The sequence below is a fragment of the Pseudoalteromonas prydzensis genome (genome assembly GCF_001661495.1).
Lineage (GTDB): Bacteria > Pseudomonadota > Gammaproteobacteria > Enterobacterales > Alteromonadaceae > Pseudoalteromonas > Pseudoalteromonas prydzensis.
The window spans coordinates 1-57671 of record NZ_BDDT01000016.1; the positions used below are offsets into that span (position 1 = coordinate 1).

Sequence of the window (57671 nt, forward strand, 5' to 3'; positions counted from 1 at the left end):
CTCACCCGTCCGCCGCTCGTCAGCAAAGTAGCAAGCTACTCTCTGTTACCGCTCGACTTGCATGTGTTAGGCCTGCCGCCAGCGTTCAATCTGAGCCATGATCAAACTCTTCAATTAAAAGTTTTTTCTGTTCTCACCCAATAAAGAATGAAGAACCTGCTCAATGAATTCTGAATTATTTGTTTTTGTTACCAAAAACGAATTGACTGTGCTGCAATTCTTTTCTTAAGTAAAACTTAAGTAAGTTATTGCTGTTGGTCACTCAGTTCAATTGAGACTCTAAATTTGTTTGCGTCATCTAGCGAACTAGAATCTGCTGTTAGAACTCAATCTGTACGAGTGCCCACACAGATGATTGCTTTATATTGTTAAAGAACGTTTGAATTGCCTTAGCGACTCAAGGGAAGCGAATCATACGCCTTCCTATTTTTTTGTCAACACTTAATTTTTAGTTTCTTAATAAAAGATTTCAAAGCTAAGTTTTACTCGACTTACTTACCGTTTGTTCAGCGCTTTTCATTGCTGCCTGCCGGGTCAGTGGATGCGCATTATAGGGATATTCTTGAGGCCGTCAACGCTTTATTTCAGTTTTATTAAATTAATTAAAAATTTGTTCAAAAGGCATACAAACAAGGCCGTACAGGCCTATTTTCGGTTAAATTTTCAGCTATGAGAGTCACTAAGCTGTGGATACAGATTCGTTCCAGCTCATAGCTAAACCGTAATAATTAAACAGTCACTGAGTTGTCTTTTCTAACGGGATTAAATTCGGCTATTGGATTGATTAGTTTTCCTACAAACTTTAGGTTTTTTGCCGGATCTGCTAAGTCTATCATTTGCTGATTATTACTTAACTGCAATCGGTTTAAACACGACAGGGTAAAATCAGCACTAAATAGGTCGTACTTAGTAAACTTCTCTTTTAACTCTGGGTGAGATTGCTGGTAACTAATTACACACTCTGCAACTTGTTGCCAAAAGTCTCGTTCTGAATAGTCGTTTTGCTGGTCAAGGATATCGGCCACGAACCTAAAGAAACAATCGAACACATCAGTAAAAATTGACAGCACCTTTAATTCATCGGGCACATCGACTGTTAAACGTTGAATATTATCTGCTAGTACTAAATCTTTATTTAAGATAGCTATTTCTTCGGCAATATCTTTCATGATTGCTTTGACTGGAATATTGTCCTCAAGTAATAGAATCAAGTTTTCACCATGAGGCATAAAGACTAAGTCATGGGAGTAAAAACAATGAAGGAGTGGATCTAAGTATGATTTTAAATATTTAGCAATCCAAGTATGGGTATCAATCTGCGCAGATTTAATTAAAGCAGGTAGAAGTGCATGTCCTTGATTATCGATATGCAGCAGCGACGCCATGGTCATTAAGCGTTGGTTGCTCTTTAAGTTAGGCATTGGGCTTTCACGCCACAGTGCAGAGAGCATTTTTCGATATGGACTGTATTGATCGGTTGCGGCCTCTAAAGCGTGATTATAATAACCAATAGCAGCCACCTCTCGCAGTATCGTAAATCCTGAGTCAGCTAAATATGGATCTTGTGATACAACCTGCGCCACCCAATCATTAATAGCCGGTGTTGAACTCATATAATAAGGTGATAAACCACGCATGAATCCCATATTCAAAATTGACAGTGCGGTCTTAACATAACGTTTATGAGGATGTGTTTTATTGAAAAAAGTACGAATAGACTGCTGCGGTTGATATTCATCTTCACTGTATCCTAAGCAGACCAAATGTTGATCAGCAATATCGTTAGAGAATAACGACGCGAGTTTATTAAACCACTGCCAAGGGTGAACGGGGAAAAAGAAGTAATCATCACTATTCACTTCACGCGCTAATAGCTTTTGTTTAAATGACTCTATGGTGTGCTGTGATAGTTCTTGCGTTATGAGTGTTTGATAATCTAAATCATCTGTGGTCGAAAATACCACTCTATCTTTATGCGCCCCTAGCCAAATCAACTGTAAGTGCGCGCCCGTCTCAGGGGCATATTGACGATAATCATTGCAATCAAAACCGATCCGACCATTATTTGCGATAAAGCAAGGGTGACCTTCTGTCATCGCACTCTCTACTTGCTGAAAATCAGCGCTGGTGAGTTGCTCAGCAGTCAATGCTGGCAGCTGATGCTTATAAGCACTGCCATATAATGTACTGGCTATTTCTTCTAAATAAGTGGGCAACATAGCTTGGCTGATACCTAAACTATGTTGTAACTCACAAATAAAGGCGATTGAATCAAGCTCGGCCACTTGGTTATCGATTTGTTTCTCGATTGAGTCTGCTGCTATATGCCAGTGATTCAAACTACCCAACTTGGCTTTAAATCGATAAACGATGTTTTGTTTATCTGTACTTAGCTCAAAATATTGCCAATCTGCATCTTCATTGGTCAATTGTGGTTTTATTAATCGCTCATGGGCAAACTCACTTAAGGCTTTGCGAACATGTAACCTATTTACATGTCGCCATAGCTTTGGCGTTAAATGACTGACTGCTTGTTCTGGGCTCAAGGGAATGTGCTTCATAGTAGTATTATCCTTATTTAATGCGTGATAGAAGTCATCACGAGTACAAAATGCGAGATGAGCGGTTTTATGCGTTAACTTCACCGCTGATTGATAACGAAAACCGGCTTTAGTATTTAAAGAATGGATTTTGTTATTGCGAATATCGGGTTCAACAATAACGCGCTGATTTTTGTCATTAGCAAAAATGTAATTCATCACCAGTTGAAACACCGACCAAGTAAAGCCATGCACCTTGTTATTGCTTTGCGCAATCAGAATGTGCATGCCAATATCACCTGCTTTGACGGGGTAATGATTACCTATTTCATCTAATTGAGGTTCATATAACTCAACTAAAAAACACGCGCTATTGTTTGCGTAGCCGATATAAATATCGCTGCGCGCTAACAAGCTTTGATACTCTTGCTGTAACTGAGCAATAGTGAACTCTTGCATCCCCCAAAACTGGGCATGAGATTGAGTAACCCACTGATGGATCAATGCTAAGTCTTGCGCTAGGTTAAATGGCCTTAAACTAAGCATGGCTATATTAGTAAATTGCTGACAAAAAACGGGGGGTGAATTAGACATTATTGAGCCCTCGATGTTGTGCCTTGATAGGCTGAACAGACATGGCGTTTAGTTTGCTTACTTAGTAACCATAAGCACAGAGCAGATAGAGTAAGCCCTGCAGCGGCAATCCAAAACGGCATCACTAGGCCATAATATTTCACCAGTACACCAGCAAAGTAAGAGGCCAATAGCACACCTAAACTTTGGCAAAAGCTGACTTTGCTAAAGTCTTGGGCATATTTGTCTGGCGTACTCACTTGGTAAAGCAGCAGATCAAGACGCACAATGATGATAAATAGTGATAAACCAAACAGACAACGCCCAGCAATCACCACCAAATAGGCTGGACTTGCTTGTAATGCAACACCGGTGATGATCAATATAAAGACAATTAATAAGTTAATGGGTCTGGTATTTTTCTTTTGTCGCCACTGATCAAAGCAAAGCGCAAGCAATGCCATAAAAGCTGGGATAGAAAACACCATACTCGCGAGAACGATATTTGCGTTATCGCTCATACTTTGCCAATACGCAGCAAAAAAAGGTCTGATCAAAAAAGCACTGAAGTAAAAGCACAGCATAACAATGCCAAGCTGATAAATAGGCCAGCGAGTTGATGACATAGCCGATGCGACTACAGGCTCAGGCTGCTGTTTACTCGGTGCTAACTTGATAAGATAAGCGCACACTAAGACCTGAGTAAAATCACTCAATGCCATAATTAAAAATGCCGCCTTAGCTGGCAATGCTGATAACACCACACCACCAGCAAGTGCGCCAAGTATGGCGCCAAAGTGCACCACCACACTGAGCGTTGCAATAGTTGTAACGTGTTTGGTTTTTTCTTCTAAGCTCATTAAGTATGGATAAACTAATAAGTAACTCGCTTTAAAAGCAAACATTGCCATTGAGGTAAACCAAAACCAACTTAAGTCGTTTGCAAAAAAACTACTTAAGCTGAATATACCCGCCGCGATTTGACTGTATACCAACAGTGGTAACACATGAATATATTTGCTAATGAAAGCCCAAATAGGGAAGCACACCATGACTACAAAACAGCTAGCAGCAAGATAAGTACCCACATAAGCAGGATCGTTGATAGCAAACACAGTACGAAAAAATGTAGGATAAAACGGTAGCAACATTGAATCACTGATCACTGCAAATACCGTTATCGCAATCAACAAGATTTTAAATTGCTTACTCATGCGCGAAACTGCTTTATTTCATCGCAAAACTCAGAGTTAGGTGCAGCAAATTCCTGAAAAGCAATTTTGCGTTCAATCGGGTAATGCTCATGTCCGGTGATCGCGCGAATAATGCAAGAGTTTCGATAACACGCCATGCCTAAATCGGGTGTAACAAAACCATGGGTATGCTGTTCGGCGTTTTGTACAAAAATACGTTGATGCTGTTTATCAATAGAGTAATTACGACCTACTTGATACAGACCGTCGGCATCACTATCAATACAATGGCTAACTCCAGCTAGAAAGCTTGGCTGATAAGGCTGATAACCCGTGGCAAAAATAATGCTTTGCGTGTTTATTGAATAACATTGCTGTTGCTCGGTTTGCTCTAAATTCAGCTCATAACCTCGTACATGGCTGTGGTGCGTCATATCGATAAGCGCAGAATTTGTGTGTAGGCTAACAGGCAATTTAGCCGTCAGCCGTTTGCTATACAGTAAATCAAAAATATTGTTGATCAGGTCGCTATTAATCCCCTTGTAAAGATTATGCTGGCGACGATTTAACTGCTGGCGTTTTTGCTCGGGTAATTGATAAAAATAATCAACATACTCTGGCGAGGTCATTTCTAGTGTTAGCTTAGTGTATTCAAGTGGGTAAAACCGCGAAGAGCGAGTAAGCCAATTAAGCTGATAATTATGTTGATCGATGTCTTGCAGCAAATCATAAAAGATTTCAGCGGCACTTTGCCCGCTACCAATAATACTAATCGATTGCTGCTGCTGTAATTGGCTTTTATTCGCAAGGTAATGACTGGAATGAATAATTCCCTCTTGCTGTATAAACTCCTGCGCACACTGTGGGTGGCGAGGCACAGGGCCAGTACCTAATACTAAGTGTTTGGCCAAATAAACTTGATCGCATGTTTGTACTATATAGATATCCCTATCTTGGCTGTACTCAACATGCTGAACCTCTGAATTAAAACGTAGATTAGGCAACTGCTGAGTAGCCCATTGACAATACTGATTATATTCTTGGCGTAGTAAGAAAAAGTTTTCTCTAATATAAAAAGAATACAATCTACCTTGCTGCTTTATGTAATTTAAAAAACTATAAGGGCTAGTAGGATCGGCAAGCGTTACCAAATCAGACATAAACGGCGTTTGTAAGCTGACCTCTGGAAGCATCATGCCTGGATGCCAATTAAACTCTGCATTTTTATCTAAAAAGAGGCTACTTACTCCTTCAAGCGGTGCAGTTAAACAGGCAAGGCTTAAATTAAATGGCCCAAGGCCAATACCAATCACATCATAAATAGGCTTATCCATAACTAACTTCCTCCAGTTTAATACTTAAAGAAGTTGACTCATTGGCTAAATCACTCGCTAGATATTGATACCCATATTGCTTTATAAGCCGAACAACATGCTGAATATCACTGATAGTCGTTGCACAGTTTAGTAAGGTGAATTTTAAGTATTGCTTATCTGCCACCTTAGTTGCGGCTATTAAAGCATCGCCTTGGCGGGACAACTGCTTACGAATGAATTTATTTACGTCGTCCAAATCTGGGTTGCTGCTACCGCCATCACCAATAAAGCGAAATACCAAGGTACTTAACTGTGGCTGATGAATAATTTCAATATGCGCTTCAGAGGCTAATAATAGATAAGCCTGTCGTGCTAAATGCATCACTTGCTCAAATGCTAAGCCAAGATTTTTTGCCCCAACTGTACGCAATGAAAACCATAACTTTAATGCATCAAAACGTCGTGTGGTTTGGATGCTCTTATTGCATAGGTCTGGCGTGCCTGCTTGCTGCTGGCTCAGTGGATTTAAATATTCAGCATGATAAGTGACAACCGACAGGTGCTGTTTATCTTTAACAAAAAATGCACTGCAACTTACCGGTTGAAAAAATGATTTATGGTAATCAATCGTCACTGAATCCGCATATGCGATCCCCGCTAACTTATGGTTGTTATTAGGTGTTATTAATAAACCGCCACCATAGGCCGCATCAACATGAAACCAAGCGCCGGTTTGCTCAGCAATAAGGGCTATTTGCGCTAACGGATCAATACTGCCAAAATCGGTTGTGCCCGCAGTAGCAACTATGGCCATAACAATATCACCCTGTTGCTGGCATTGCTCAATGGCCTGACTCAACGCGTTAACATCCATTCTAAAATACTCATCACACGGTACACTTACCACGCTATCGTAGCCAATTCCTAAAATAGCTGCCGCTTTTTGAATACTAAAATGACTAACTTCTGAGGTGAAAATTTTTAACCGTTTAAAGTCCTGTGGTAGCCCTTGCTGTTTATTTATATGTCCGCTGTGTTGCTGACATTGAAAGTCACGTGCGAGCAACATAGCCATTAAGTTAGATTGCGTACCACCACTGGTAAACACGCCATCTGAGAGCTCACCAAGGTTCAGTTTTGATAACGTCCAATCGACAATGCTTTGCTCGATGAAGGTCGCGCCACCACTTTGATCCCAGGTTTCAACGGCTGTATTTATCGCTGTAGCCATTAATTCTGCAAGAATGCTTTGATAAACAATAGGACAATTTAAGTGAGCGAGGTAACGTGGATTATTGAAATAAACAGCATCTTTGAGATACAACTGAGTCACCTCAGTAAGCGCTTCTTGTATATCAAATAGCGGCTGATTTAGATCAATATCAGCAAATTGTTTGGCCAGCTCGTGAGGAAAAACCCCGCTAAATGGCTTTTTTTGCTCACCGATAGTTTGCGCCAACAATTGTACGACTTGATCGACACCTATTTTAAACTTATCTAGATTTTCTTTATTAAACATTGAATTAAGCATTGAGTTAGCTTCGTGATTAGAAGCTTGTTGCTGTGCATCTGCGAGCAACACATTTAACTGAACCATGAGCACGATCACCTTTAGTTGAAAACAATTGATAAATCTAAATGAGAATGTATACTAATCGCGTTTCCGATTCAGTGTCAATGTTTAAATAACGTAAAAATTAAGGAGTGATTGTGTTAAAAAAATCAATGTTTGGGCTATCAGCCATTTCATTATGCATATTCAGCAACAATGGTGTGGCTGCAGAAGTAGCGATAGACGATGACATAGAAAATATAGCCGTGTACGGCAAGAGCTATCGTTCAACAGGCACTAAATCGAGCTTAACGCCGATTGAATCGCCTATGAGCTTTGAAGTATACGACAGTAAATTACTAGAGTTACGCCAAGTAGATACAGTGAATGAAGCACTGCGCTATGTATCAGGGATCACGCCTGAAAATCGCGCCACCGTGACTATTTTTGATCAATATACGATTCGTGGTTTTGAAAGTTACCGTAATTTTTACGATGGTTTACCACTGCAATACAACCTAGTTTATAACTTAGCGCCACAAGTCGATGCGTATGCGACACAAAGTGTCGAAATTTTAAAAGGCCCGGCTTCTGTTTTATATGGCTCTGCACCTCCGGGCGGTATGGTTAACCAAACGGCTAAAACCCCACAAGCTCTTTCTGAGCATAACTTTAGAGCCCGAATTGGTACTAATAATTTGGCGGAGCTAGCTGTAGATAGCACAGGCGCTATTACCGATGGTGTGAATTATCGCTTTATTGCACTTGCTCGTAGTCGTGATGGTCAACAGCAAACCACTGAAGAAGAACAGCTCACCATTGCGCCCTCAATAACCTTTGAGATCAGTGAACAAACAAGCTTAAATCTTAATTTATATTATCAAGACGATCCGAAAATGGTGCCATCAACACCCTTACCTGCAAAAGGCACGCTGTACGAAGCCAGTTACGGTAAATTAGCCGCTGATGCGTATGCAGGTGATGAAAACTGGGCCGAGTTTGCCCGAGAAGTCACTATGATCGGGTATAAATTAAATCATGAATTTTCAGATTCAATGTCGTTTTTACAAAACTTTCGCTATACCAATGCCGATGCCACGCAGCAAAATAGTTATGACTTCGGTTTAGCGGACGCAGATAAAATATTAACGCGTACTGCGTATAAAACCATTGAGGACGCTGAAGGCTTTGTAGTTGATAACCAACTCGCTATGCAATTTGGTTTAGCGAATACGAAGCACCAGCTATTATTTGGTTTTGAATACCAAACCCTTGATTCAACATTTGATTATGCCGATACTTTTGGCGCAAATACGCCAACACTTGATTTATCAAACCCTGATCACACTCAGTTTAATGACGATACCACCGCGGCTTTAGATACTTATCGTCAATTTAGTCGTTTAGAGCAATCACAACGCGGTTTTTATTTGCAAGATGAAATAAAAATCGATGCGCTTACTGTCATCGCTGGGCTGCGCCATGATAATTACTATAGCTTAACTGACACTTTAATAAGTGGCGCCACCAGCAATCAAGAGATCGATCAAAGCGATACCACTTTCCGTATGGCGGCGATCTATACCTTTGACAATAACCTTGCTCCTTATGCAAGTTACTCTGAGTCATTTGAACCAACGTCTGGAGTCGATACGTTAACTGGCCAAGCATTCAAACCAACTACCGCAGAACAAATTGAAGCGGGGGTGAAATATCACAATAATGATTCAAGCACTAAAGTAACCGCAGCATTCTTTGATTTACGCAAACAAGATGTAGTGGTCAATACTCCTGACTTTATGCAGTACACTCAAAATGGTGAAGTGCAATCTAAGGGTTTTGAGATCAGTGTTTATCAGCAACTCACCGACACGCTTGATGTTACTGTAAATCTAACGGATATGGATGTTGAGGTAATAGATAACCCACAAAACCCGGCATTGGAAGGTAAAACACCTATTTGGGTAGCAGAACAACAAGCCTCAATGTGGTTAAATTACTTCTTTAGCGACGCGCTAGAATTTAACGGTGGTGTACGTTATGTCGGTGAAAGCCAGCTAGATGCCTTAAATTCCGATACAGTACCAGGTTATACCTTGTTTGATGCTGCTGCTAGCTATCGCTTTAACGACAGCTATAAAATCGGTTTAGCCGTGAGTAACTTAACAGACAAACGTTATGTGGGTGCTTGTTTTGATATAAATGGCTGTTGGATGGGCGCTGAGCGCAGTGTTGAGCTTAGTTTAAATGCCTCATTTTAAGTATTTAAACTCGTTATGAACGGTGAACAACTCGCCCTTAGTAAGCTGTTAAAGCTTGCTAAGGGCTACCACAGTGCTTTAAAAGTACCAGAAAAAGCAACAGATTGGCTCGATATACAATCGAGTTCATTGCTGGTTGCAAGGTTACACCAGTATTGGCAACAGCAATACCCCGCTGCTGGGCGTAGCTATTGGGCAATAAAAAGTTGGGGTATGCTGTATTGGCAACCGCTCTATTTAGCGGTCATCAGTGTACATGAACTCACTATGAGTTTTTCTTTACAGCCTATGCAACAACACTACCAACAAGGCGTTATCGCAGGGTTGCAACTACCCACTATAAAAGCGCAGCACCATCACAGCCAGCAACAGGCAATAACAAATATGGCTGCCCACTTGAAATGCTATGTTGTTAAGTTACTCACAGATTTAAACCTCGTTGCGCGGCTTAATGAGCGTTTGGCCATGTTCTTATTGGCTGACACACTATTGGCAATATTACTAATTCATGCACAGCGAAAGCCGCAGTTTAATATTCAAGAAATGGCTGCACACTGGTTGCAAGCTCTCGAGATCTCAGAGGCGGGAGAGTTTATTAGGCTTTCTACTTGCTCTGATTCATTAGCACTCACAAGGAAAACATGTTGTTTGCATTATCAAATAGGTAATGTTGCAAAGTGCGCTAATTGCCCAAAACAGCCTCAGCAACTTAAAGTTCAACGGATGCAACAGGAGTTAATTAACCTGAACTCTGGTTAAGAGATGTACTTATGTATTGATATTAAATAACAAATATATTTCTCAGTCTCCAGCCGGAGACTTTTAGTGATAACAAGGCGAATTTACGCGTCAATAGCTAGCCTATTGCAAGTAAATTCAACGCAGTTAGCGTTAAAAGTAGCCGCTGGAGATAGATTTATTATCCAGAGTTCAGGTTAATTAGCATGCTGCAACTAAATAAAAAGCAAAAAGCGAGTATAAACTCGCTTTTCTATTTTAGGTAAACACTACTGCGCTTACTTTTTAACAGGCCGTTTCCAACCAGTTAAGTTGCGCTGTTTGGAACGTGCGATGGCAAGTTGTTCATCTTCAACGGTGCTAGTGATCACAGAACCTGCACCAACGGTGGCTGTTGCACCAATATTCACAGGGGCAACCAGTGATGAGTTAGAACCTATAAAGGCATTATCACCTATGATGGTTTTAGACTTATTCACGCCATCGTAGTTACAAGTGATAGTACCGGCACCAATATTAACTTTTTCACCAATTTCCGCATCGCCTAAGTAAGAAAGATGATTTGCTTTAGAGCCTTTGCCTAAACGGGTTTTTTTCATCTCAACAAAATTACCAATGTGCGAGTCTTCTTCCATAATCGCACCTGGGCGCAGGCGAGCATAAGGGCCTAACGTACACTTATCGGCTACGCTAGCATCCTCAATTAAGGTATTGGCTTTAATAATTACGTTATCACCAATAGTACAATTTTTAAGTACACAGTTAGGGCCCACTTCAACGTTATTACCAAGGGTAACTTTACCTTCAAAAATAACGTTTACATCAATTAGTACATCTTCACCGGTTGTCACTTCGCCGCGTACATCAATGCGAGCAGGATCAGCCAGTGTTGCACCGTTTAACATTAATTCTTCTGCTTGCCATGCTTGATAAGCACGCTCAAGGCCTGCAAGTTGTACGCGGTTATTTGCGCCCTCAACTTCCATTGGGTGATCTGGTTGTGCAGAGCTAATTTCAACGCCTTCGCTGTGCGCCATAGCAACGATGTCTGTTAAGTAATACTCACCTTGTGCGTTTTCGTTAGATAAGTTGCCTAACCAGCTTTTGAGTAATTTACCATTTACAGCCATGATGCCAGTGTTTACTTCGTTAATGAGTAACTGCTCTGCGCTGGCATCTTTTTGCTCAACAATACCGACCAGCTTGCCATCAACACGTAACATACGGCCGTAACCATTTGGGTTTGCTAAATTAACAGTAAGCACGGCTAAGCCATTTTTAGGTGTGGCAGCGAGTAAACGCTCAAGGGTTGATTGCTTTGTCAGTGGTACATCACCGTATAAAACCAATACAGTGTCTTCATCATTGATATGTGGGTTTGCTTGTGCCACTGCATGGCCAGTACCAAGCTGCTCAGCTTGAAGTACCCAGTTTACATCGTTGTCAGCAAGTTGTTGTTGTAATAGTTCACCGCCATGACCAAAAACTAAGTTCGTCGATATAGCACCGAGTGCTTTAGCATTATCGATAACATGTTGCACCATAGGTTTACCGGCAACTTTATGCAATACCTTAGGTAGAGCTGAACGCATGCGAGTACCTTTACCCGCAGCAAGAATCACTGTAGTCAGAGACATTAAAACAATATCCTTCTTTCTTTGTTTTATTGAAATGAGTAAACGTGTATAAATTCAACCAAGATTACGCAAGTCACATCATGTGCACTTACTCAGCAGCAATCTAGCAGTAGCCACTGAATCTAAGCTGAAATCATTCTTCGCTTTATTTGTGACTATTGTAACGAGGATTGGTGAAGGATATAAGTAAAAACAAGGCTAAATACCTCTTAAAGTAAATTAAATCAATTTACGTAGGGTTAATCAAAAAATGACAACGTAATCATATTAATAATTTTTACGGTACTCATAAAACAAACACAAAAAAGCCCACATAAAGTGGGCTTTTTAAAAACCGGATAGGCTTACTTTTTACGTAATTGCTGAATAACGCGTAGCTGAGCGATTGCTTCAGCTAGTTGCATTGCTGCTTGATTATAATCAAACTCAGCAGAACCGCCTTTAGCCATTTGGGCTTCAGCGTCACGTTTAGCTTGTTCTGCAGCTTGCTCATCAAGGTCTTCACCACGAATTGCAGTATCTGCAAGTACGGTCACTATGTTCGGTTGAACTTCTAGTGTACCGCCAGCAATATAGATGAATTCTTCTTCACCAAATTGCTTAACTAAACGTACCATACCAGGTTTAAGGGCAGTTAGTAGTGGAGCGTGACCAGCATTAACACCTAGTTCACCTTCACTACCACTTACTTGAATAGATTCAACTAAACCAGAAAATAAACTCTGCTCAGCGCTTACTACGTCAAGATGTACAGTCATAGCTGCCATACTACCCTCCTAATTACATGCTTTTGGCTTTTTCTTGAGCTTCTTCGATAGAGCCAACCATGTAGAACGCTTGCTCTGGCATATCATCAAATTCACCATTTAAGATGCCTTTGAAGCCAGCAATTGTGTCTTTAAGTGACACGTATTTACCCGGCGCTCCTGTGAATACCTCTGCCACGAAGAATGGCTGAGATAGGAAACGTTGGATTTTACGTGCACGAGATACAAGTTGCTTATCTTCGTCAGAAAGCTCGTCCATACCTAGGATTGCAATGATGTCTTTAAGTTCTTTATAACGCTGAAGAACTGTTTGAACGCCACGTGCTGTATCGTAGTGCTCTTGACCAATTACTAATGGATCAAGTTGACGTGAAGATGAATCAAGTGGGTCTACCGCTGGGTAGATACCAAGTGATGCGATATCACGTGAAAGTACTACTGTTGCATCTAAGTGAGCAAAGGTAGTTGCTGGAGATGGATCCGTTAAATCATCCGCAGGTACGTATACCGCTTGGATTGAAGTAATTGAACCAGTCTTCGTTGAAGCGATACGCTCTTGTAGTACACCCATTTCTTCAGCTAGTGTAGGTTGGTAACCTACCGCTGATGGCATACGACCAAGTAGTGCAGATACTTCTGTACCAGCAAGCGTGTAACGGTAGATGTTATCTACGAAGAAAAGTACATCGCGACCTTCGTCACGGAACTTTTCAGCCATAGTAAGACCAGTTAACGCTACGCGTAAACGGTTACCTGGAGGCTCGTTCATCTGACCGTATACAAGCGATACTTTATCAAGTACGTTTGAATCGTTCATTTCATGGTAGAAATCGTTACCCTCACGAGTACGCTCACCAACACCTGCGAATACTGAGTAGCCGCTGTGCTCGATTGCGATGTTACGGATAAGTTCCATCATGTTTACGGTTTTACCAACACCGGCACCACCGAATAAACCAACTTTACCACCTTTAGCAAATGGACATACAAGGTCGATTACCTTGATACCAGTTTCTAAAAGTTCTACTGAACTTGATTGCTCTTCGTAAGTAGGCGCTGCACGGTGAATAGACATACGGTCTTCTTCGCCGATTGGGCCAGCTTCATCGATTGGCTCACCAAGTACGTTCATGATACGACCAAGTGTTGCTTTACCAACTGGAACTTGAATCGCTTCACCTGTGTTTGATACTAATGCACCACGACGTAAACCGTCTGTAGTACCTAGTGCGATAGTACGTACCACACCGCCACCTAGCTGTTGTTGAACTTCTAGAGTCAAACCAGCTAAATCGCCATCTGTTACTTTTAGCGCGTCATATACGGCTGGCACGTTGTCTTGTGAAAACTCAATATCCACAACGGCACCGATAATTTGGACGACCTTACCTAAACTCATGTCTATTCCTCTCGTTAATCTTTGCCAGAAGCATTAAACTGCGGCTGAGCCAGAAACAATCTCACTAATTTCTTGTGTGATTGCCGCTTGACGGGCCTTGTTATAAACAAGCTGTAACTCATCCATAAGGTCGCCAGCGTTATCAGTTGCAGCTTTCATTGCAACCATACGGGCGGCCTGTTCAGAGGCAGCGTTTTCAACTACACCTTGGTATACTTGAGACTCAATGAAACGCACTAACAAAGACTCTAAAATAGCCTCTGGGTTTGGTTCATATAAGTAATCCCATGTGTAAGCAGATACTTCTTTTTCAGCTTTTGGCAAAGGGAGTAACTGATCTATCATTGGCTCTTGCTTCATGGTATTAACGAAGTTGTTATATACCAAGAATAAACGGTCAATTTTGCCTTCAGAGAATGCATCTAGCATTATTTTTACAGGACCAATAATGTCTTGTACTGAAGGTTTATCTCCTAAACCCGCTTTTTTAGCGAGTAGTTGACCACCAAAACGTTGGAAGAAACCAGCAGCTTTGCTGCCCAAAGTTGCAAACTCAGCGTTTACACCTTTTTCTTTCCACGCTTTAACATCTAGTGCAACTTTTTTAAACTCGTTAGAGTTTAAACCGCCACACAGACCACGGTCAGTAGAGATAACAATATAACCAACTCGTTTTACTTCACGTTCTTCTAAGAACGGGTGAGTAAAATCAAGATTTGCTTGAGCAACACGACCAATCACTTTACGTAATTTGTCAGCGTATGGACGGCTTGAAGCCACTCGTTCTTGCGCCTTTTTCATTTTAGACGCAGCAACCATTTCCATTGCGCTGGTGATCTTTTGAGTATTTTTAATACTGCCGATCTTGCTTTTAATCTCTTTTCCGCTGGCCATGACTCTCTCTCCGAATCAAGGTGTGCTTTAGCAAACTAAAGCGCACCATTAATAACTAAATTACCAAGTTTGCGTAGACTTGAACTTCTCTAGAAGTTCTTTAAGTTGCGCTTCGATCTCGGCGTTGTAGTTACCAGTTTCATTGATTTGAGCCACAAGCTCTGCGTATGTGCTGTTTGCATAAGAAAGTAAAGCTGCTTCAAAATCCATGATTTTAGGGATTTCGATATCTTTCAGATAACCTTTCTCAGCTGCAAATAACGACAAAGACATTTCAGCAACAGACATTGGCGCGTACTGTTTCTGCTTCATTAGCTCTGTTACACGCTCACCATGCTCAAGTTGAGCACGTGTTGCATCATCAAGGTCAGACGCGAACTGCGAGAACGCAGCTAATTCACGGTACTGAGCTAGGGCTAGACGGATACCGCCACCTAGTTTCTTAACGATTTTAGTTTGTGCAGCACCACCAACACGCGATACCGAGATACCAGCATTTACTGCCGGACGGATACCTGAGTTGAATAAGTCAGTTTCTAAGAAGATCTGACCATCGGTGATAGAGATAACGTTAGTCGGTACGAACGCAGAAACGTCGCCGCCTTGAGTTTCAATGATTGGCAATGCCGTCAATGAACCTGTTTTACCTTTCACTTCACCATTGGTGAACTTTTCAACGTACTCAGCGTTTACACGCGATGCACGCTCAAGAAGACGAGAGTGAAGATAGAATACGTCACCTGGGTATGCTTCACGACCTGGTGGACGCTTAAGTAGCAATGAGATTTGACGATAAGCAACAGCTTGCTTAGATAAATCATCATATACGATTAATGCGTTTTCACCACGGTCACGGAAGTATTCACCCATAGTACAGCCCGAGAACGGAGCTAAGTACTGAAGTGCCGCAGACTCAGAAGCAGATGCAACAACTACGATTGTATTTGCAAGTGCACCGTGCTCTTCTAATTTACGTACTACGTTAGCAATAGTAGAGGCTTTTTGACCAACCGCAACATACACACACTTAACGCCTGTGTTTTTCTGGTTGATGATTGCATCGATTGCTAGTGCAGTTTTACCTGTTTGACGGTCACCGATAACAAGTTCACGTTGACCACGACCAACTGGGATCATAGCGTCGATAGATTTATAACCAGTTTGTACTGGCTCATCTACTGATTTACGCTCGATTACACCTGGTGCAATTTTTTCTACAGGTTCAAAACCGTCGTTATCTAAAGCGCCTTTACCATCGATAGGTGCACCTAGTGTGTTTACAACACGACCAAGTAGACCAGCACCAACAGGAACCTCTAGGATACGACCAGTTGTATAAACTTTTACGCCTTCAGTAAGGTCAGCGTATGGACCCATTACTACTGCACCAATTGAGTCACGCTCAAGGTTTAGTGCGATAGCATAACGGTTGCCAGGAAGCTCAATCATTTCACCTTGCATACAGTCAGCTAGACCGTGAATGCGGATGATACCGTCTGTAACAGATACGATAGTACCTTCGTTACGAGCTTCACTTACAACTTCGAACTGCTCAATACGTTGTTTGATCAGATCTGAAATTTCAGTGGAATTAAGTTGCATGCTCTTTTTCCCAATTACGATTGTAGTGTTGTGGCTAAGCGGTTTAATTTACCGCGTATTGAGCCGTCGATTACAGTGTCACCAGACTTAATGATAAGCCCACCAACCACTGCTGCGTCTTCACTACAATTCAGCTTAACTTTGCGTGCGAAACGTTTTTCAAGTGCCGCTACCAATGTTTCCTGCTGCGCAGCAGCAAGAGGAGTTGCCGAAATCACGTCTACTTCGATTTCTTTATCGTATTCTGCTTTAAACTTAGCAAATAACTCTGCAACTGCAGGTAGGGCTATCAAACGTCCATTTTCAGCCATCACCTTAACTAGGTTCTGACCTTGTTCGTTGAGCTGCTCAGCACAAATTTTAATAAATAACTCAGCTTGTGCTTTAGCAGTAGGCATACCAGCTAAAACGCTTGATGCTTGTTCGTTGCTGGCTACTTGGCCAGCAAAGAACAACATATCGTTCCAGCTTTCAATGGTGCCTTTTTCAACGGCAAGTTCAAAAGCCGCTTTAGCGTATGGGCGAGCGATAGTAGTCAATTCAGACATGCTCATACCCTCCTAATTACAGCTCAGCGACAAGTTTTTCAACGATGTCACTATGTGCGGCTTGATTGATTTCGCGCTCTAAAATACGTTCAGCACCAACCACTGCCAGAGTAGCTACTTGTTTACGTAGTTCTTCTGTTACGCGGTTGCGCTCTGATTCGATTTCAGAATGCCCTTGAGCAATAATTTTTTCACGCTCTTGCTGACCACGAACTGTTTCTTCGTCAACAATTAGCACGGCACGCTTTTTAGCTTGATCAATGATATCAGCCGCTTGAGCTTTTGCATCTTTAAGCTGTTCAGCAGCTTTCTTTTGCGCAAGTTCTAAGTCTTTTTCGGCTCTATCAGAGGCAGCTAAACCATCTTCGATTTTCTTCTGGCGAGCTTCAATTGCACCGTTTAGTGGTGGCCATACGAATTTCATACAAAAAAGTACGAACACCGTAAATGCAATTAGTTCACCGATAAGAGTGGCGTTTAAGTTCACGACCGCTCCTCCTTAAATAGTAAGCTGTTCAAAAAATAAAATTAAAGTACGAACAAGATTACCATCGCGATACCAACACCGATCATTGCAACAGCATCGATTAGACCAGCAAGGATGAACATCTTAACTTGTAGTGAAGGTGCAAGCTCAGGTTGACGCGCACATGCTTCAAGGAATTTACCACCCATGTTACCGAAGCCGATTGCAGTACCGATAGCACCAAAACCGATAAGTAAAGCAACTGCGATATACTTAAGACCTAATACTAGTTCCATTTTTTTCTCCAAAGTTTCAATTGTAAATTAAAGTTAAAAGTAAATTTGTAAAGCTATAAATTAGTGATTGTCTGAACTTGCCATACTTAGATAAACAACCGTTAGCATCATAAATACGAATGCTTGTAACACGATTACTAAGATGTGGAAAACAGCCCAAACAAAGTGCAACGGTAGTTGCATTAAACCAACTGCGCCGATCAAGATGAATATCAACTCACCAGCATATAAGTTACCGAACAAACGCAGTGCTAACGAGAAAGGCTTAGACACCAGTGCAATTAGTTCTAGTAATAAGTTACAAGGGATTAAGAAAATCATTGCAATCTTATTGTTTGAGCTAAACGGATGAAGTGTAAGCTCAGCAATAAAGCCGGTAATGCCCTTGATTTTAATTGAGTAACCGATCATCAGAATAAACACGCCTAACGCTAAAGCAGCGGTTAAGTTGATGTCAGTTGTCGGTACGATTTTCATGTATACATCATGAGAATCCATACCAAATGCGTTTTCGCCAACGAAGCCGGCAAATGCAGGTAAGAAGTCAACTGGTATTAAATCCATTAAGTTCATTAAGAATATCCAAACGAATATTGTTAATGCTAATGGTGCAATAAGCTTGCTCTTACCATGAAAGGTATCGCGTACGTTGTCACCAACGAACTCAACGATCATTTCAATAAAACATTGAAATTTTCCTGGTACACCAATTGTTGATTTTTTAGCGGCACTACGGAAGATCCATAAAAATATTAGACCTAGTCCGATAGACCATGCGAGGGTATCTATATGCCATGTCCAGAAACCACTGTCCGCACATGCTTTATTGAAGGCTAGACCTGTATCGGTCGAGCACATCTTAGCATTGGTTAAGTGATGCTGGATATGGCTTGATATAGTCACTTCTTCAGCCATGTTATATCCCAAAAGTTAATGTTTAAAAAAAACGGGTGCAAACAATCCAGTAAATAACGCCAGTACATAACTACTAAAGAAAGGTAATAAAATTACCGGAAAATGCTTTAGTACTAGCGCAAACAAAATGATTGTCAGCATAAATTTTAGTCCGTTACCACGTTTTAACGAGGCATACGCTTGATCTGCTCTGCTTGCACCCATATATCTGAATGCATAGATGGCAAATACACAGTGAGGAAGTACGGCTACAGCGCCTCCAGCTAATGCTGAGAGACCGGCACTTACTCCCCAACCTAAAAATACGATTATGGCAGCAACTACAGCTACACAGCCTTGCAAATAGATTAATTTTAACGCAGCCAATCGATAAGGCGCTGCTAACTTATTTGTCACGTTTAGTTAACCTTATTGGCGTTCTATTTGTCAGGGCATGAAAACTGGCGAAATTATACTGATTCCTGCCAGTTTTGCAACTTGAGTCGGTGTATTGTGGTGCAAATTTACGACGAATGTCTCTTTTTGGACATGATATTTATTAATGCTCGAAATTCTCAGCGTTTATACGGCTTAAAATTCCGTCTAACTCTTCTAAATTAGTGTACGAAATAACCAAATTCCCTTTGCCTTTTTTGTTGTAGTTAATTTCTACTTTAGCCCCTAAGTTATCAGCCAATTGCTGTTCTAACTGTTTGACATCTGGATCTTTTTCTACAATTTCCTTTTTAGGAGCAGGCTCTAAAATTGAACGTACTAGTTTTTCCGTTTCACGCACTGTGAGGGCTTTAGCAACAGCCAGTCGGGCAGCGTCAGATTGCGCTTCACCTTCTAAGGCTAAAAGACAGCGTGCATGGCCCATTTCAATGTCACCATGTTCCAACAAAATTTTAACATCATCATTAAGATTATTTAGTCGTAATAAGTTGGTAACGGTAGTGCGAGATTTGCCAACTGCATCTGCTACTTGTTGATGAGTTAGTTCAAATTCAGTTAATAAACAATGTAACGCAACCGCTTCTTCCATTGCATTTAAATCTTCGCGCTGAATATTCTCAATCAGTGCGATAGCCACAGCCGCTTCATCAGGTACGTCTTTAATTATACATGGCACTACATCAAGCTTGGCTATTTGTGCAGCGCGCCAGCGACGTTCACCGGCGATAATTTCATAGCTGTCCTTTGCAACCGGACGCACTACGATAGGTTGAATAATGCCTTGCGAGCGAATTGAACTGGCTAGTTCTTCGAGCGCTTCTTCTGACATGTCTTTACGTGGCTGATATTTACCTGAATGTAAGAATTCAATGGGTAGCTTTTGCAACTCACTACTGGTTGGCTGAACAATAACATCCTGCTCACTCGTATTGAGTTGTTCTTTGTCGATACTCGGTGCAGGCTTTGACGAACTTAATAAAGCATCGAGTCCTCGGCCTAAGCCACGTTTTTTAGCAGACATGTTCTTTTTACCTCAAGTTAGGCGACGATTGGGGATATTTTTTCTTTTCTGCGTAACATTTCACCAGCAAGTGCTAAATACGCTTTAGCACCACTTGATGCCCGGTCATAATACATAGCTGGTGCACCAAAACTGGGCGCTTCTGCTAAACGTACATTACGTGGTATCACTGTGCGGTATACTTTATCGCCAAAATGCTGTTTAAGCTGCTCTGATACATCATTGGCCAAACGATTACGCGGGTCGTACATAGTACGTAAAATCCCTTCAATCTGTAGTTTTGGATTAACTAACTTGGCTAATTGGGTGATGGTGTCCATTAATGCGGTCAAACCTTCTAAGGCGTAATATTCGCATTGCATGGGAACTAAAATAGAGTCGGCGGCTGCCATGGCGTTCACTGTTAACATATTCAGTGAAGGAGGGCAGTCGATAAAAATAAATTCGTACTGATCCTGAATTTTTTCAAGCGCGTTACGTAACCGCACTTCACGGGCATAGAGTTCCATCAATTTGACTTCTGCTGCGGTTACATCACCGTTTGCAGCAATCATATGGTATTCGCCTGACGTTTCTTTGATGATAACGTCATCTATAGGTTTATCTTCAATGAGTAAGTCGTAAATAGTTGGCACGTCACCATACTTATCTACGCCACTTCCCATAGTCGCATTACCTTGCGGATCAAGATCAATTAACAGCACTTTGCGTTTGGTTGCAGCCATAGACGCAGCGAGATTTACAGCAGTCGTAGTTTTACCTACTCCACCTTTTTGATTTGCTAATGCGATGACTTTTGCCACAGTGTCTCTGATCCCTAGTCTTTAGATAAAATAATTAAATGCCTTTGCGCATCTAACTTAGGCACTTCCAAGGCGATTTTTTGCTCGAATTTAATACCCGCAGGTAATGATTCTAGCTCTTCGCTTGGAAACACGCCTTTTAAAGCAATAAATTTACCTGAATGATCAATCAAGTGCGAACACCAGTCAACCATATCTTGTAAAGATGCAAATGCGCGACTTAATACACCATCTAATTTAACACTTGGTTGATAATCTTCAACTCTAGACTGCACTGGGGTTACATTTTTAAGGCCTAGCTCATGTTTTACCTGCATTAAAAAACGCACTCGCTTGCCTAAGCTATCTAGTAAAACAAATTGTGTGTCTGGTAATGCAATCGCTAACACGATACCTGGAAGGCCTGGACCTGTTCCAACATCAATATAATGATGACCGGGTAGGTGAGGAGCAACAACGAGACTATCCATAATATGCTTAATCATCATATCCTCGGGTAAACGCACAGAGGTTAAATTATAAGCTTTGTTCCATTTATTAAGTAACTCAACATATTGAACAAGTTGTTGCTGTTGTTTTTCGGTTAGCGCAATATCAGTTTGCGCTAACAATGTGGTTAATTGTTGCTGTAACACAGTATTCCTTAATGGCTACGCAATTTTGCGTAGCAAGCCTTGCTTCTTCAGATACACTAATAATAGCGAAATCGCCGCAGGCGTGATACCTGAAATACGCGATGCTTGGCCTATAGTATCAGGACGCGCTTCAGTTAATTTAGCTACAACTTCATTTGATAAACCTGAAACAATCGAATAATCGTAGTCTTTTGGTAAAACAGTTAATTCATGACGAAGCTGTTTATTGATCTCATCTTGTTGACGGGCAATATAACCTGCGTACTTAGTATGGATCTCAACCTGCTCTAATGCAGCTGCGTGATCAAACTCTGATCCTAAACCATCGATCGCCATCAGATCATTATAACGGATCTCAGGACGACGTAATAATTCTTCTAAACTCGCTTCACGCGTTAATGGTGTTTTGAGTAAGCTATTCACTTGTTCAATAACTGCGTGATCTTTATGGATCCAAACGTCTTTAATACGTTGTGATTCTTTAGCAATAATGTCCATTTTGTCATTAAATGCCTGCCAACGCTCGTCATTAATCAAACCTAACTCACGACCTTTAGCGGTTAAACGGATATCAGCATTGTCTTCACGTAATAATAAGCGGTATTCAGCACGGCTGGTGAACATACGGTACGGTTCTTTAGTGCCTAGCGTCGTAAGATCATCAATTAGTACACCAACATAAGCTTCATCGCGACGTGGTGTCCAAGGTTCTTTACCTTGTACCTGCAATGCCGCATTCATACCTGCAATTAAGCCTTGTGCACCGGCTTCTTCATAGCCAGTAGTACCATTTATTTGGCCAGCAAAGAATAAACCGTCAATAAACTTGGTCTCTAACGACTTTTTAAGATCGCGAGGATCGAAGAAGTCATACTCGATAGCGTAACCTGGGCGACAAATATGGGCATTTTCAAAACCAGTGATCGATTGCACAATCTCTAATTGCACATCAAACGGTAAGCTTGTTGATATACCATTAGGGTAGAGTTCATAAGAAGTTAAACCTTCAGGCTCAACAAAAATTTGGTGTTTGTCTTTATCAGCAAAACGTACAATTTTATCTTCGATAGACGGGCAATAGCGTGGGCCAATCCCTTCAATTACACCAGAATACATAGGTGAACGGTGTAAGTTGTTACGAATTACTTCATGGGTTTTTTCATTAGTATAAGTGATATAACACGCTATTTGTTGTGGATGATCAGCTTGTTTACCCATAAATGAAAATACCGGTGTTGGTGCATCACCTGGTTGTTCTTGCATTTTGCTAAAATCAACAGTGCGTGCATCAATACGTGGTGGTGTGCCGGTTTTTAAGCGATCAACGCGAAATGGTAATTCACGTAACCGATTTGCTAAAGCAATCGAAGGTGGATCACCTGCACGACCACCTTTAAAGTTTTCTAAACCAATATGGATCTGTCCGCCAAGGAAAGTTCCTACAGTTAACACAACTGATGGGGCGCTAAAACGTAGTCCCATCTGGGTTACAACACCGGTTACTTGATTATTTTCTACAATAAGATCATCACACGATTGTTGAAAGATCTTTAAGTTTTCTTGATGTTGTAAAATATCTTGAATAGCGGCTTTATATAATGCGCGATCAGCTTGCGCACGAGTAGCTCGAACTGCAGGCCCTTTTGAAGAGTTTAAAGTACGAAACTGGATGCCACCTTTATCGATCGCTTGGGCCATTGCGCCACCAAGGGCATCGATTTCTTTAACCAAATGACCTTTGCCAATCCCACCAATTGCTGGATTACATGACATTTGACCAAGGGTATCCATATTATGAGTCAACAGTAGAGTATTCATACCCATACGTGCAGCAGCTAACGCAGCTTCTGTACCTGCATGTCCACCACCAACAACAATAACATCAAAATTTTCGTGAAAAATCATTTCGGGATCCTACTTAATCAACCAGCAAACTTCCAAGGGGGAGCGTATTCTACCTATAAATTGTCAGAAGATAAATGATTAAACTATGGGCAAGATCTAAGTAAATGATCTCTAATAATATAAAGGATCTTTTAAAGAGATCTTTTATTACTGTTACTACTACTGAGCAACATTTCTGTTGATAAGGTTTAATTCACTTATTAAAACATAAAGTTAGATCGGATCTAAAGGTGTTAATATGATCGGATCTAACTGATTACAAGCTCTGATCAAAAAGGCTGTTTATACACAGGGGGTGTTGGATCAGATCTTATCCAATGGATAAGATACCTTTAAAACGCAGTTAGATCATAGTTTATCCACAATCAGATCTAAATACTCAGTAAATTGTGGGTAACTTTTATTGTGGATCAATATCGTGATCTTAATTAAATACTACTGACTTTTTCGATCCAGCTTGGTAACCAAGCTAATGCAGTGTCTTCTGGGAGTTGTTCATCAAGAATATTCAACTCTAAACGATCGGCAATACGGTGAGCACCTTTGCTTAGTAATAGTTGTTCAAGGTTACGTCCAGCTAGATTATAAGTATCGTAACTGGTATCTCCTAAGCCGATAACTGAAAAATTTAAACCTTTTAAATCATCGACTTGATTAATATCTTCTACGAAAGCTAAGAGATTTTCAGGATAATCTCCCGCACCATACGTTGATGTGCAGAGTAACCAAATTGTATTTTCTTGATTAATTTCAGAAAAGTTAGGTTGATCATGAACTTCAGTGTTGATCCCCTGTGTTATTAGCTGTTCTGCAAGCTGTTCACCTACATACTCAGCTGATCCCATTTGGCTGCCTATAATGATATTGACGGAGTTCATTTTTGATCTGATCACACAACTGCTTATTAGTGCGCTTATGATAACTGAGTTTAGTCAGCAGTAAAGCCTTGAATATACTTTTGTATAAGTTTTTTAGGTACGGATGTTGTGTTTTTTTATATTTTTATTGTAACTAATTGATATTTAGATTAATAAATAAAATATTCCAATGTGTAATCTTATGATCAAGCTGTTGATAAAAAGTGGGAAAGTAAGATCATAACCATTATTTTTGATATTTAAATAGTGCTAAGTAATTGATTTTTATTTTTATAAAAGCAGAATGACGAGATTGTTTATAATTTTTAAAGTGACGATCTAGATGTGGATAGATCAGTTGTTGATAACGATCATTGTTGCTGTAAATTAATTTTAAAAAGTTAAAAATCACTTTAAAAAGGCGGCTGGTTTAAAAATTAACAGCTATAAATAACGATTTCGTGGATTTATTGTACTAAATTGTTGGTTTGCGCTAATAAATAATCTGATTTTTATTGCTCGCTTTGTTAAAAATGAACAAAAAAGCCCAAATTGTGGATAACAATTTGGGCTCTGTCAGATCAATTTTCAGATTTGTTGGTATTTCCGTCACTAATTTTGATCTTTGCGTTATCTATTTTGCGTTGAAAAACTATCACTGGAACAAATGATCGCAATTTTTAGAGTTATTAAAGGAACAGCTGGCCGTTAAAATAAAGTGTTTTGTCACATCAAATAGGGCATTACCAAGCGAAAAACGTTGCACGCCTTGAGCAAATAACCTGCGCGAATCGCTTGCTAGCTCATCAGCCATTATATTTACAGGCACACTTAACGCAGTTGTTAGTTGTTTTATTGCTGCTGAATCAGTTAATCCAGGGACGAATACTCCGTCAATGCCGGCCGCTTGGTATGCTAAAGATCTTGTTATTGTTGGGCCAATTTTAGCTGTTTGCAGGAAACAGTCTGTTCGTGCATTTATAAATAATTGCGAAAATCCATGCCGATTTAAGGTATTTTTAATGGCGACTAGTATCGCTATTTGCTGTTCTTGAGGGCGTAATTTCCCCGTTACTTTATCTGAATCTTCTATATTTATACCGACAGCGCCTAGTTTAGCCACGGCTAAAACATGCTGACAAATAGTGTTTATGTCATTACTGTAGCCTGATTCTATATCGACAGAAATAGGGATGCTAACCGCATTTACAATTGGTTTTAGTTGATTTAAAAATTCTGCAAATGAGCATTGCTCACCATATTCGGTATTGAACGCTAATCGAGACATAATACTCGACTTTAATATTTAACCTGAACTCTGGATAATAAATCCATCTCCAGCGTTACTTTTAACGCTATTGGCATAAAAAAAGCCTTAGCATGCTGCTAAGGCTTTTTAATACTTCTGGTTATTTAATTACCATAAAGCTGCCATTGCTTTTGGTAGCCTGTTGAATCAGGAATACTGAGTATTGCAATCAAGCGGGTATCACGTCCTGCAAGGTTTTTAGGCATATGGATAGGGTACTCGTAGGTTTCTGTTTGAAAACGGCTGCTATTTACTCCATTAGCAATCAGAATATCTGTTACCGTTTTTACGCGGCGTTGAGCAAGTTTACGGTTGTATTCATCTGTTCCTTCAACACTGGTATCGCCAATTAAATATAATTGGGTTTGCGTATTTTGTTTCATATCTTCGGCAAGCTCGATCACTTTAACTTGTTCTTGTGGGGTTAAAGTATCTTTATCAAAACCAAAATCAATGACACGCACATCAGCATGTGGAATATTGGTAGCTGCAGGGCAACCATCGTTATCGGTTACTGCTTGATCTTGTGTTTGCGCGCAATTATCACGGGCATTGATCACCCCATCTACATCGCTATCATACAGATCGCGTGATTGTTCCTGTGGGCCATAGAGAACGGGATCAGACGCACAAGCACTGAGGCCTATAATGGTCGCAATTAAGAGTAAATTTTTCATACTGATTATTCCTTATCGTCTTCTATTTGCCATGCCTCTGGTGTATCAACACGCAGTGCTTCCACCAGCTTTCCTGTTGCATTAATTAACCGATAGCTTGCTTTACGTTCATCGAATGCGGCATTTAAATAGTTACGACGAGCAACAAAGAGTTCTATTTTTGAATCCAGCACATCTAATAGCGAGCGTCGACCTAGATCAAACTGTTTGTCATAGCCTTGCTGTGCTTGGCTGGCAAAATCAACGTTCTGTTGATAAAAGTTTTTTTGCTCGCCTACAAAGGTATAGGCATTCCAGGCTAATTTTGTACCTTCTGTTACTTGGCGAAGGGTATTATCGCGCACTGCTGTGGCTTCTTGATAGCGCCATTTTGAAGCTTCTGTTTTGGCATTGGTGCGACCTCCATTGTAGAGATCATAACTCATGGTTAGCATGATACGAGCGTCATCATCAGGACCCTCAAAGCCGCCAATGTTTTCGTTATCATTTACATCCAGCTCAAGTGCAAGCTTAGGCCAGTAACCACTTTTATCACGTTCTATTTGTTTGTTTGCTGCGTTGATATCCAGATTAGCTGCACTTACTTCAGGGTGCGAGGTGACAGCAAGTTGGATTGCTTGCTTTAGATCCTTAGGTATATAGTTGGCATCTGGTTTTGGCACCATTAAGTTATCAGGGTAACTGCCTACCAAATCATAATAATTAGCTTCTAAATCGAATTGATTATTTTTAGCGGCTAATAATCCTGATTGTGCTGTAGATAACCTAGCTTGTACTTGGGCAACATCGGCGTCACTACTGAGCCCTTTGGATTTTCGACTTTGAATGTCTTTTAAGATGTTTTGGTGATCGACCACATTTTGCTGTTGTAATTTCACTATTTCTTGGGCTTTGATCAGATCTAAATAGACTTGGCTTACCTCCAAACCTATGTTTTCAGCTTCTGATACTAAGCTTTGCTGATCTGCACGCATTTCATAATCAAGGCGAGCAACATCTGATGAGGTTTTAAAACCATCAAATAGCATTTGCGAGATCCTGAGGCCTAGTTCACGACGATCCATTTCAGTATCGACAGAGTTACCACTGTTGTTGGTGACATTCTCATAGCCATAGGCGGCATAAAGCCTTATTTGTGGCAAATATTCGCTAAACGCGGTGCGTTTATCGCGATATTTAGCCTCAAAGCGCGCATATTTTTGCAGTAGGCGTGGGTTTTTATTGAGTGCCTCAGCAACAGACTGTTCAAGTGTTAATGCATGAGCAGTACCACTCAATGCAATTAGTGGGATTATAGCTAAAATACGCATTCCGTGTCCTTTTTATGGTTCTCTCATGGCATTAGCTTTGGCACGCAAAAGCGGCTTTAGCCAATACTGTAAAACGGTTTTTTTACCAGTCAAAATATCTACACTGGCTTGCATGCCGGGTATAATTGGCTGCTGAGCCAATATATTCCCATCGGTTTTTATATGTGCTTCATAATAGGTTGTGCCATCTTCTAGTTGTGAGGCGTCAGGACTCACATAGATAACCTCTCCTTTTAGTCCACCATAAATGACAAAGTCATAGGCGCTAAATTTCACCATGGCTGGCATACCTTGGCGAATAAAACCAATATCTTTAGGTGCTATTTTGGTTTCGACAATAAGTTTGTCGTCCAACGGCACTATTTCCATGATGACTTGGCCTGGCTCGATAACCCCTCCCACTGAACGAGAGGCGATATTTTTTACAGTGCCAGTTAATGGCGATTTAATCTGGGTTTTTATTAATCTGTCTTCTAGCGCTTTACTACTTTCGTTAATTTTAGCTAAGTTATTAGTAACTTCATCTAACTCATTTTGCGCGTTGGCAATGTAGTCTAGGGCAACTGATGTTCGCTCTTCTTTACCTTGTTCTTTTGCTGCCATTAATTGCTGTAATAAAGCATTGGCACGATTAACTTCACCAGAGAGCATTACCTCTTCTCGTTGTAATTTAACTAGCTCCATTTCAGCGACAGCACCATCATCAACGCCTTCTGAAGTTAGTTTTACTTCACGGGATATCAATTTAAGACGTTGTTTTAATGAATCAATATTGGCTTGTTGTTCAATAATAGCTTGGCTTTGTTGCAAAATCATTTGTTGGCTTTGTTGTAGCAACGAACGCAGTTGCGATAAACGTGCTCTGTAGCTATTACGGGCACTATTTGCTATATGGGCTGGAATGTCGCTTGCAGATAAATTGACCTCTGTGATTGCAACTCCAGTCACTGTTTCACGGTCGATGACGATGGTTTCAAGTTCCGCGGTTAATCTCAGTTGTTTCGCTATTAAGGCGTCACGCTCTTGATTAGATTCAGCAAACGCAGCAGCAAAACGAGTATCATCAAGTAACAATACCGGTTGGCCTTGTTGCACTAGCTCGCCTTCTTGTACTAGTACTTGTTTTAAAATGCCGCCATCGAGGTTTTCTACCGTTTGTACTGTTTGGGCGGGTACTACATTACCTTCGCCAACAATCACTTCGTCTAAGGTGGCGAAGGTTGCCCAAGCGATTGTACACACTAAGACTAAAAATACGATTAGGATTAACCTTTGCGCTTGGCGTGCCGCCTGTAGTTGCGATATCTCTAAGTTACTCATTGGATGTCGCTCCGTGAGGTTTAACTGTTATGCTTCGCAAGCGACGGTTATTACCATTAAACAGTTGTTGTGGCGTTTGAATATTCGTGAGTTCACCTTTTTCAACTACGATAATTTTATCGCACAGTGATAGTACAGCCGCTTTGTGGCTTGCGATCACCATAGTAGTATCAGAGATATTTTTTAAGCTACTTATAATATGTCGCTCACTGATTTCATCCATAGCACTGGTAGGTTCATCGAGCAGTAATAATTTCGGGCTTTGCAGTAATGCGCGCGCTAATATAACTGCTTGGCGTTGTCCTCCTGATAAGCAGCGGCCAAATTCTCCCACTTGGCTTTCAAGGCCGGTTTCAAGGCGATCAATAAAATGATGAATACCTGCCATGTGGATCACTCTTGAAAGCTCTTTAGGATCGACTTGTTGGCAACCGACGGTGATATTTTCTAATAAACTGCCATAAAATAAACTCGGACTTTGTGCCATCCAGCCGGTGTGTTTGCGTAAGGTTTTCAGTGACCATTGGTTTATTTCAATATCATCAATGAATATTTGTCCTTGAGTTGCTTGATATTGCCCTGCAAGTAGCGCTAATAAAGATGATTTCCCCGAGCCTGCGGCTCCATAAATACCTACTTTTTCTCCTGCTTTAATATCAAAATTGAGTTGCTGTAATACTGCTAGTTTTTGTTCTGGGTAGTTAAATGTGAGGTTTTTAACTCGAATATTACCGCTTAGCTCGCTGTGGCTGCTAAGTATACTTTGTTGATTTTCTTGCGGTAGTTCAAGTACCGCTTTGACAGATTCGATGGCTGATTCTGTTTGTTTAAACTTTAACAGCAACGACGCTATTTGACTGATTGCGCCACCAGCACGGCCACTTATCATCACCATGGCAATTAAAGCGCCCATACTGACTTCGCCTGCTTGAATTAAATATACCCCTGCAACAATTAAACCTATGGTGGTTACTTGTTGCAGTGCGGCAACTGTATGGCTGAGTGTGTTGGCACTGTGGCGAGATTTATTTTGCCAGGTAGCCAACTGAGCCATGGTTTGCTCCCAAAGGCGCTGTGCTTTTCCTTCACTGCGCGATTGTTTTAATTCAACAATTTGATTTAAATATTCAATTAAATAAGCTTGTCGTTGGGTGCTAAGTTTAGCTGCTTCTTCAACACTGTTGGTGAGTCTGCCTTGTAAAAATGCACCGGTAAGTACAATCAATAACATAGTGGTGATCGGGATCAATACGATTGCACCGCCCAACCAACCTATTAGCGCTAAAAACATTAAGGTAAACGGTAAGTCGATAGCTGATACTAAGGTCGCTGAGGTTAAAAACTCCCTTACACTATCAAAATCTTGTACTTGTTTTGCATAAGCGCCAGCCGATTGTGGTCTATGCTCTAAGCGCATACCAATGACTTTACTAAATAGGGTGCTTGATACTTTAAGGTCAATACCTTTACCTGCGGTATCGGTTAGCTGCGTACGAGCTTGCTTTAAAAACCAATCAAAGCTGATGGCAATCATTGCGCCAAATGCGAGTACCCATAAAGTATCAAGGGCGGCATTGGGCACAACACGGTCATACACATTCATAGTAAATAGTGGGATCACCACTGCAAGCAGGTTAACGGTGAATGAGCCTAGTAATAATGAACCATAAAATGGTTTTACTTCATTAAATACCGGTTGTAGCCAATGGGGAATTTTTGAGTGAATAGAGCTACTGCGTTTATCGATTACTTGATCAATCGATAGATGCCAGCTAACAAGCCATGTTTGTTGTTCAAGTTTAACGGTTGTTACTTCAGGATCGGCAGTTTGAAATAATACGATGATTTTATCATTTTGCTTATCGAGTAGCCAAAGCTGCCCTTGTTGGTCTATTACAGCTGCAGGAAATAGCATTTGTGATAGTTTTAAGACTTGTTGAGCGCCTGCAATATTACCATTGTTTAATGCACGCTCTATATGATGTGGCGCTAGTTGCCCATCAGGTAGTCCATCACTGAGTTGATCTCGATTGCAGCGCTGTGCAAACGCCGTGTTCGCACAGCTTACAAATTCGACTACTTGATCATGAGTGAGTGTTAAATTCATGGTTCGATAGAGTCCATATTATCCATAATTTTCATTAAGTCCTGCTCAAATTGACCGCTGTCATGACTGGCACCGAGTTCGCTATCAGTGCTGTCCATAGGATCGGTTGGCTCCTGCGCTAGAATATATTGCAATTGCTCAATTGACAGTGATCCAGTTGAATTAGCTTCTTGAGCTGTGCTGGCTACGCTTACTGAGATCTCTTGTACCGCACCGTTTTGGGTTTCGCCATTAAGTTCGGCATAAGGGGTCATGATCAAGGTAAAATTATCGCCAGCTTCAGCGCCAATGATTTGTAAATTGGCAACATCGGCTAAGTCAATGACCCAGTTATTACCGTCTTTGCTTCCTGCATTTAAACTTAAATCATCAGGGATCCCGCTAATTGTTAAGTAACCAGTTTCTGTCGCTGCTGGGTTTTGCAAATCTAGGCTGAGGTTCAACGGTATATTATCAGGATCTGTTACTGATATATCGCTAAAGCTGAGCCAGATTGGCGCATCTACTTCCGGTTCGAGTGTTAAAGTAAAGTTGGCTGTTTTAGGATCGCTGGTATCTGACATTACAGTACCATTGACCGTTGCGGTATCTATGCTTGCAACATCAACTTGCATATTTAGGTTACCCCAAGCAAGCGTACCCGCATTAAAGTCAAAGTTTTGTAGTTGATTACTAGCCACAACTAAAGTAGCGATAAAGCCACCAGCGCCATCGCTGGTAAAATACACTTGTTGACCATCTACCTCGATATACGCGCCGTTTAAGCCAACTAATGCTGTAGTGTCTGAATCCGCGTTAATTTTAACAGTAAGCTGAATTTGCTCGTCTTCATTAGTGTCTTCACTTATTGCAAGTAAATTGATGGTAACAGTTTCATCCTCATTCGCTGCGTAACTGCTATTTGGTGCCCTAACCAAATCAACTCCATCACCGATTGGGCGTACGCCCACTACAAATTCAGCTGTGGTACTTAAGTAAGTTGCAGGGTCTTGATCTTTTGTGATTGCTTTAAGGGTCAGTGGAATATCACCATTAAAATCTTGCGGTGGAATAAGAACAATATTGCCACTGGCTAGTTGCTCCGGGGTAACACTCCAGTTATAGGTTTCTAGACCTCTAAAGTCACCACCGTCTGCACCATTATTTGCCAGTGCAGTGTAAGTACCATCGCCATTATCAAGAGCAAGCACTGCATTTTTAGGTACACCTGAAATACTTAAGTACATTATTTCAGAGCCGTCATTGTCAAATAGTTCAGCGCTGATCCCGGTTAGTTTTATTGCCGTATCTTCGTCACCTAAAATATTAGCTACCGTTAATGTCGCGTAATCGGTAACCGGTTTTATATCTAAGGAAATAGTGGAACTAAAGCTGCTTGTATCAGTTACTGTACCAGTTGATATCAGTGCCGTATCAATAACTTGACCACTAATTTCTAATCGTAGTACGCCAGAACCAGAGACATTTAGCGGTGGCGTAACACTAACATTTGTAAGTGCTTGGTTGAGTTCATTGCTATTGCTGCCAGTAAATACATAACTATTACTGGTACCATCAACAAGTACGAACAAGCCAGATGGATCATTTAATGTCCCCCCATCTAGCAAAGTAATAGTTAAATTGTTTGCCGTATTTTGAGTATCGATCACCACACTCTCTACACCGCCGGTGGTTGCTGAGCTATCACTATCAATAAAGCTAAGTGTTAAGCCCAATGGTTGCGAACTATCTTCTTCAATCGCAGTGGTATTGGTAACAACAGTGACACCATCAGCAATTGGACTTACGTCGACACTAATTATTTGACTATCATCAATGACAGTATCACCACTGATTGGATCAACAGCGATAACGCGAATTGGAATATCGAGTATGCCTGCAAAGTGAGTTCCTGCGGTCGATATTGTAACTCCCTCTAATGCGCTAGCTGGGAATACATATTCAATGACTGATTGACCGCTGGCATCGTGAATTATCTCTACACCAGCGCCAGTGACAACAGCACCTACTGGTAAATCGGATGCTAATATCCTAAAGCTAATTTGATCATTGCTGTCATTGGTAAATGTATTGGTAAAGTGACCGCTGAAGTCAATTACGCTGTCTTCTTCGGCATCAATAATTGTTTCTTGAATTTGATTAACTGGGCTTGCTACAGAGTCTGCGGCTCCTTGAGTAAATTCAACTTGGATTGTGCCAAAGATCGCATCGTCATCAGTTAAGTCTGTGACTTTTGCTGCAACAATGATTTCTATTGGGCCATTGGTCGCATTATTGCTTATTAGGGTGACACCACTTAACACATCAACAATATCAACAGTTGCTGCGGTGGTTCCAGCATCGGTTGGTATTAACCAACGACCTTCACCGTCAGGTAAAGCACCTGGATAATCAACGTAGAAACCATCGCTGTCTGGCAGAATTAAAACTATGTAATCAATGGTCTCTGAGCCATCAATATCAGCTTCACTAAAGTTCATTGCACCTGTTAAATCTAGGCTTCCTGTATTACTTATCAAAATACCGGCTGAGGTGGCAACTAACTCACTGCGGTTACCATCAATTTCGATTTCTTTATCAAAATCCGGGGCAATAGTCACAGTGCTGGTGGTCGCAATATTTACTGGTGTTGTGTTACCTGCATCGGAGGTATCGATTACTGTGTAAGTTATATTTATAACAAAGTCACCGGAGGCATCTTCTGGCGGCAAGATTGCCAATCTTCCGCTGGCTAAGAAGCCTGCTAAGTCACCATTAGCAAGCGTTGCTAGATCAAGTGAGCCGTTGAACTCAATTTCAACGCCATCTAATAGCAGTTTCACACCGCTTGGAATATCCGTGATCACAGCGCCAGTGATTATTTCGCTGTTATCAGCATCAGCTGTAGTTGGGTTTATATTTAGTACAGCTGCTTGATCTTCAATACCGGCTGAGCTGGTGGCAAGGTTTGATTCATTAGAGTCAAGAATAGGTGTGAGAGCTATATTCACATCCATTGTAAACTCACCTGCATCGCCGTCAGGTTCAGTGGTCACGGTTATAATATTAAAATTAATACCAGTGCCGCTAAAGTCACCTTGTGGTTTAAGGTAAAGAGTTTGTAACTGTTCAGCTGAAACGCCATAAACAGGTTTGCCATTTTCGGCACGAATAATTTCAAGTTCAACAGGGTTACCATTGATATCGACAATGCTGACACCATCTGGCAAGTTGGAGATTAGTAAGTTTATAACCTCAGAGCCATCATTGTCAGATGTTCTGACTAAGAAGTCTAAGGAGATTAAGTCATCTTCATCAAACTCAGCAACGTTGGTTAACAGCGCTTGTTGTTCATCAAAACTCCAATTAGCCCCTGTGTCAACTGTTGGAGGGTCGATCACACCTTTTACTGTAATAGTGAGATCTTTGCTTTCACTGCGAGCTGTTTCAGAGCCTGGTTTTACCGCTACACCGTCTGTTTCGGTTTCATACGCAACGGCAACGACAGACACTTTAAAGTTATTATTAACAGAGCTAATATCGGTTTCAGGAATTATTTGAATATTACCCGCTAATACATCAACACTGCTGACACTATAAGTGCCATTGCCTAAATCTGTAATTGATGCCCCATTGAGTGCTTCCATACTCCAGCCTGTCGGTACGGTGAACTCATAAAATAATAATTCAGAGCCATCTGGGTCATTTACTTGGCCGGTAACTAATTTTCTAGCATCTATGGCTTCATCTTCATTGGTACGTGCATTTGCAACAATTAAATCAGGTATGTCGGCGACAGGTTGCAATTCAACAGTGACAAGTTGTGCAGTTTGTTCAGCAACATCTTGGTTATCTTGCTCAGTTGCGATGGCAGTAATTTCAAAAGTAAATGAACCTGATAAATTATTAGCTCCTTGCGCTGTTAACGTATTTATTTGTTCAGCAGTTATGGTATCGCCATTTTGAACAAGGTTACCGTTGATTTTTAAAATCAGGCCATCTTCAATATTATCAATACGATAACTGAGTACCTCTGAGCCATCAGTATCTTGTAGGTTGGCAAGTAAATTTAGCTCAATAGGCTCGCCGTCTTCTTCACCTAAATAGCTAAATTCACTACTTTGATCCCAAAGTGGTGTATCAGCCACTGAGTTAATCGTGACATCTAGAGCGCTATTTATTTCACGGCTGCCGTTTTCATCTGTAATTTCAACAGTAACATCAAGCGTTACTTGCTGACTGGCAATTGCATCAGAAGTGTTAGCTGCTGGTGTAAATAATAAGTCTCCATTGGGTAACGCGGTACCAATCGGTAAAACGGTGCCGTCAGGCAGAGTCAATTCTTGCTCTAATACGCGCATATTAGAGCCTGAAATTACTACGAAACCATCAATAATTGGCAGTGTTGTAATATTGCCAGCGCCGTCATCTAGGGTCAGCACGCCGCCGTTTAGAGACGCTTCGCTAATTTTGATTTCTGTGATTACATCGCCACTATCAAGATCACCAGGGTAAGCTGCGAGTTGTACTAAAATCGCTTCGTCTTCATTACCTTCTGGTTGATAAAAAGCAATACGTCCTTCACTATCTAAAACATGTAGATTAAGGTTATTGGTGACCGTGTCGCCATCAGCATCTGTGACTTGGTAGCTAATGGTATCGTCAAATATATTGGTATCAGCAGCAAATGGATTTGTAGAAATAGATACTGTGCCATCACTGTTAATGGTTAAAGTGCCGTATTCTTCATCCCCATTTCGTAATGTTATGGTGTCACCTGCGCTGTAATTCACACCTAGGTAGGTTACTTGAGTTATCGTAGCACCATCGGCACCTTGTTTTACACCATCAAGCAAATCGAGGCTAAGGTTATCACCTTCAGAAAAGGTGATATCGGTATCAACTGCAACCGGTATATCATCTTTCACAGAGACGGTTAATTTTTGAACTGCTGATTTATCACCATCTGCATCAATGGCTTGTATTTCAAACAGAATATCAAGCTGATTAGTGCCATTGCCTGTCGCATGATCTAATGCTTGGCTCTGGGTGTACTCGTAGCTACCATTTGCGAAGAAACGAATTCTAAATACTTCGCTATTATCGGTTGCTCTGGCAAAATACCAGCCACTTTCAGTTGCTGTAGTTGATAAAGTAACAGCTTGTCCACCTTTAGTAATGCCATCTAGACTGAAGCCGTCAGCGAGTGCGACAGTAACAATTTCATCACTGCCCGTGGCTAGAGTGAAGCTACCAGTTGTTGATATGGAGTCATTACTGTTTAGGTCAAATTCATCAACAATATTATCAGGTGTTCCTGGGGTGACAATTTCTGGCGCTAGGCCATCATCAACATTAACTGTGACTTCGTTTAGTATTGAAGTATTGTCAGCATCAATAATCGCAACTGGTACGATAAGGCTTAACTGTATGTCTTGCGCTGCTAAATGATCGATGGCACCAAAGAGCTCAAAGTTTATTGTTGCGGTCGTCGATTGACCTGGTTCAAGACTTAAGCTTGTAGGCAAGGTAGTTTCAAATACAACAGTACCATCAGGGAGCTGGCCTTGCGCCTTACCATTGCCTAAGTTAATCCAAGTGATAGCTTGGCCATTTTGGGTAAGTGCATTACCTTGGCTATCAAGTACAGCTGCACCGCTATTAAACTGATAGCCAATAGCAACAATTGCATCATTACCGGCCACGATAGTGATTTCACCGCTATCCGAATTAGTATAGCTACTATTATCTTTAGGCAGTTCAGTTACATTAAGTATTGGTGTATCGCCATCAATTGATTCATCATCAATAATGGTTATATCGAGATTGGCTGATACTGTATCGCCATCAAAATCAGTCATTTCAATTTTTAAGTTGATCGCATCTGTTACATCTTGATCCAGTGCTCGGTATAGCGTGACGATATAATCTTGGGCTAATGAATCTGTACTACTGCTAAAATCACCCGCGAGTTCTACTTGGAAAACAGGATCATTAACATCACCCGTATGACCAATAATGGTTTTTCCGTCGGCACTAATAGCATAAATAATGGCGAGACTGTTACTCGTTAGCTGTGGTTGCTCATTGCTTGGAGAAAAGATAACTTCAACAATTTGATCTGAGCCAACTAATGTTGATAGCTGACCAGTTGCGACTTGGGTGCCTTGAGTTAAATTATTTTCGTCTAAAGTGACCGCTGTAATGCCGGCAAATTGTGGATCATTACCATCAAAAATTGTAATAGATGCATCGCCTTGGGAAATTTGCGTTCCATCTAAATCTTCTGCAGTGATAGTTAATACAAGCTGTAGCTGCTCAGACACTTCATGATCGATAGGACCTTGTTGTTGATAGACTGCTGTAGCTGATAAGTCATCACCATTATTTATCGCGGTTAAGTTAATCGTAATAATGGTATTTCCAGCAGCAGTCGCTGTTAGTGTTTTGCCATCATCAGATAGAGCAAATGTTAGCGTGTTGCCATCGCTGCTTAGGTTTAACGCATTCAAGCGAGCTAATGTTGTATCACTAAAAGCGATCGAGTCAGCTAATAGCGTGTCAGAGCCAGAGAAAACGGTAAAGTTTATATCTCTGTTCAATACTTGGTCATAGTCAGGTTCAGTAAGGTCTAAGTTTTGATTATCTACATAGCCCGCATCGCCATCTAAAATATTAATGGTGGCAGTTGCGCCGTCTAGGCTACCGTCTTTATCTGTTACTGTGTAATCAAAACTAAAATTTTGTGGTAGCGAGTGATCTAAATTGTCGTTAGCAGTAAATTGCCAAGTGCCATTACTATTAACGATAAGTTCGCCGTAGCTCAACATGACAGTGGCAGGTGTATTTGCAGTGACTGCATATGTTTGTCCTGCAACTTCAATTTGAGTAACAACCAGTGGCCCTTCAATAGTGTAGTCATTACCTAACACACTGCCTGAGCTTACAGTATCTTCTATTACGTCATAGCTATCATCACGAGCAAAAGGAGGCGTATCATTAATTGTGATGTAGGTAGGTAATAAAACAAGCTCAGATGTACCATCATTATCAGTTTGCAATGCTTCAATAATCACAGAGGTTGTCAGTGTATTACCTATAGGCTGATCGAAAGGCTGAAATTGGGTGATCCGTACTGCATTTGGAATAAGCTCAATTGTCATTGCAATGGTGTTATTACCATCTTCACGGATCACATTAAGAGATTGGCCATCACTGGATACTTCAATTCTGACTGCATTACCACCTTCATAGGTGAGTGTGGCGAGTGCTTCTTGAACACCTGCAAAGCTCAGTGCTGCGTTATTGATGTTTAACGCACTGGTATCTGATGTTGAAGCTGATACATCTAAAATATACTCATAAAGCTCTTGGCCACGCACGACATCCAGCGTTGGCATGTCATCGGTCGCTGTATTACCTGCTATATCAGTAACGGTGGCGGTTAACTCCCATGCAGTTGCTTTATTCAAGGTACTGACATTGATATTATTGACCTGCCAAGTCCCGTTACTTCCTACACTACCAGTAAAGTAAAGAGTTTGTCCGCCATCAAAAATAGCAATGGTTACAAGTTGGCCGCTTTCGGCGTCTGTACTGCCATTAATTGAAGTAAGCTCACCAGATCGGAAAGCTTCTAAATCGAAGCCATCACCGGTCTCAATATCAATATTTACTGTGGTGTCTATGATTGCATCATCAGAATTACTAACATCATTTCCTGCTAAGTCTGATGCTTGTGCTGTAACCGCAATACTTCCATCACTCCACGTTGATAAATCAACACTGGTTTGGAATGATAAATCGTTTTGCACTTGTGCTGTTACCGTCAAAGTTTCGTTGTTTGCACCCAGTAGCGTTAAGGTAACTGTTTGTCCAGCTTCAATATTAGTAACATTACCTTGTAGCACTAGTTGACCTAATTCATTGGCAACAAGGTAGTTATCGCCACCAGAGATTATCTCCACATTAATCGCTGCTAAAGTATCTTTACCTGTGGTGGTGCTTGCATCGGCTGGGTTGCCTGCTTCGTCACTGACTGTCGCGGTATAATTTAGCTCACCATCAACTAGGCCTGTTAGGTTTTGGGTTATTTCCCAAAGGCCAGCAGTGACAGTGGTTGTGAAAGTAAGCTCTTTACCATTTTCATCGGTGATAGTGATAGTTACTAAGCGGCCATCTTCAATATTATTAACGCTACCAAAAATACGCGTTGCAGGTGCTTCCGCGGCGTTGATTACATTGTCTGTGAAATCAGCATTGGTATCGACCTCAATAGTAATACTTGCCTGTGTATCTTTTATAATAGTCGTTGTATCAGTGGCATTATTACCAGCAATGTCTTGGGCGGTTGCTGTAATATCAATGTTACCTTCAGTAAAGCCCGAAAAATCAACATTCTCGACCGACCAATAGCCATCGACTACTGTGGTGGTAAATGTTTGTGTATTACTGCCGTCGGTAACAGTTACAGTGACCGTTTGACCATTTTGGATCCCCAGTACTGCACCACCTAAGTCGACACTATTTTGTTCGCTTTCATTTATAACCCCATCAACATCAAGTGTGGTAGCGGCGATGATTGCCAGCGTATCTTTATTGAATATAAGTGTATTAGAGGCTGGGTTTTCCGCCTGATCTGCAACTTTGGCTTGGACTTGAATTTTACCGTCAACTAAATTACTCAAGTCGACGTTATCAATACTCCAAGCACCAGCAATCACCGTGGTTGTCGCTGTTGCGGTATTACCATTGCGGTCGACAAAATACAGAGTCACTGTTTGTCCGTCTTGTACGTCCGTCACGGTGCCAGAAAAATTATTATTGGCTGTGACTTCGTTCTCATTGATAACCTGATCTGCGAGATCTGTATCATTTAGCGCTATGGTGATCCTTGCAACGACATCTTTTTGTGCCGCGTCAGTTGCTTGATTATTGTTGCCTGCACGATTTTCTACACTGGCAACCGCGGTAATTTCACCATCGGCTAAGAAGCGTGAATCGAAGTTTTCAATTAACCATTGGCCGTTTTCAACGACCGCTGTTAGCTCAATGGCAGTTCCTTGAGAATCAGTAACGACGACCGTTACAATTTGACCGTTTTCAGCGTCGGTGGTGCCACTAATTCGTACGGTGGGTGCTTCAGCGGCATTGATGGTGTCATCTTGTACGGTATCAATCTCAACCGTGATTGCTGGTGGTTGAGTGTCTTTAGATACTGTATTTGTCGCGATTGCAGGGTTACCAAAACTATCAATACTGGTGGCGGTGAAGGTTAGGTCGCCATCCAGTAAACTCGATAAGTCGCCATTTTCAATAATAAAGAAGCCATTTTGTACTGTGGTATTAAAGGTTAAGCGGTTACCGGCTTCATCACGAACAACTATTTCAACAGGTTGGCCGTCTTCAATGTCGTTGGCAACGCCACCAAAGGTGGCTGGATTGACCTCAATGGTATTTAAAATACCGTCGCCATTGGTTTGTATCTGCATCGAAATGGCGGATAACGTGTCTTTAAATGTTTGCGTGTCAGCATCGGCAGGGTTACCAGCCGCATCGCTGGCGGTGACCGTAAAGCTCAGCTCGCCTTCTGCAAAGCTTGATAGGTCGAGCTCCCCTAAACTCCATGCGCCATTGGCGACAGTGGTGGTGTATTGTTGTTTCACGCCATTTACATCGGTGATGACGATGGTCACTGTTTGACCATCTTCAATATTAGTGGCGGTGCCATTGACCAGAACCGCACCGACTTCACGGGCGTTGATTGAGTTATCGCCGCCATCATCGACACTGATGGTGAGGTTTGCTTGGGTGTCTTTGAGCACTGTTGTGGTATTGGTTGCGGTATTGCCAGCGACATCGGTGCTGCTGGCATCGACGGTGAGTTCACCTTGTGCAAACACAGTTAAATCGAGGTTATTTAGCGTCCAGACACCATTGACAACGGTGGTGGTAAATTCAAGGCTACGGTTTTGGCTATCAGTGACCGTGATAGTGACGGTTTGGCCTTCTTCAATACCGCTGACTGCACCGGATAAATCCACCGAACTTTGCTCAGCGTTATTAATAACTTGGTCGCTATCCAGCACGTTGACTGTGATAGTGGCGACGGTGTCTTTTGCAAAGGTAACGTTATCCGTGGCGGGGTTTTCCGCGACATCGTTCACACTGACGGTTGCAGTGATTTGACCATCAGCAAGGCCGGTTAAATCAACATTATCAATTGCCCATAGGCCGCCGCTAACCGTGGTCGTTACTTGGCTCGTATTGCCATTGATATCAGAGAAGGTGAGGGTAACTGTTTGCCCGTCTTCGACATTAGTCACGGTACCAGAGAAGCTATTTGCACTGCTTTCTGCACTATTTAAAATCTGGTCAACGTCATTAAATGTCACGTTAATCTCAGCGACGACATCTTTTTGCACGACTTCTTGATTACTGCCTGAGTTGCCCGCTTGGTTAGTAACGGTGGCAGTGCCGGTAATGTCGCCATCAACTAATTGCTGAGTGTCAACATTATTAATCGTCCATACGCCGCCATTAACAGTGGCTGTGCGGGTAATGCTATTTCCCGCTGAATCGCTAAGTACCACAGTAACGGTTTGGCCATCTTCAACATTACTGACGGTACCAGTGATATCCACCATCGGTGACTCTTCATCATTAATGATGTTATCTTGAATGGTGTCGATATCAATGGTGATCTCTACTGGCGCGGTGTTTTTTATCACGGTAGTGGTGCTGGTGGCAGGGTTACCGTTTTGATCTGTTGCGGTTGCAGTAAAGGTGAGAGTGCCATCGGCAAGACTGCTTAAATCTTCTGCGTTGATGACATAAAAACCATTTTGCACAGGAGCTGTAAAGCTGAGTGTTTGGTTGTTTTCATCAGTAACAGTCACCGTAACTATTTGCCCTGTTTCGATGTCGTTTGCCGAGCCACCAAAGGTTACAGTATCAACTTCATCGCTATTTAGTATGCCATCACCATTGGTGCCAACTTGAATACCCAGTGCAGATAGGGTGTCTTTAAACACACTACTTGAAGCATTTGCTGCGTTGCCCGCGGCGTCTGCGCCGGAGACCGTTAATGTTAACGGTCCTTCAGCAAGGGCAGATACATCAATATCGTCTAATGTCCAAGCTTGATTAGCTACTTGCACACCATAGCTCAGTGAAATGCCATTACTGTCAGTGATCACCACAGTGAGTGTTTGACCATCTTCAATATTTTTCGCTTGGCCAAAGAAATCAACGGCGCCAACTTCTAATCCATTGAGTGTATTATCTCCCCCATCTGCGACATCGATGGTCAGTGAGGCGAGGGTATCTTTAACTACAGTTGTGGTGGCGCTTGCTTGGTTGCCTGCTTCATCAGTACTGGTAACAGTGACCACTAAGTCGCCTTCGGCCAGATCGGTGATATCTACATCACTCAATGACCATGCACCATTGATGAGCGTAGTTTCACCGGTACGTGTAAAGCCGTTACTATCGGTTACTGAAATTATGACTGTTTGGCCATTTTCAATACCCGTTGCTATACCACCCAGATTCACTGCTGTTTGTTCGTTGCTATTTATCACTTGGTCGGCATCATCAATGGCAATAGACATCGTTGCCGTGGTGTCTTTAGTAAAAGTGACGCTGTTGTTGGCAGGGTTTTCCGCTACATCACTAACGGCTATGCTTGCGGTGATCTCACCATCAGCAAGCGATGATAAATCTACATCACCGAGTGTCCAGCTGCCATTGAGTACTAAGGTGGTGGCAGTGACTGTTAGGCCGTTTTTATCAGTTAATGTGAGGGTGACGGTTTGCCCGTCTTCAACATCTGTAACTGTACCTGAGAAATTGTTTTCTCGGCTCTCGGTTTGGTTGATAACTTGGTCGCTGTCATTTAATTGTATGGTGATATTAGCAAGCACATCTTTACCAACAATTTCTTCTGCAGTGCCTGTGTTACCAACATTATTCATCACGGTTGCAGTACCGGTGATAGTGCCATCTAATAAGCTTGACGTATCAACATTATCTAAGCGCCATGCATTGTTGGCCACTGTGGTGGTGAAGGTCAATGTGGTGCCATTGCTATCAACTAGGGTAACGGTGACAACCGCACCATCCTCAACATTTACAGTGGTCCCTGTGATATCAACAGCAGGTGATTCTGCATCATTGATCACATTATCTTGGATGGTGTCGATATCAATGGTGATCTCCACCGGTGCGGTGTTTTTCACGACGGTGGTGGTGGCTGTGGCTGGGTTGCCATTTCTATCTGTGGTGTTGGCGGTAAAGGTTAAATCGCCATCAGCAAGGCCGGATAAATCGCCATCTTCAATAATAAAGTAGCCGTTACGAATCACAGTATTAAAGGTTAGTGTCGTGCCTTGGCTGTCAGTGACGGTAATTTCTACAGCTTGACCGATTTCAATGTCGTTAGCCACACCACCAAAAGTCGCTGGATTAACTTCTAATTCGTTAAGAATATCATCGCCATTGGTTTGCACTTGCATTGAAATGGTGGATAGGGTGTCTTTAAATACAAAGGTGCTATTGTTGGCGTTATTACCTGCTAAGTCGGTGGCTGAAACACTGAAATCAAGGCGGCCTTCAGCAAAACCGCTCATATCGACGCCTTCGATCGCCCAGCGTTCGCCCACAACGGTCGTCGTCAGTGTTTGCGTTTTGCCCTCGCTATCCGTGATAGTCACCGTCACGGTTTGTCCATCCTCGATATAAATTGCATCACCGGCTAAATCGACACTGCCGACTTCTGCAGCGTTGAGTAACTCATCACCGCCGCTGTCTACCTCAATGGTGACCAGTGCTTGGGTGTCTTTTATGGCAGTTGTACTGCCATCAGCTTGGTTTCCGGCATTATCTTGAGCACTGGCGGTAACGGTAAATTCACCTTCTGCAAAACTGCTGATATCTACACCTGTGAACGTCCAATTGCCATTGATGACGGTGGTGGTAAATTGCAGCTCACGGCCAGTGTTATCAGTCAGCGTGACGGTCACGGTTTGACCGTTTTCAATGCCAGTAACCGAGCCTGACAGTGCAATAGTTGTTTGCTCCGCGGTGTTGATCAATTGATCAACATCATTGACTGTGACCGTGATATCTGCGGTGGTGTCTTTTAAGAATATAATGGTGCTGCTTGCTGGGTTTTCTGGCTGATCGCTGACACGGGCTTGCGCAGTAATTTTACCATCCACCAAGTTTGATAAATCGACATTTTCCAGCGTCCACGCGCCACCAATCACCGTTGTCACAGCCGTTGCTGTATTACCGTTTTTATCAAGGAAGTATACGGTGATCTGTTGGCCGTCTTCCACATCAGTCACTGTACCCGAGAAGCTATTCACTGTGACTTCGTTTTCGTTAATAACTTGGTCAGCATCGTCCAGTTGTAAAGTGATTTCAGCCAGTACATCTTTTAATGCAGTGTCGGTTGCGTCACCGGTATTACCGGCACGGTTTTCAACGCTGGCCACCGCGGTAATGTCACCATCGACTAAGAAACGGGTGTCGACGTTTTCAAGCATCCACGTGCCGTTAATTACGGTGGTCGTGAGGGTGATTGAATTACCCGCGGTGTCGGTTAATAACACCGTCACGACTTGGCCGTTTTCAGCATCGGTGGTGCCGCTAATACGCACGGTGGGTGCTTCAGCGGCATTGATGGTGTCATCTTGTACGGTGTCAATCTCGACGGTTATTTCAACTGCGGCAGTGTCTTTAGTCACCGTGTTTGTAGCAACAGCAGGGTTACCAAAACTATCAATACTGGTGGCGGTAAAGGTTAGGTCGCCATCCAGTAAACTCGATAAATCGCCATCTTCAATAATAAAGAAACCGTTTTGTACTGTCGCGCTGAAGGTTAAGCGGTTACCGGCTTCATCACGGACAATAATTTCAACCGGTTGGCCATCTTCAATGTCGTTGGCAACCCCACCAAACGTTGCAGGGTTAACTTCGATGCTATTTAAAATACCGTCGCCATTGGTTTGTATCTGCATCGAAATGGCGGATAACGTGTCTTTAAATGTTTGCGTGTCAGCATCGGCAGGGTTACCAGCCGCATCGCTGCCGCTGACAGTAAAGCTTAGCTCACCTTCTGCAAAGCTTGATAGGTCAAGCTCCCCTAAGCTCCAAGTGCCATTAGCGATAGTGGTGGTGTAGTGTTGATTTACGCCATTTACATCGGTGATAGTGATCGTAACGGTTTGACCGTCTTCAATATTGGTGGCGGTGCCATTGACCAGAACCGCACCGACTTCACGGGCGTTGATTGAGTTATCGCCGCCATCATCGACACTGATGGTGAGGTTTGCTTGAGTATCTTTTACCACGGTGGTGGTATTGGTTGCCGTATTGCCTGCGACATCGGTGCTGCTGGCATCGACGGTGAGTTCACCTTGTGCGAACACACTTAAATCAAGGTTATTCAGGGTCCAAGCACCATTGACAACGGTGGTGGTAAATTCAAGGCTGCGGTTTTGGCTGTCTGTGACCGTGATAGTGACTGTTTGGCCTTCTTCAATCCCGCTGACGGTGCCGGATAAATCCACTGCGCTTTGCTCAGCGTTATTAATCACTTGGTCGGTATCAATCACGTTTACAGTGATGGTGGCGACGGTGTCTTTATTAACCGTCAGTGTTGCTGTTGCTGGGTTCTCAGCAATATCATTGACGCTGGCAGAGATGCTTACTTGACCATCAGCAAGACCGGTTAAATCGACATTTGAGACTGTCCATGCGCCTGCGCTGACAATGGCTGTAGCTTGTGCGGTATTGCCATTGTTATCAGTAAAGGTGAGGGTGACGGTTTGACCATCTTCAACATTGGTGACCGTACCCGAGAATGCATTTGCAGTGCTGTCAGCGGTATTAATCACTTGGTCAACATCATCAAAGCTGACACTGACATCAGCGATCACATCTTTTTGCACGACCTCTTGACTTGAACCGGTATTACCCGCCACATTGGTGACGGTGGCTGTGCCAGTAATATCCCCATCTTTGAGTAATCGGGTATCAAGATCAGAAATAATCCAAGCACCGCCATTGACTACAGCGGTCCGGGTGATGCTAAAGCCTGTGCTATCGGTGAGTGTCACGGTGACAGTTTGGCCATCTTCAACATTACTGACGGTACCTGATACATCGACTTTAGGCGCTTCGGCGGCATTGATGATGTTATCTTGCACGGTGTCGATATCAATAGTGATCTCAACTGGAGCGGTATTTTTTATGACTGTAGTATTGGCTGTTGCGATATTACCATTGCTATCTATACTGGTTGCGGTAAACGTGAGATCGCCATCGGCAAGGGTTGATAAGTCTGCTTGTTCAATAATAAAGTAGCCATCAGTTACCGTCGTGTTGAATGTTAAAGTGAGACCATTTTGGTCTGTCACTTTGATCACCACAGGCTGGCCTTCTTCAATATCGTTTGCAGCACCACCAAAGGTTGCAGGGTTTACCTCAACGTTATTTAAAATATCGTCGCCATTGGTTTGCACTAACATTGAAATGGCTGACTGTGTATCTTTAAACACTTCGGTGTTATTACTTGCAGGGTTGCCAGCGGCATCACTACCGGTCACCGTAAAGTCTAAATCACCTTCAGCAAAGCCAGATAAATCGAGTTCTCCTAGTGACCATTGACCGTTACTAACAGTAGCAAAATATTCTTGTTGACGATTTTCACTGTCAGTAATGGTGATTGTTAGGCGTTGGCCATCTTCGATGCCGGTGACGGTGCCAAATACTGGCACGCTGTCCACTTCACGGGCGTTGATAATGGTGTCGTTGCCTGAATCTACTTCAATGGTAATGGCAGCTTGTGTGTCTTTAATTACAGTAAGGGTATTGCTGGCCACATTGCCTGCAATATCGGTACTGGTAACGGTAACAACCAATTCACCATCGGCTAAATCATTGGCGTCAACCTCGCTTAATGACCACGCGCCATCGATGATGGTTGTTTCTGTGCTGCGGGTAACACCGTTACTGTCGGTCACCGAAATCGTTACGGTTTGGCCATTTTCAATACCGGTGACGGTGCCACCGACATTGACGCTGCCTTGCTCTGCTGCATTTATGACATTATCAGCATCGTCTAACGCAATGGTGATGGTGGCTAGGGTGTCTTTAGTAAAGCTAATACTGCTGTTGGCAGGGTTTTCAGCTACATCACTAACGGCTATGCTTGCGGTGATCTCACCATCAGCAAGCGATGATAAATCTACATCACCGAGTGTCCAGCTGCCATTGAGTACTAAGGTGGTGGCAGTGACTGTTAGGCCGTTTTTATCAGTTAATGTGAGGGTGACGGTTTGCCCGTCTTCAACATCTGTAACTGTACCTGAGAAATTGTTTTCTCGGCTCTCGGTTTGGTTGATAACTTGGTCGCTGTCATTTAATTGTATGGTGATATTAGCAAGCACATCTTTACCAACAATTTCTTCTGCAGTGCCTGTGTTACCAACATTATTCATCACGGTTGCAGTACCGGTGATAGTGCCATCTAATAAGCTTGACGTATCAACATTATCTAAGCGCCATGCATTGTTGGCCACTGTGGTGGTGAAGGTCAATGTGGTGCCATTGCTATCAACTAGGGTAACGGTGACAACCGCACCATCCTCAACATTTACAGTGGTCCCTGTGATATCAACAGCAGGTGATTCTGCATCATTGATCACATTATCTTGGATGGTGTCGATATCAATGGTGATCTCCACCGGTGCGGTGTTTTTCACGACGGTGGTGGTGGCTGTGGCTGGGTTGCCATTTCTATCTGTGGTGTTGGCGGTAAAGGTTAAATCGCCATCAGCAAGGCCGGATAAATCGCCATCTTCAATAATAAAGTAGCCGTTACGAATCACAGTATTAAAGGTTAGTGTCGTGCCTTGGCTGTCAGTGACGGTAATTTCTACAGCTTGACCGATTTCAATGTCGTTAGCCACACCACCAAAAGTCGCTGGATTAACTTCTAATTCGTTAAGAATATCATCGCCATTGGTTTGCACTTGCATTGAAATGGTGGATAGGGTGTCTTTAAATACAAAGGTGCTATTGTTGGCGTTATTACCTGCTAAGTCGGTGGCTGAAACACTGAAATCAAGGCGGCCTTCAGCAAAACCGCTCATATCGACGCCTTCGATCGCCCAGCGTTCGCCCACAACGGTCGTCGTCAGTGTTTGCGTTTTGCCCTCGCTATCCGTGATAGTCACCGTCACGGTTTGTCCATCCTCGATATAAATTGCATCACCGGCTAAATCGACACTGCCGACTTCTGCAGCGTTGAGTAACTCATCACCGCCGCTGTCTACCTCAATGGTGACCAGTGCTTGGGTGTCTTTTATGGCAGTTGTACTGCCATCAGCTTGGTTTCCGGCATTATCTTGAGCACTGGCGGTAACGGTAAATTCACCTTCTGCAAAACTGCTGATATCTACACCTGTGAACGTCCAATTGCCATTGATGACGGTGGTGGTAAATTGCAGCTCACGGCCAGTGTTATCAGTCAGCGTGACGGTCACGGTTTGACCGTTTTCAATGCCAGTAACCGAGCCTGACAGTGCAATAGTTGTTTGCTCCGCGGTGTTGATCAATTGATCAACATCATTGACTGTGACCGTGATATCTGCGGTGGTGTCTTTTAAGAATATAATGGTGCTGCTTGCTGGGTTTTCTGGCTGATCGCTGACACGGGCTTGCGCAGTAATTTTACCATCCACCAAGTTTGATAAATCGACATTTTCCAGCGTCCACGCGCCACCAATCACCGTTGTCACAGCCGTTGCTGTATTACCGTTTTTATCAAGGAAGTATACGGTGATCTGTTGGCCGTCTTCCACATCAGTCACTGTACCCGAGAAGCTATTCACTGTGACTTCGTTTTCGTTAATAACTTGGTCAGCATCGTCCAGTTGTAAAGTGATTTCAGCCAGTACATCTTTTAATGCAGTGTCGGTTGCGTCACCGGTATTACCGGCACGGTTTTCAACGCTGGCCACCGCGGTAATGTCACCATCGACTAAGAAACGGGTGTCGACGTTTTCAAGCATCCACGTGCCGTTAATTACGGTGGTCGTGAGGGTGATTGAATTACCCGCGGTGTCGGTTAATAACACCGTCACGACTTGGCCGTTTTCAGCATCGGTGGTGCCGCTAATACGCACGGTGGGTGCTTCAGCGGCATTGATGGTGTCATCTTGTACGGTGTCAATCTCGACGGTTATTTCAACTGCGGCAGTGTCTTTAGTCACCGTGTTTGTAGCAACAGCAGGGTTACCAAAACTATCAATACTGGTGGCGGTAAAGGTTAGGTCGCCATCCAGTAAACTCGATAAATCGCCATCTTCAATAATAAAGAAACCGTTTTGTACTGTCGCGCTGAAGGTTAAGCGGTTACCGGCTTCATCACGGACAATAATTTCAACCGGTTGGCCATCTTCAATGTCGTTGGCAACCCCACCAAACGTTGCAGGGTTAACTTCGATGCTATTTAAAATACCGTCGCCATTGGTTTGTATCTGCATCGAAATGGCGGATAACGTGTCTTTAAATGTTTGCGTGTCAGCATCGGCAGGGTTACCAGCCGCATCGCTGCCGCTGACAGTAAAGCTTAGCTCACCTTCTGCAAAGCTTGATAGGTCAAGCTCCCCTAAGCTCCAAGTGCCATTAGCGATAGTGGTGGTGTAGTGTTGATTTACGCCATTTACATCGGTGATAGTGATCGTAACGGTTTGACCGTCTTCAATATTGGTGGCGGTGCCATTGACCAGAACCGCACCGACTTCACGGGCGTTGATTGAGTTATCGCCGCCATCATCGACACTGATGGTGAGGTTTGCTTGAGTATCTTTTACCACGGTGGTGGTATTGGTTGCCGTATTGCCTGCGACATCGGTGCTGCTGGCATCGACGGTGAGTTCACCTTGTGCGAACACACTTAAATCAAGGTTATTCAGGGTCCAAGCACCATTGACAACGGTGGTGGTAAATTCAAGGCTGCGGTTTTGGCTATCAGTGACCGTGATAGTGACTGTTTGGCCTTCTTCAATCCCGCTGACGGTGCCGGATAAATCCACCGAGCTTTGCTCAGCGTTATTAATAACTTGGTCGCTATCCAGCACGTTGACTGTGATGGTGGCGACGGTGTCTTTTGCAAAGGTAACGTTATCCGTGGCGGGGTTTTCCGCGACATCGTTCACACTGACGGTTGCAGTGATTTGACCATCAGCAAGGCCGGTTAAATCAACATTATCAATTGCCCATAGGCCGCCGCTAACCGTGGTCGTTACTTGGCTCGTATTGCCATTGATATCAGAGAAGGTGAGGGTAACTGTTTGCCCGTCTTCGACATTAGTCACGGTACCAGAGAAGCTATTTGCACTGCTTTCTGCACTATTTAAAATCTGGTCAACGTCATTAAATGTCACGTTAATCTCAGCGACGACATCTTTTTGCACGACTTCTTGATTACTGCCTGAGTTGCCCGCTTGGTTAGTAACGGTGGCAGTGCCGGTAATGTCACCATCTTTTAATATACGGGTATCAATATCGCTAATCGTCCACACACCCCCATTAACTATTGCAGTACGGGTGATAGTGTTAACGCCATCAGTCAGTGTCACAGTGACTGTTTGGCCGTCTTCAACGTTACTGACGGTACCCGATACATCGACTTTAGGCGCTTCGGCGGCATTAATGATGTTATCTTGAATGGTATCGATATCAATGGTGATCTCAACAGCCGCTGTATTTTTGATAACATCAGTGGTAGCAGTGGCTGGATTGCCGTTTCTATCAACTCCTTCAGCGGTAAAAGTCAGCTCGCCATCAACAAGTGAACTTAAATCCTCATTCTCAATTATATAATAACCGTTTTGCACTGTGGTGGTAAAAGTTAGTGTGGTGTTGGCTTCATCAGTTACCGTAACAGTGATAACTTGACCATCTTCGATATCATTAGCTGCGCCACCAAAGGTGGTAGTGACAACCTCTTCACTATTGAGAATACCATCGCCATTGGTACCTACTTGAATAGAAATAGTGGATAAAGTGTCTTTGAACACAGTGGTATTAGCGGTTGCTGGGTTACCAGCAATGTCAGTTACATTAGCTGTAAACGTTAAAATACCTTCAGCAAAGCCGGATAGATCAGTATTAGTTAATGACCATGAACCTGCAGTAACGATAGCAAAGTACTCTTGACTTTTACCTGCTGAATCGGTCACTAAAATTGTTACCGTTTGGCCATCGTCTACATTAAGTGCCAGACCAGAAATTGCTACGTCGTCGACTTCCGCTGCATTTAATGAATTATCGCCGCCATCAGCCACGCGAATCGTCACATTTGCTAAAGTATCTTTTACGACAGTCACTGTGGTGGTTGCTATATTGCCAGCCACATCAGTACTGGTTACGGTGACCACTAAGTCGCCTTCAGCGAGATCGTTGATATCTACATCACTTAGTGACCATTTCCCATCAACGATAGTCAAAGAGCCATTAGTTCGAGTTGTACCACGACTATCAGTGACTGAGATAGTGACTGTTTGGCCATCTTCAATGCCATTTACGACACCAGAAACACTTACAGCACTTTGTTCTGCTGCATTAATTATTTGGTCTACATCTTCAACGGTAATAGATATCGTTGCCGTGGTGTCTTTAGTAAAAGTGACAGTGTTGTTTGCTGGGTTTTCAGCTACGTCACTAACGGCTACGTTTGCGGTGATCTCACCATCAGCAAGACCAGCTAAATTAACATCCCCTAACGTCCATGTACCATTTATAACTAAGGTCGTCGCTGTTACTGTTAGGCCGTTTTTATCGGTTAAAGTGAGGGTAACGGTTTGCCCGTCTTCAATGTTGCTAACAACACCAGAGAAGTTGTTTTGTTTAGTTTCGGTTTGGTTAATTACTTGGTCATCGTCGTTAAGCGTTAAGCTGATATTTGCGACGACATCTTTGCTGACAATTTCTTGCGCAGAGCCAGAATTTCCCACGCTATTGGTAACAGTGGCGGTGCCATTGATACTACCATCAATTAAAAACCGGGTATCAATATTGTCGAGTCGCCATTGGTTATTAAATACTTGAGTGGTAAAGGTTAAACTATCGCCATTGGCATCTGTTAGTACTACTGTAACAGTTGCACCGTCTTCAACATTGACGGTAGTCCCGGTGATATCAACAGCAGATGACTCCGCATCATTGATCACATTATCTTGGATGGTGTCGATATCAATGGTGATCTCCACCGGTGCGGTGTTTTTCACAACGGTAGTAGTTGCTGTGGCTGGGTTGCCATTCCTATCAGTGGTATTCGCTGTAAAAATTAAATCACCATCAGCAAGGCCGGATAAATCGCCATCTTCAATAATAAAGTAGCCGTTACGAATCACAGTATTAAAGGTTAGTGTTGTGCCTTGGCTATCTGTTACTGTGATCTCAACGACTTGACCGATTTCAATGTCGTTAGCTACACCGCCAAAAGTCGCTGGATTAACTTCTAATTCGTTAAGAATATCATCGCCATTGGTTTTAATTTGCATCGAAATGGTAGATAAGGTGTCTTTAAATACATCAGTGGTATTGCTGGCTGAGTTACCAGCTAGATCACTAGCTGTTACGACAAAGTCTAATCGACCTTCGGCAAAACTGGTAAAATCAAGATCCGCCAATTGCCACTGTTGATCCATTACTGTGGTGGTATATTGTTGGCTGTTACCCGCTGAATCCGTTACGGTAATAGTGATTAATTGACCATCTTCTATGTGAGTAGCCTCGCCATAAAGCGTAACGGCATTGACTTCATTGCTGTTGATTAAGTTATCACCATTTGATTCAACAACAATTGTTACTTCTGCGAGTGTATCTTTAATATGATCTGCGGTTGCTGTTGCAGTATTACAGCTTAAATCTTTAACTGTAGCTGAGAAGGTGAGTTGTCCTTGCGCTAAAATGCTCAAATCTGCATCGGCAACCAGCCATTCGCCCGCCATCACAGTGGCGGTAAAGGTAATCACTTTACCGTTTACATCTTTTACTGAAACGGTGACTGTTTGACCATCTTCAACATTGGTAACAGTACCAGAAATGGTTGTTGCTGGGGTTTCTGTACTATTGATTACTTCATCAGTGCCAGTATCTACGTCTATGGTAATTTGCGCTACAGTGTCTTTTACAAAACTGATATCGGTTGAGACAATGTTGCCACTGAGATCAGTGGTGTATGCGCGAATGTTTAAATCGCCATCGACTAAGCCAGTTAAGTCGGCATCTGTATAAGCCCAAACGCCGTTATTACTAGTGGTATCAAAACGAAGTGTATTTCCTTCACTATCTGTGATGATTAGCACCACCGGTGCGCCATCTTCGACGTTCTCAACAGTCCCAAATAAATCGATTATTTCAACGCCGTCATGGCATTGCTCAGCGACTTCAACAGTGATGTTCGACTGCGTATCTTTAAAAGCCATGTCGCTCGCTGTTGCAGGATTACCAGCTAAATCGCTTACGGTTGCAACCGCATTAATAGGACCTTCAGCTAAGCTACTTAGATCTAAGTCAGCTAGTGACCAAGTGCCATTGATTATTTCTGCTCTGAAGCTTAATTGGTTATTTTCGCTGTCAGTGATAGTGACTAAAACAAATTGACCGTCTTCTATAGCGGCCGCGGTACCTGTAATGTTTGTAGCGAGAATTTCTTCTTTATTGAGTAACTCATCACTACCTGTTTCGATTTGTATGGTAACAGTTGCTTGTGTGTCTTTTGTAGTTGTGGTGCTTGCTTGCGCAGTGTTATTGCTTAAATCAGTTACGCTGCTGGTAATGGTTAATGTGCCATCTGCAAGTGCTGATAAATCGGCGTTGTCTACTTGCCAACTGCCAGCATTTACTTGTGTTGTAAAAGTAAGGCTAACGCCATTATCGTCAGTGACTGTAATTGTAACTAGTTGACCATCTTCAACGTCTACCACATCACCAAATAAAGTGCGGTTAGTTGATTCAGCTAAGTTTACAACGGCATCATCACCGGTCTCAATATTGACTGTAATAGCGGCGCTGTTATCAAAATCAACTTGTTGATTGGCTGTGGCAGGGTTTCCCGCGTCATCCTGCGCATTGACGGTGACCGTCAATGGGCCATCTGCAAGCGTCAGTGCAACACCTTGTATGTTGTAGCTGCCATTGACTATAACAGCGTTTAATACTTGGTTTTGACCATTTCTATCAGTGATAGTGAGTGTCACTGCGTTGCCATCTTCAATATCAACCACGGTGCCGTTAAAGTTATAGAGTAGGCCGTTGTTTGAGGCTGTTGTTGTGGTGTTTACAGTGATTTCAGCGAGTTTATCGTGTTCAGCAGTGTCTGTTGCATTCGCTGGGTTACAATTTAAATCGGTGCTATTGGCGGTCGCTGTGATGGTGCCGTTATCTAAACTTGAAATATCAACATTGTTAAGCTGCCATGCTTCATTACTTACTGTTGCGCTAAGCTCTATGGTATTGCCATTAACGTCGGTTAAAGTAATAAATACAGTTTGGCCATCTTCTATACCTACTGCCGTACCAGAGAGCGCGACGTTGTTATCTTCAGCTGCATTTATAACGTTATCATCGGTATCGTTAATATTAATTGTTAATAGTGCTAGCGAATCATAAATAAAATCAGTGTTGGCAGTTGCTTGGTTATCTGAAAAATCACTCACAGTTGCTGTAACACTAATAGGGCCATCAGCTAAGCCACTCATATCCGCATCGATTAATGCATATGCACCGTTTTGCACTGTAGTTTGAAATGTTTTACTTGTGCCATTGCTATCGGTTAAAACTAGGGTGACGACATTGCCATCTTCAACATCGTTGACTGTGCCAACAACATCGTAGGTTTCTCCTTCTGTGCTGCAATTTTCTAAGACATTGACGGTGATCTCTGCCAAAGTGTCTTTAAATACAAAGCGTTCAGCTGTTGCAGGGTTACCTGCTAAATCATTACTAGCAACAGTTACTAAATAATCACCATCAAGTAGTGGCGCAGTGCTGATGTTGTCCAGACTCCATTGGCCATTAATTACAGTTGTTTCAGCACTGGTAATTAGGGTGCCATCGGGGAAAAACAGCTGAACAGTAACAGCTTGGCCATCTTGAATATTGGTTACATCACCAGAAAAAGACACAATTAATACGTTATCTGCGGTTTTTTCCACTTTTTGTACAGATAAGCTGATCTCAGCAAGAGTATCTTTAACGCTAGTATCTTGCGCACTAATATCGGCATTGTTTAAGGGGGTGGTAAGCTGGATATCAGCAACAATTTGCCCTTCGGCAAATGCACTTAAATCAATATCGTTAATTTGCCATGCTTGATTTTGTGCCGTGGTAGTAAAAGAGAGTGTGTTACCATTAATGTCAGTGAGTGTGACCGTTAAGCTTTGGCCGTCACTAGCATACAAGGCTTCACCAAATAAATCAGTGCTAGGGGTTTCAAATTGATTGACCCATTCATCGCCACCATCAGCAATAGTAATTGATAGCTCAGGTAACAAAACACCATTGTCTTCACCGGATGCGCCAGTTAATACGTTTTTTTCCTCTTCTGCATCAGTGTCGCCAGTCGTATCAAAGCCCGATTCAGGTACAGTCGATTCAGCACTGCGTTGAATAAACTGATAAAAGAAATTATTACCTTGCTGCCCTTCATTGGCGCTTTGTTGATTTGTTGGTAGTTGGTCAGTTGGCGGTTGGTTGTTTTCGTTTGTTGTTATGGAAGTAATAACTTGTGAGGGAAGAGTTAACCATTGGCCATTAATAAATACTTGTGGCTGCTGCGCATTTAAATCTATTTGCTCTGCGGTTAAGGTGATGACTTCAATGTCAGCAAGGGAGCTTGTTACCTCTTGTGCTGGTATCCATTGTCCGGAGTTTGTGATTACCCAAGTTTGGCCCGAAATTTGAACGATGGCAGCTATATCTTGTTTTGCTATATCCATTGGTGAAACCTTAATCCTGTAAAGAGTCGCAATTTAATAATGTTTCGCAGCAGTATTTATTTCTTAATGAGTCAGTTATTTTCTTATCTGCATTAACTAAATTAGTGCATCATAATTAATGCTCTAAGTTTAGTTCGTTTTCTAGAATATTCATGGAAAATACTGATATATCTCTATAGCTTACTATTCATCAGTTTTGTGGATAGGTCAAGGGGACAGAAATAGCAAAGTATGAATTAATAATCAGCTTTTAAAGTCTCTGGTTGTATTTTAGTGGATGCGGCAGGTCAGTTTAAGAAGATTTAATTGGGGGCTATAAGGGCGCACGGAGGTTGCGTGCGCCTTTTATGAAAAGTTATTTACCGATACAGAATGAGCTAAATATTTTACCTAGTAGATCATCTGAGGTAAATTCACCGGTGATCTCGTTTAAGTAGTTTTGTGTTAAACGCAGTTCTTCAGCAAGAATTTCACCGGCAATATGCATCTCTAATTGGTCTTTACCTGTTTGTAAATGGTGAGCTGCGCTGTCGAGCGCATCTAAGTGACGACGACGCGCCATAAAACCGCCTTCGGTTGCGCCTTGAAACCCTATACATGCCTTTAAGTGAGTACGAACTAACTCTATACCATCAGCATTTTTAGCACTTAAGCTGATCACTGGATATTGCTGGTTTTCGCTCATACCAACTTCGTCGCCCGATAAATCGGCTTTATTACGGATCACAGTGACCCCCATACCTTGCGGAAGCTTGGCCATAAACTCTGGCCAAATAGCGTGCGGGTCGGTGTCTTTGGTATCAGTGCCATCAAGCATAAATAGTACGCGATCAGCTTGGTTTATTTCATCCCACGCCCGCTCAATGCCGATTTGCTCAACTCGGTCTGGACTTTCACGAAGGCCTGCAGTGTCGATAATATGTAGTGGCATACCATCAATATGAATATGTTCTCGTAGCACATCACGAGTGGTCCCGGCAATTTCGGTTACGATGGCGGCTTCTCTTCCTGCAAGAGCGTTTAGTAAGCTCGATTTACCTGCATTAGGGCGACCTGCAATTACCACGCGCATACCTTCACGCATGATGCTGCCTTGCTTAGCTTGATTAGTAACATTATTAAGTTGTTCAATAATGGTATTTAGGTCACCGGCGACTTTACCGTCGGATAGAAAATCGATTTCTTCATCAGGAAAATCAATGGCCGCTTCAACGTACATACGCAAGTGAATGACTTTTTCGACTAAGGTATCAATATGCTTTGAAAACTCACCCTGCAGTGATTGTAAGGCACTTTTAGCGGCTTGTTCACTCGTTGCATTAATTAAGTCGGCAATGGCCTCTGCTTGGGTTAAGTCCATTTTGTCGTTCATAAAGGCGCGCTCAGAAAACTCACCTGGCTTGGCTAATCGTACGCCTTCAATCTGGCTAATTTCTTTAAGTAGCATATCCAGTACAACAGGGCCACCATGACCTTGTAGTTCCAGTACGTCTTCGCCAGTAAATGAGTTAGGCCCGGCAAAATAAATAGCGATACCTTGATCAAGTTGCTCGCCAGCAAGACTGTTAAATGGCACGTAATCGGCGTAGCGCAC

Annotated in this window: 28 protein-coding genes and 1 rRNA gene (1 of these 29 running past the window's edge); 2 read left to right on the plus strand and 27 right to left on the minus strand. The window is 42.4% G+C overall.

The window, feature by feature from the left end; all coding sequences use genetic code 11:
* From A7968_RS19565 to A7968_RS19585, 5 genes are all read right to left on the minus strand, one after another.
* Nucleotides 1-117, minus strand: a 16S ribosomal RNA gene (locus tag A7968_RS19565); the annotation flags it as partial.
* A 611-nt stretch (nt 118-728) separates the two neighbouring features.
* Complete coding sequence (locus tag A7968_RS19570) at nt 729-3134, minus strand: GNAT family N-acetyltransferase (protein ID WP_064668230.1); 2406 nt, start codon at nt 3132-3134, stop codon at nt 729-731.
* Complete coding sequence (locus tag A7968_RS19575; protein ID WP_064668231.1) at nt 3134-4327, minus strand: MFS transporter; 1194 nt, start codon at nt 4325-4327, stop codon at nt 3134-3136. The genes A7968_RS19570 and A7968_RS19575 overlap by 1 nt, the downstream gene beginning before the upstream one ends.
* Nucleotides 4324-5640, minus strand: coding sequence for a lysine N(6)-hydroxylase/L-ornithine N(5)-oxygenase family protein (locus A7968_RS19580; protein ID WP_064668232.1), 1317 nt, complete (start codon nt 5638-5640; stop codon nt 4324-4326). Before A7968_RS19580 ends, A7968_RS19575 begins: the two co-directional genes overlap by 4 nt.
* The gene (locus A7968_RS19585; protein WP_084448247.1) at nt 5633-7219 is read right to left on the minus strand and encodes a pyridoxal phosphate-dependent decarboxylase family protein; all 1587 of its coding nucleotides are present in this window, start codon (nt 7217-7219) and stop codon (nt 5633-5635) included. Before A7968_RS19585 ends, A7968_RS19580 begins: the two co-directional genes overlap by 8 nt.
* A gap of 128 nt (nt 7220-7347) precedes the next feature.
* Here A7968_RS19585 and A7968_RS19590 point away from each other — a divergent pair, with 128 nt between their 5' ends.
* Complete coding sequence (locus A7968_RS19590; protein ID WP_064668294.1) at nt 7348-9435, plus strand: TonB-dependent siderophore receptor; 2088 nt, start codon at nt 7348-7350, stop codon at nt 9433-9435.
* Between the two features lie 15 nt (nt 9436-9450).
* A complete protein-coding gene (locus tag A7968_RS19595) occupies nt 9451-10194 on the plus strand; it encodes a siderophore ferric iron reductase (RefSeq protein ID WP_064668233.1) in 744 nt (247 codons plus the stop codon).
* 257 nt (nt 10195-10451) lie between these two features.
* Here the strand turns inward: A7968_RS19595 and glmU are convergent, their stop codons facing one another.
* The 22 genes from glmU to mnmE all read right to left on the minus strand — a co-directional run.
* Entirely contained in the window at nt 10452-11810 is a 1359-nt protein-coding gene (glmU, locus tag A7968_RS19600) for a bifunctional UDP-N-acetylglucosamine diphosphorylase/glucosamine-1-phosphate N-acetyltransferase GlmU (RefSeq protein WP_064668234.1), read from the minus strand.
* A gap of 344 nt (nt 11811-12154) precedes the next feature.
* Nucleotides 12155-12577: a F0F1 ATP synthase subunit epsilon gene (locus A7968_RS19605; RefSeq protein ID WP_064668235.1), complete on the minus strand. Its 423-nt coding sequence runs from the start codon at nt 12575-12577 to the stop codon at nt 12155-12157.
* A 13-nt stretch (nt 12578-12590) separates the two neighbouring features.
* Complete coding sequence (gene atpD / locus A7968_RS19610) at nt 12591-13976, minus strand: F0F1 ATP synthase subunit beta (protein ID WP_064668236.1); 1386 nt, start codon at nt 13974-13976, stop codon at nt 12591-12593.
* A gap of 33 nt (nt 13977-14009) precedes the next feature.
* Nucleotides 14010-14870, minus strand: coding sequence for a F0F1 ATP synthase subunit gamma (gene atpG, locus A7968_RS19615; protein WP_064668237.1), 861 nt, complete (start codon nt 14868-14870; stop codon nt 14010-14012).
* Between the two features lie 60 nt (nt 14871-14930).
* Nucleotides 14931-16472 (minus strand): F0F1 ATP synthase subunit alpha, encoded by a 1542-nt coding sequence (gene atpA, locus A7968_RS19620; RefSeq protein WP_064668238.1) that lies wholly within the window; start codon nt 16470-16472, stop codon nt 14931-14933.
* A gap of 14 nt (nt 16473-16486) precedes the next feature.
* The gene (gene atpH, locus A7968_RS19625) at nt 16487-17020 is read right to left on the minus strand and encodes a F0F1 ATP synthase subunit delta (protein ID WP_064668239.1); all 534 of its coding nucleotides are present in this window, start codon (nt 17018-17020) and stop codon (nt 16487-16489) included.
* Between the two features lie 16 nt (nt 17021-17036).
* Nucleotides 17037-17507: a F0F1 ATP synthase subunit B gene (gene atpF, locus A7968_RS19630; protein WP_016710497.1), complete on the minus strand. Its 471-nt coding sequence runs from the start codon at nt 17505-17507 to the stop codon at nt 17037-17039.
* A gap of 41 nt (nt 17508-17548) precedes the next feature.
* Nucleotides 17549-17782, minus strand: coding sequence for a F0F1 ATP synthase subunit C (gene atpE / locus A7968_RS19635; protein WP_004588071.1), 234 nt, complete (start codon nt 17780-17782; stop codon nt 17549-17551).
* Between the two features lie 60 nt (nt 17783-17842).
* Nucleotides 17843-18697, minus strand: a complete 855-nt coding sequence (gene atpB, locus A7968_RS19640; protein ID WP_064668240.1) for a F0F1 ATP synthase subunit A — start codon at nt 18695-18697, stop codon at nt 17843-17845.
* A 15-nt stretch (nt 18698-18712) separates the two neighbouring features.
* Entirely contained in the window at nt 18713-19093 is a 381-nt protein-coding gene (locus A7968_RS19645; protein WP_064668241.1) for an ATP synthase subunit I, read from the minus strand.
* A 142-nt stretch (nt 19094-19235) separates the two neighbouring features.
* Complete coding sequence (locus A7968_RS19650) at nt 19236-20153, minus strand: ParB/RepB/Spo0J family partition protein (protein WP_064668242.1); 918 nt, start codon at nt 20151-20153, stop codon at nt 19236-19238.
* Nucleotides 20154-20170: 17 nt separating this feature from the next.
* Nucleotides 20171-20956, minus strand: coding sequence for a ParA family protein (locus tag A7968_RS19655; RefSeq protein ID WP_064668243.1), 786 nt, complete (start codon nt 20954-20956; stop codon nt 20171-20173).
* A gap of 14 nt (nt 20957-20970) precedes the next feature.
* Entirely contained in the window at nt 20971-21591 is a 621-nt protein-coding gene (rsmG, locus tag A7968_RS19660) for a 16S rRNA (guanine(527)-N(7))-methyltransferase RsmG (RefSeq protein ID WP_064668244.1), read from the minus strand.
* 15 nt (nt 21592-21606) lie between these two features.
* Nucleotides 21607-23496 (minus strand): tRNA uridine-5-carboxymethylaminomethyl(34) synthesis enzyme MnmG, encoded by a 1890-nt coding sequence (mnmG, locus tag A7968_RS19665; RefSeq protein ID WP_064668245.1) that lies wholly within the window; start codon nt 23494-23496, stop codon nt 21607-21609.
* A gap of 428 nt (nt 23497-23924) precedes the next feature.
* The gene (locus A7968_RS19670) at nt 23925-24374 is read right to left on the minus strand and encodes a flavodoxin domain-containing protein (RefSeq protein WP_064668246.1); all 450 of its coding nucleotides are present in this window, start codon (nt 24372-24374) and stop codon (nt 23925-23927) included.
* Nucleotides 24375-25008: 634 nt separating this feature from the next.
* Nucleotides 25009-25641 (minus strand): isocitrate lyase/phosphoenolpyruvate mutase family protein, encoded by a 633-nt coding sequence (locus A7968_RS19675; protein ID WP_064668247.1) that lies wholly within the window; start codon nt 25639-25641, stop codon nt 25009-25011.
* 125 nt (nt 25642-25766) lie between these two features.
* A complete protein-coding gene (locus A7968_RS19680; RefSeq protein WP_064668248.1) occupies nt 25767-26339 on the minus strand; it encodes an OmpA family protein in 573 nt (190 codons plus the stop codon).
* A 5-nt stretch (nt 26340-26344) separates the two neighbouring features.
* Nucleotides 26345-27649 (minus strand): TolC family outer membrane protein, encoded by a 1305-nt coding sequence (locus A7968_RS19685; RefSeq protein WP_064668249.1) that lies wholly within the window; start codon nt 27647-27649, stop codon nt 26345-26347.
* A gap of 12 nt (nt 27650-27661) precedes the next feature.
* Nucleotides 27662-28969, minus strand: a complete 1308-nt coding sequence (locus tag A7968_RS19690; protein ID WP_064668250.1) for an HlyD family type I secretion periplasmic adaptor subunit — start codon at nt 28967-28969, stop codon at nt 27662-27664.
* Complete coding sequence (locus A7968_RS19695; protein WP_064668251.1) at nt 28962-31076, minus strand: type I secretion system permease/ATPase; 2115 nt, start codon at nt 31074-31076, stop codon at nt 28962-28964. Before A7968_RS19695 ends, A7968_RS19690 begins: the two co-directional genes overlap by 8 nt.
* A complete protein-coding gene (locus tag A7968_RS19700) occupies nt 31073-56077 on the minus strand; it encodes a T1SS-143 repeat domain-containing protein (protein ID WP_064668252.1) in 25005 nt (8334 codons plus the stop codon). Before A7968_RS19700 ends, A7968_RS19695 begins: the two co-directional genes overlap by 4 nt.
* A 355-nt stretch (nt 56078-56432) precedes the next feature.
* On the minus strand, nt 56433-57671 hold the 3' portion of the coding sequence (gene mnmE / locus A7968_RS19705; protein ID WP_064668253.1) for a tRNA uridine-5-carboxymethylaminomethyl(34) synthesis GTPase MnmE. 126 nt of this gene lie beyond the right edge of the window; 1239 of the gene's 1365 nt are visible here — the last part of the coding sequence; its start codon lies off the right edge, out of view; its stop codon occupies nt 56433-56435.

Excerpts from the sequence above, each read along its gene's own strand:
- A7968_RS19570 (WP_064668230.1), bottom strand. The coding sequence starts at position 3,134 with ATGTCTAATTCACCCCCCGTTTTTTGTCAGCAATTTACTAATATAGCC.
- A7968_RS19700 (WP_064668252.1), bottom strand. The coding sequence starts at position 56,077 with ATGGATATAGCAAAACAAGATATAGCTGCCATCGTTCAAATTTCGGGC.
- A7968_RS19680 (WP_064668248.1), bottom strand. The coding sequence starts at position 26,339 with ATGAAAAATTTACTCTTAATTGCGACCATTATAGGCCTCAGTGCTTGT.
- A7968_RS19585 (WP_084448247.1), bottom strand. The coding sequence starts at position 7,219 with ATGGTTCAGTTAAATGTGTTGCTCGCAGATGCACAGCAACAAGCTTCT.
- A7968_RS19675 (WP_064668247.1), bottom strand. The coding sequence starts at position 25,641 with ATGTCTCGATTAGCGTTCAATACCGAATATGGTGAGCAATGCTCATTT.
- atpD (WP_064668236.1), bottom strand. The coding sequence starts at position 13,976 with ATGAGTTTAGGTAAGGTCGTCCAAATTATCGGTGCCGTTGTGGATATT.
- A7968_RS19605 (WP_064668235.1), bottom strand. The coding sequence starts at position 12,577 with ATGGCAGCTATGACTGTACATCTTGACGTAGTAAGCGCTGAGCAGAGT.
- atpA (WP_064668238.1), bottom strand. The coding sequence starts at position 16,472 with ATGCAACTTAATTCCACTGAAATTTCAGATCTGATCAAACAACGTATT.
- A7968_RS19590 (WP_064668294.1), top strand. The coding sequence starts at position 7,348 with ATGTTTGGGCTATCAGCCATTTCATTATGCATATTCAGCAACAATGGT.
- A7968_RS19685 (WP_064668249.1), bottom strand. The coding sequence starts at position 27,649 with ATGCGTATTTTAGCTATAATCCCACTAATTGCATTGAGTGGTACTGCT.
- atpE (WP_004588071.1), bottom strand. The coding sequence starts at position 17,782 with ATGGAACTAGTATTAGGTCTTAAGTATATCGCAGTTGCTTTACTTATC.
- A7968_RS19670 (WP_064668246.1), bottom strand. The coding sequence starts at position 24,374 with ATGAACTCCGTCAATATCATTATAGGCAGCCAAATGGGATCAGCTGAG.
- atpB (WP_064668240.1), bottom strand. The coding sequence starts at position 18,697 with ATGGCTGAAGAAGTGACTATATCAAGCCATATCCAGCATCACTTAACC.
- mnmG (WP_064668245.1), bottom strand. The coding sequence starts at position 23,496 with ATGATTTTTCACGAAAATTTTGATGTTATTGTTGTTGGTGGTGGACAT.
- atpG (WP_064668237.1), bottom strand. The coding sequence starts at position 14,870 with ATGGCCAGCGGAAAAGAGATTAAAAGCAAGATCGGCAGTATTAAAAAT.
- A7968_RS19575 (WP_064668231.1), bottom strand. The coding sequence starts at position 4,327 with ATGAGTAAGCAATTTAAAATCTTGTTGATTGCGATAACGGTATTTGCA.
- A7968_RS19695 (WP_064668251.1), bottom strand. The coding sequence starts at position 31,076 with ATGAATTTAACACTCACTCATGATCAAGTAGTCGAATTTGTAAGCTGT.
- atpH (WP_064668239.1), bottom strand. The coding sequence starts at position 17,020 with ATGTCTGAATTGACTACTATCGCTCGCCCATACGCTAAAGCGGCTTTT.
- glmU (WP_064668234.1), bottom strand. The coding sequence starts at position 11,810 with ATGTCTCTGACTACAGTGATTCTTGCTGCGGGTAAAGGTACTCGCATG.
- A7968_RS19690 (WP_064668250.1), bottom strand. The coding sequence starts at position 28,969 with ATGAGTAACTTAGAGATATCGCAACTACAGGCGGCACGCCAAGCGCAA.
- A7968_RS19595 (WP_064668233.1), top strand. The coding sequence starts at position 9,451 with ATGAACGGTGAACAACTCGCCCTTAGTAAGCTGTTAAAGCTTGCTAAG.
- A7968_RS19580 (WP_064668232.1), bottom strand. The coding sequence starts at position 5,640 with ATGGATAAGCCTATTTATGATGTGATTGGTATTGGCCTTGGGCCATTT.
- A7968_RS19650 (WP_064668242.1), bottom strand. The coding sequence starts at position 20,153 with ATGTCTGCTAAAAAACGTGGCTTAGGCCGAGGACTCGATGCTTTATTA.